The sequence below is a fragment of the Veillonella sp. 27098_8_77 genome, from assembly GCF_041431535.1.
GTDB lineage: Bacteria > Bacillota > Negativicutes > Veillonellales > Veillonellaceae > Veillonella.
In genome coordinates this window covers 1-54,888 of the sequence record NZ_JAPVXW010000013.1, presented here as the reverse complement: position 1 = coordinate 54,888, position 54,888 = coordinate 1, and the positions used below count along the sequence as shown (strand labels likewise).

At 40.7% G+C, this 54,888-nt stretch carries 42 protein-coding genes, 1 other RNA gene and 1 pseudogene; 30 read left to right on the top strand and 14 right to left on the bottom strand.

What is annotated here, in order from left to right:
• Positions 1-132: 132 nt before the first annotated feature.
• Complete coding sequence (gene bioB, locus O3617_RS07880) at positions 133-1,158, bottom strand: biotin synthase BioB (protein ID WP_371449462.1); 1,026 nt, start codon at positions 1,156-1,158, stop codon at positions 133-135.
• A gap of 185 nt (positions 1,159-1,343) precedes the next feature.
• Here bioB and O3617_RS07875 point away from each other — a divergent pair, with 185 nt between their 5' ends.
• From O3617_RS07875 to hemG, 5 genes are all read left to right on the top strand, one after another.
• A complete protein-coding gene (locus tag O3617_RS07875) occupies positions 1,344-2,609 on the top strand; it encodes an exonuclease SbcCD subunit D (RefSeq protein ID WP_371449461.1) in 1,266 nt (421 codons plus the stop codon).
• Entirely contained in the window at positions 2,599-5,457 is a 2,859-nt protein-coding gene (locus tag O3617_RS07870; protein ID WP_371449460.1) for an AAA family ATPase, read from the top strand. Before O3617_RS07875 ends, O3617_RS07870 begins: the two co-directional genes overlap by 11 nt.
• A gap of 160 nt (positions 5,458-5,617) precedes the next feature.
• The gene (hemE, locus tag O3617_RS07865) at positions 5,618-6,643 is read left to right on the top strand and encodes a uroporphyrinogen decarboxylase (protein ID WP_371449459.1); all 1,026 of its coding nucleotides are present in this window, start codon (positions 5,618-5,620) and stop codon (positions 6,641-6,643) included.
• Positions 6,630-7,526 (top strand): ferrochelatase, encoded by an 897-nt coding sequence (gene hemH, locus O3617_RS07860; protein WP_371449458.1) that lies wholly within the window; start codon positions 6,630-6,632, stop codon positions 7,524-7,526. The genes hemE and hemH overlap by 14 nt, the downstream gene beginning before the upstream one ends.
• Positions 7,523-9,037: a protoporphyrinogen oxidase gene (gene hemG / locus O3617_RS07855; protein ID WP_371449457.1), complete on the top strand. Its 1,515-nt coding sequence runs from the start codon at positions 7,523-7,525 to the stop codon at positions 9,035-9,037. Before hemH ends, hemG begins: the two co-directional genes overlap by 4 nt.
• 3 nt (positions 9,038-9,040) lie before the next feature.
• Here the strand turns inward: hemG and O3617_RS07850 are convergent, their stop codons facing one another.
• On the bottom strand, positions 9,041-9,244 hold the full coding sequence (locus O3617_RS07850) for a hypothetical protein (RefSeq protein ID WP_371449456.1): 204 nt from the start codon (positions 9,242-9,244) through the stop codon (positions 9,041-9,043).
• 281 nt (positions 9,245-9,525) lie between these two features.
• Here O3617_RS07850 and hemQ point away from each other — a divergent pair, with 281 nt between their 5' ends.
• From hemQ to O3617_RS07795, 11 genes are all read left to right on the top strand, one after another.
• Positions 9,526-10,257, top strand: coding sequence for a hydrogen peroxide-dependent heme synthase (gene hemQ, locus O3617_RS07845; RefSeq protein WP_371449455.1), 732 nt, complete (start codon positions 9,526-9,528; stop codon positions 10,255-10,257).
• A 350-nt stretch (positions 10,258-10,607) separates the two neighbouring features.
• Positions 10,608-15,191, top strand: coding sequence for a glutamate synthase large subunit (gene gltB / locus O3617_RS07840; protein WP_371449454.1), 4,584 nt, complete (start codon positions 10,608-10,610; stop codon positions 15,189-15,191).
• A gap of 111 nt (positions 15,192-15,302) precedes the next feature.
• An RNA gene (gene ffs / locus O3617_RS07835) (signal recognition particle sRNA small type) lies at positions 15,303-15,402 on the top strand.
• A 178-nt stretch (positions 15,403-15,580) separates the two neighbouring features.
• Positions 15,581-17,974 carry a DNA polymerase III subunit gamma/tau gene (gene dnaX / locus O3617_RS07830; protein ID WP_371449453.1) on the top strand — a complete coding sequence of 798 codons (2,394 nt, stop codon included), beginning with the start codon at positions 15,581-15,583 and terminating at the stop codon, positions 17,972-17,974.
• Positions 17,975-18,039: 65 nt separating this feature from the next.
• Positions 18,040-18,369, top strand: coding sequence for a YbaB/EbfC family nucleoid-associated protein (locus O3617_RS07825; protein WP_156717596.1), 330 nt, complete (start codon positions 18,040-18,042; stop codon positions 18,367-18,369).
• On the top strand, positions 18,370-18,966 hold the full coding sequence (recR, locus tag O3617_RS07820) for a recombination mediator RecR (protein WP_005384103.1): 597 nt from the start codon (positions 18,370-18,372) through the stop codon (positions 18,964-18,966).
• Position 18,967: 1 nt separating this feature from the next.
• Positions 18,968-19,228, top strand: a complete 261-nt coding sequence (locus tag O3617_RS07815) for a hypothetical protein (RefSeq protein ID WP_371449452.1) — start codon at positions 18,968-18,970, stop codon at positions 19,226-19,228.
• Positions 19,229-19,245: 17 nt separating this feature from the next.
• A complete protein-coding gene (locus O3617_RS07810; protein WP_371449451.1) occupies positions 19,246-21,831 on the top strand; it encodes a 3'-5' exonuclease in 2,586 nt (861 codons plus the stop codon).
• On the top strand, positions 21,831-22,838 hold the full coding sequence (locus tag O3617_RS07805) for an RluA family pseudouridine synthase (RefSeq protein ID WP_371449450.1): 1,008 nt from the start codon (positions 21,831-21,833) through the stop codon (positions 22,836-22,838). The genes O3617_RS07810 and O3617_RS07805 overlap by 1 nt, the downstream gene beginning before the upstream one ends.
• A gap of 217 nt (positions 22,839-23,055) precedes the next feature.
• On the top strand, positions 23,056-24,180 hold the full coding sequence (locus O3617_RS07800; RefSeq protein ID WP_371449449.1) for a cation diffusion facilitator family transporter: 1,125 nt from the start codon (positions 23,056-23,058) through the stop codon (positions 24,178-24,180).
• Between the two features lie 22 nt (positions 24,181-24,202).
• Positions 24,203-24,769 carry an immunity protein YezG family protein gene (locus O3617_RS07795; RefSeq protein WP_371449448.1) on the top strand — a complete coding sequence of 189 codons (567 nt, stop codon included), beginning with the start codon at positions 24,203-24,205 and terminating at the stop codon, positions 24,767-24,769.
• A 47-nt stretch (positions 24,770-24,816) separates the two neighbouring features.
• On the opposite strand, the gene O3617_RS07790 is transcribed toward O3617_RS07795, so the two are convergent.
• Positions 24,817-26,262, bottom strand: a complete 1,446-nt coding sequence (locus O3617_RS07790; RefSeq protein WP_005377297.1) for an amino acid permease — start codon at positions 26,260-26,262, stop codon at positions 24,817-24,819.
• Between the two features lie 286 nt (positions 26,263-26,548).
• Between O3617_RS07790 and O3617_RS07785 the strand changes: the two genes are divergently transcribed.
• Both O3617_RS07785 and O3617_RS07780 read left to right on the top strand, forming a co-directional pair.
• Positions 26,549-27,061: a pyridoxamine 5'-phosphate oxidase family protein gene (locus O3617_RS07785; RefSeq protein ID WP_371449447.1), complete on the top strand. Its 513-nt coding sequence runs from the start codon at positions 26,549-26,551 to the stop codon at positions 27,059-27,061.
• Positions 27,062-28,048: 987 nt separating this feature from the next.
• Positions 28,049-28,895, top strand: a pseudogene (locus O3617_RS07780) (hypothetical protein).
• 65 nt (positions 28,896-28,960) lie between these two features.
• Here O3617_RS07780 and O3617_RS07775 read toward each other — a convergent pair.
• A complete protein-coding gene (locus O3617_RS07775) occupies positions 28,961-30,328 on the bottom strand; it encodes an NCS2 family permease (RefSeq protein WP_371449446.1) in 1,368 nt (455 codons plus the stop codon).
• A gap of 145 nt (positions 30,329-30,473) precedes the next feature.
• Between O3617_RS07775 and O3617_RS07770 the strand changes: the two genes are divergently transcribed.
• The 3 genes from O3617_RS07770 to aroD all read left to right on the top strand — a co-directional run bounded on the left by O3617_RS07770 (position 30,474) and on the right by aroD (position 33,081).
• Complete coding sequence (locus tag O3617_RS07770; RefSeq protein WP_295226998.1) at positions 30,474-30,893, top strand: Rrf2 family transcriptional regulator; 420 nt, start codon at positions 30,474-30,476, stop codon at positions 30,891-30,893.
• Between the two features lie 93 nt (positions 30,894-30,986).
• Positions 30,987-32,219: an MFS transporter gene (locus O3617_RS07765; protein WP_371449445.1), complete on the top strand. Its 1,233-nt coding sequence runs from the start codon at positions 30,987-30,989 to the stop codon at positions 32,217-32,219.
• A gap of 67 nt (positions 32,220-32,286) precedes the next feature.
• Positions 32,287-33,081, top strand: a complete 795-nt coding sequence (gene aroD, locus O3617_RS07760; RefSeq protein WP_371449444.1) for a type I 3-dehydroquinate dehydratase — start codon at positions 32,287-32,289, stop codon at positions 33,079-33,081.
• A gap of 33 nt (positions 33,082-33,114) precedes the next feature.
• Here the strand turns inward: aroD and O3617_RS07755 are convergent, their stop codons facing one another.
• The 6 genes from O3617_RS07755 to aroF all read right to left on the bottom strand — a co-directional run bounded on the left by O3617_RS07755 (position 33,115) and on the right by aroF (position 40,054).
• Entirely contained in the window at positions 33,115-34,350 is a 1,236-nt protein-coding gene (locus tag O3617_RS07755; protein WP_371449443.1) for a shikimate kinase, read from the bottom strand.
• 65 nt (positions 34,351-34,415) lie between these two features.
• Complete coding sequence (locus O3617_RS07750) at positions 34,416-35,555, bottom strand: bifunctional chorismate mutase/prephenate dehydratase (protein WP_105083662.1); 1,140 nt, start codon at positions 35,553-35,555, stop codon at positions 34,416-34,418.
• The gene (gene aroC / locus O3617_RS07745) at positions 35,542-36,636 is read right to left on the bottom strand and encodes a chorismate synthase (RefSeq protein ID WP_371449442.1); all 1,095 of its coding nucleotides are present in this window, start codon (positions 36,634-36,636) and stop codon (positions 35,542-35,544) included. Before aroC ends, O3617_RS07750 begins: the two co-directional genes overlap by 14 nt.
• The gene (aroA, locus tag O3617_RS07740; protein ID WP_371449441.1) at positions 36,626-37,894 is read right to left on the bottom strand and encodes a 3-phosphoshikimate 1-carboxyvinyltransferase; all 1,269 of its coding nucleotides are present in this window, start codon (positions 37,892-37,894) and stop codon (positions 36,626-36,628) included. Before aroA ends, aroC begins: the two co-directional genes overlap by 11 nt.
• Before the next feature lie 19 nt (positions 37,895-37,913).
• The gene (gene aroB, locus O3617_RS07735; protein WP_371449440.1) at positions 37,914-38,966 is read right to left on the bottom strand and encodes a 3-dehydroquinate synthase; all 1,053 of its coding nucleotides are present in this window, start codon (positions 38,964-38,966) and stop codon (positions 37,914-37,916) included.
• Positions 38,967-39,040: 74 nt separating this feature from the next.
• Positions 39,041-40,054 carry a 3-deoxy-7-phosphoheptulonate synthase gene (aroF, locus tag O3617_RS07730; RefSeq protein ID WP_038123974.1) on the bottom strand — a complete coding sequence of 338 codons (1,014 nt, stop codon included), beginning with the start codon at positions 40,052-40,054 and terminating at the stop codon, positions 39,041-39,043.
• A gap of 423 nt (positions 40,055-40,477) precedes the next feature.
• On the opposite strand from aroF, the gene O3617_RS07725 reads away from it, so the two are divergent.
• Both O3617_RS07725 and O3617_RS07720 read left to right on the top strand, forming a co-directional pair.
• Positions 40,478-40,894 carry a GNAT family N-acetyltransferase gene (locus O3617_RS07725; protein WP_038123977.1) on the top strand — a complete coding sequence of 139 codons (417 nt, stop codon included), beginning with the start codon at positions 40,478-40,480 and terminating at the stop codon, positions 40,892-40,894.
• Positions 40,895-40,970: 76 nt separating this feature from the next.
• Complete coding sequence (locus tag O3617_RS07720) at positions 40,971-41,429, top strand: DIP1984 family protein (RefSeq protein ID WP_038123979.1); 459 nt, start codon at positions 40,971-40,973, stop codon at positions 41,427-41,429.
• Between the two features lie 232 nt (positions 41,430-41,661).
• Here the strand turns inward: O3617_RS07720 and O3617_RS07715 are convergent, their stop codons facing one another.
• The 3 genes from O3617_RS07715 to O3617_RS07705 form a co-directional block, all read right to left on the bottom strand.
• Positions 41,662-42,132: a hypothetical protein gene (locus O3617_RS07715; protein ID WP_371449439.1), complete on the bottom strand. Its 471-nt coding sequence runs from the start codon at positions 42,130-42,132 to the stop codon at positions 41,662-41,664.
• Between the two features lie 68 nt (positions 42,133-42,200).
• Positions 42,201-43,229, bottom strand: coding sequence for a ribonucleotide-diphosphate reductase subunit beta (locus O3617_RS07710; protein ID WP_038123980.1), 1,029 nt, complete (start codon positions 43,227-43,229; stop codon positions 42,201-42,203).
• 97 nt (positions 43,230-43,326) lie between these two features.
• On the bottom strand, positions 43,327-45,609 hold the full coding sequence (locus O3617_RS07705) for a ribonucleoside-diphosphate reductase subunit alpha (protein ID WP_038123981.1): 2,283 nt from the start codon (positions 45,607-45,609) through the stop codon (positions 43,327-43,329).
• A 305-nt stretch (positions 45,610-45,914) separates the two neighbouring features.
• Between O3617_RS07705 and O3617_RS07700 the strand changes: the two genes are divergently transcribed.
• From O3617_RS07700 to O3617_RS07670, 7 genes are all read left to right on the top strand, one after another.
• Positions 45,915-46,427 (top strand): flavodoxin family protein, encoded by a 513-nt coding sequence (locus O3617_RS07700; RefSeq protein WP_038123983.1) that lies wholly within the window; start codon positions 45,915-45,917, stop codon positions 46,425-46,427.
• 117 nt (positions 46,428-46,544) lie between these two features.
• Positions 46,545-47,717, top strand: coding sequence for an iron-containing alcohol dehydrogenase (locus O3617_RS07695; protein WP_038123985.1), 1,173 nt, complete (start codon positions 46,545-46,547; stop codon positions 47,715-47,717).
• A 24-nt stretch (positions 47,718-47,741) separates the two neighbouring features.
• Positions 47,742-48,569 carry a hypothetical protein gene (locus O3617_RS07690; RefSeq protein ID WP_038123987.1) on the top strand — a complete coding sequence of 276 codons (828 nt, stop codon included), beginning with the start codon at positions 47,742-47,744 and terminating at the stop codon, positions 48,567-48,569.
• 41 nt (positions 48,570-48,610) lie between these two features.
• On the top strand, positions 48,611-49,477 hold the full coding sequence (locus O3617_RS07685) for a hypothetical protein (protein ID WP_038123990.1): 867 nt from the start codon (positions 48,611-48,613) through the stop codon (positions 49,475-49,477).
• Between the two features lie 201 nt (positions 49,478-49,678).
• Positions 49,679-51,001 (top strand): dicarboxylate/amino acid:cation symporter, encoded by a 1,323-nt coding sequence (locus O3617_RS07680; RefSeq protein ID WP_038123993.1) that lies wholly within the window; start codon positions 49,679-49,681, stop codon positions 50,999-51,001.
• Positions 51,002-51,153: 152 nt separating this feature from the next.
• Positions 51,154-51,789, top strand: a complete 636-nt coding sequence (locus tag O3617_RS07675) for a CoA pyrophosphatase (protein ID WP_038123995.1) — start codon at positions 51,154-51,156, stop codon at positions 51,787-51,789.
• A complete protein-coding gene (locus tag O3617_RS07670; protein ID WP_371449438.1) occupies positions 51,755-52,816 on the top strand; it encodes a nicotinate-nucleotide--dimethylbenzimidazole phosphoribosyltransferase in 1,062 nt (353 codons plus the stop codon). The genes O3617_RS07675 and O3617_RS07670 overlap by 35 nt, the downstream gene beginning before the upstream one ends.
• Before the next feature lie 57 nt (positions 52,817-52,873).
• Here the strand turns inward: O3617_RS07670 and O3617_RS07665 are convergent, their stop codons facing one another.
• On the bottom strand, positions 52,874-54,628 hold the full coding sequence (locus tag O3617_RS07665) for a 1-deoxy-D-xylulose-5-phosphate synthase (RefSeq protein WP_038123999.1): 1,755 nt from the start codon (positions 54,626-54,628) through the stop codon (positions 52,874-52,876).
• Positions 54,629-54,888 lie beyond the last annotated feature (260 nt).

Below are 54,888 nucleotides of genomic sequence, written 5' to 3'. Positions count from 1 at the left end.
AAATCCCTAGCTAGACAGCAACTAGCTAGGGATTTTTTATGTGTAAATGTATTGTAAACACCAGAGGTGTTACAGTCTTTGTAGATAGATAAAATCTAAGATATCCACTAGTGAATGGAAACAACCGTTAGTTTATAGCTGAGCGGTTGTACGGGTTAATTCCAAATCATTAATCATTTGTAAATCGTCTTGAGGGGATCTACCGCCTGTTGTTAAGTAGCCGCCTACCATGATACCATTAAGTCCACCTTTTAGGGCATAGGATTGTAAATCGCGAAGATTTACTTCTCGGCCACCAGCGGTGCGAATTAACGCATGCGGTAAAATAAAGCGGAATACAGCGAAGGTACGTAGAATTTCCATAGGTTTTAACGCTTTGTTATGTTCGAATGGAGTACCCTTAATCGGATTTAATATGTTTAATGGAATGGAATCAATGTTAAGGCGTTTTAATTCGAACGCCATTTCTACGCGTTGTTCTAGCGTTTCGTTTAGACCTAAGATACCGCCGGAGCAAACGCGAATGCCAGCTTTTTTGGCATTTTCTATGGTAGACATCTTATCCTCATAGGAATGTGTGGAGCAGATGTCAGGAAAATGACTTGGTGCTGTTTCGATATTGGAGTGATAACGAGTAACACCAACTTCTTTTAATTGAAGAGCTTGTTCATAGGTTAACAAACCGAGAGAACAACAAATTTCTAAACCAATTTCTTCGCGAATTTCTTTTAATACGCGTAAGATTTGGTTGAATTCATTAGGGTTAGACGTGTTGCGCCCGCTTGTAACAATGGAGAATCGAATCGCACCGGCTTCTTTTGCTTTTCTAGCAGCTGCTAAAATCGACTCATCATCCATAAATGGATATTCTTGAACGCCTGTATTGTGGTGTGCAGATTGTGCACAGAATTTACAGTTTTCAGGACATTTACCAGAACGAGCATTTACGATTGCGCAAATATCGACGGAATTGTCGTTAAAGTGTTGTTTTATTTTATCTGCCATAGCTAATAAAATCATGGTGTCTTCATCGGGTGTATGAATTAGCTCGATTGCTTCTTCTTTTGTAATCTCGCCACCATGTAATATGCGATTGGCAATAGTTAATATTTTTTCATAAGAACCCACCTGGGTTTGTTGCTCTACTGGAAGTGCCATTATAGCCTCCTTGTTATTGTTAACTTGTCAAAACGAATATATTTACAATGTAATTGTAGTATTATTGAATACATATTGTCAACTATATAAATAAATTAGTTTACAATGATGATATCTTACAATTTATATAGAAATATATAGTATAATTAGATGTTAGTATTTTATAAGTTAGGAAAGGAGACAATATGCAACCCTTTCGTTTTATACATTGTGGAGATCTCCATTTAGGAGCTCCCTTCCAATATGCTATGGGGATGAGCCGCCACGTAGATCGTGCGGTGGCGGAAGCGACCTATGAAGCTTTCAATAATATCATAGAAATTGCCATTCGAGAACGGGTGCAAGCCGTTGTAATAAGTGGCGATATATATAATAGTGAAGATCATAATTTAGAGGCCCAAGTACGATTTGTGCGTGCCATGTATCGTTTATGGGAGGCGCATATTCCCGTATATATGGTGCAAGGTAATCATGACCCTGCTGAAAGCTGGCGTGCCGGCTTATCTATGCCCGACAATGTTCATGTATTTTCCGATGCACAAGTACAGCGATTTCCATTGATAGTTAACAATATTGAAATAGGTGGTGTTTACGGCATCAGTTGTGGCCATGGCAATGAACAATCTAATTTTGCATCTCAATATAAAGCGTTCGAACGTGATGAGTTTTCACTTGCTGTTATGCATGGAACCGTTGGATCAAGTGCAGGTAGTGAAAATCATGATATAACAGGACCATGTAATATGACGGATATCATGCAAGGCGCTATGGATTATTGGGCGCTAGGTCATATTCATAAATCACAGGTGCTTTCAGAAGATCCTATGGTCGTATATGTGGGCAATCCACAGGGATTACATCGTAAGGAATCCGGCCCTAAAGGATGCTATATGGTCCACGTAGCTCATAATGGGCATTGCGAATTGGAATTTATTGAGACCAGTGTCATTCGTTTTGAAGATATTAAGATTGACATTGCCGGTGTACAGACGGAACGCGAATTATTAGACGTATTGAGTCATAAAAAACAGTCCTTACGTAAGCGTTGCAATAAGAATACACTTGTATCGGTTAGCCTCGTAGGGAGGGGGCCTATGCATCGCCTAGGTGTCGATGAATCAGTTCGCAAATTGTGGCTCCGTGAGTCACAGTTTGAGGAGAAGAGTAAATCTATCTTTGTTATGCCATACCGTATGATTGCTAAAACGAGACCTACTGTTAATCTGGCGGAGCGCCGGCTAATGTCTGATATGGTAGGGGATTATCTACGAGCCTATGATGAGACGGTTACCGATATTGATGCGGTACGACAAATATTAGTCGATCGGCCTGAGTCAAAACGACTTGGTGGTTATTTAGATTTGCTATCAGATGATGTACTACAACGCGTTATGGAACGCAGTGAAATGGAAGGGGTTACGGTGTTAATGGGGGTTAACGATGAACATTAAACAGATTCGACTCGACTCATTTGGACCGTATGAAAACTGGACATTTAAATCTGGTCCCCATGGTGTACAGCTTGTGTATGGCGCTAATGAAAGTGGCAAAACGTCCTTGTTAGAAGGCATGCGTGCTCTTTTGTTTGGGGGTAAGGATAAGAAATATGGCTATGTAAGCGGCTCTCTTGAAATCGATAAAGAGGGAACGTCCTATCATTTAGGTCGACAAAATAAGAATCTAGATTTTTATGCTTCTGGTGGACCTAGTTTTAAGGAAGAACCAAACCAGCTCTGGTGGCATGGTCTTGATAAAAAAACGTATAATCGCATATTCGGACTTACCTTAGATGACCTTCAAGGCGTAGATATACTCAATGAAGTTGATGTGCGAGCTCGATTTTTTGGCGCTGAAGGAGGCGAACAGCTGGGCAGTGTGGTAAAGAACATCGAAACAAATGCAAATGATTTACTCGTTGCCTCTGCGTCCGGCAAGCGCCGCATCAATGTATTGGTAGATCAATTACAGGAAAATAAAGCTCGCCTAGCTGCGCTCGGTGAACATGAGTCGCAGTATGTAGAATTACAACAGGCATTGCGTGCATCAGAGGATACGGAAGCGGAAATTCAGAATCAAATCAAAGAATGGCAAGATTATCGCGAAGGTGTAGAAATGGTACTTCACGCATGGGATACGTATCGCCGTAGCGAAGAGGCACGTCGTCGCATGCAACAGTTTACTGCACCAGAAACACTAGATCGTGATGCGTTTCTAAACGTTGATGAAGGTCTTCGTGAAGCTCGCCAAAATATGCAATTATGGCTTGATAAAGAAGAAGCATTAAAGCCGGAAAATTTTGACCCTAATAGTCCGTTTACCACCTATGGTCAAGATATAGAGGATTTGATTCAACAAGGTGCTAAGTGGGAACAATTGCGCCGCGAATGTGAAGAAGGAGATGCCTACATTGCTAAGGTTAAAGAGCAACTTGATTTCCCGAGAGGCTTACAATCTTCATGGCGCAAGGATGAATCGGTTCCAACTGATGTGAATTGGTTTGAAGGAGAACGCTTATCTAAACGACTCCGCACTGCAAAGGACCAATTATTATATTGGCAAAGCCAAGCCCCGTTCTTGCAAAAAGAAACAAAAATCAGGGATGATAGCGCATCCGTTAAAACTGGCGATAATGGTCCGGTTAATGAGTGGGCTTACCAAGAATTACAAGCAGTCATGTCTGATATAACAGAGCTAGAGTCCCGCATAGGAGATAACAGTTCTGCTCGTATGGCCTCCATGCCGATTTGGTTGCAACGTATTGGCGGAATTGGTGCCGTTGTTGGCGTACTAATGTCTCTAGCGGGCCTTATTGCACTAGAATCAGTACTATATAGTATCGGTGGTATTATTTTATTAATACTGGGACTCGGATTATTCTGGTATGGATGGCGTCTTCGCCATGCCGATGATTCTAATGTAGCGCGATTAATGCGTGAACTAGAACGGTTACAACAACGTAAAGATTATCTTGAAACACAATTGTATACACCATTACCTGTGGCTACATCAGATGTGCCGAATTTGGAAACGGCTGCTATTGAGCAACGTTACAATGATGAAGGTAAACAACTACAGGCCAATTATGAAAAAGCCTTGGCTGAATGGCAAGCGTGGATTCCTGAAGGGGCTGCCAAGAGTCTCGATGAAGATGATTTCTTTAGTATGAAGCATGAATATGACCAGTACTCTGAACAATTGCGGACCATTGAAGGATACGAAAAACGCTTAGATGAGCATAAGGAAGCATTGCGCGTCATAGAGGACCAAGCCGTTACCTTGTGGTACAACCTTGGTGTTGAAGCACCTGTGTCCCCTACTGAGTTAAAACGTATTTATAATCAATATAAGAACTTTCAACAACAAATGATTCGTTGGGAGCAAAAAGAATCACAGCGTAAAAGCTATCGTATGGAGTATGATAATTGGCACCGCAAGGAGAAGGAGCTTTTACTAGAACAAAAAGCGTTGCTCGAAAAAAGTGGATTATCTGGAGCTAATGAATATCGTCAAAAGCTCATTGATGAAGATCAGTTTAAGCAATGGGAAACGATTTATAAGCAAAGCCAAGTACAGCTCGATTTGTTAACGCCAGATGGAGAAAATAAAGATTTATTCTACCGCCGTTTGCGTGAAGGCAATAAGGAAAATTGGACTGATGAGTTGGCCCATGCGGATCGGGAACTAGGTGCTCGTAAGGATGCAATGGCTAATCTCTATGAAAAACGTGGTCAAATCGTTGAAGCTATGCGTGTGTTGGGATCTGACCAAGAGCAACGGGAAGCTATTCAACAACGACAAGAGTTAGAATCTGAATTGGAATCTGCCTTGGAAGATTGGGCCACTCAAGTTGTCATCGCTCATTGTATGGAACGAGCGCAACAATCATACGAAGAAGAGTCACAACCAAAGATGTTAGAATTAGCATCTCAGTATATTAAACGTTTGACGAATGGTGCTTATACATTTGATATGTGGGGATTGCAAGACGGTTTAGCCCTTTTGAATGAACGGGGTGAACGATTAGCAATCAATCATTGGTCTAGTGGTTTAGCGGATCAGGTATATCTCGCGTTGCGTTTGGCACTAGCAAAGGTTTTTTCGTACCAAGTGGATGCATTGCCAATCATATTAGATGATATCTTAGTTCGCTTTGATGAAAATCGCCAAAAGAGTGCGCTTGAGTTGTTAGCTGAACTTGGTGAACATCAACAGATTTGGTTGTTTACGTGTCAGCAACAAGTGTATTATATGGGCCAAGCCATATCTGGCATCGATACACACATATTGCAACGTGCATAAATTTCTATCCCTAAAAATATAGATAATATGTGATTTTGCATATTCATCACTTTTGGGGTACACTTTTAATATACGCGTGAATTTTAATATAAACATTTATATACATGTAAGGGTGTGTTTTGTAGAAAGGGGTGGAAACTTGAATACTGCTTATTTAGATATGATTAAGGGTAACAATCCTGGCGTAACACCAGTATGGTATATGCGGCAAGCAGGGCGCAGTCAGGCTGCATATCGTAAAATAAAAGAGAAGTACTCATTATTTGAAATTACGAAGCAACCAGAGCTATGCGCGCAGGTGACAGAGTTACCGGTAAAAGAATATGGCGTTGATGCGGCCATTCTCTATAAGGATATTATGAGCCCTATGGTGGCCATTGGTGTAAATGTGGATATTAAACCGGGGGTGGGTCCCGTATTTGATACTCCAATTCGCCGTATAGAAGATATTGAACGATTATATGCGTTTGATGCAACAAAGGTAGAGTATATTGCTAAAACTATTGAGTTGTTGACTACAGAGGTTCTTGATGTACCTCTTATCGGTTTCTGTGGTGCTCCATTCACCATCGCGTCCTATCTCATTGAAGGAGGACCTACGAAAAGTTATAACAAAACTCGAGGGATGCTCATCAGCGAACCCGAAATTTGGAATGGGCTAATGGAAAAATTAGCGGATATGTCTATCGAGTATTTATCGATGCAGGCTCGTGCTGGGGCTAATGCGTTACAAATTTTCGATTCTTGGGTAGGGGCCGTTAATAGCTCTGAATATGAACAAGCTATTTTTCCTCACATGGAACGTATTATTTCCACAGTAAAATCTAGATTCCCTAATTTGCCACTCGCTATGAATGGGGTTGGTACGGATCATCTTGTTCCTACGTGGGCTAAATTACCGCTTGACGTCATTGCTTTGGATTGGCGTAGTTCCATTGGGACCGCAGCAGATAGAGGGGTTACACAAACCGTACAGGGGAACCTTGATCCAGCTTACTTATATGCAGATACAAAGACAATGGCCAAGGTGGTAGATGAAATTCTAATAGATGGTGTTCGTCATGGTAAACATGTATTTAATTTAGGACATGGCGTATTCCCTGAGGCGGATCCAGCAAAATTGCATTGGTTGACAGACTATGTTCATGAAAAGAGCCGTAAATTATGGGCTCGTGAAAGTCGGTAATATGAAGCAGGCTATACTGTTATTATCTTTTGGTACACCTCGACATCCGTCAGACCTATTGCCCTATTTGACGAGTATTCGACGAGGAAAGGTACCGACGGAACGAGAATTGGCAGCGCTAACGGCTCGTTATGATGCAATTGGACAATGGGATAATGTGACATTACAAACAATGGGGAATGAGCAGAAGAATAAACTGGAAACTATATTAGGTATAGATTCTGTTTATTTGGCCTATCTTCATATGCCAAATAGTATGGAACAGGCCGTAGAATCTATCGCTGCTGCAGGATATACATCTATATTGAGTATTGTTACATCTCCGTTTTACTCTATGGTTGGTACAGGAGCTTATGAGCGGAAATTACAATCTATTTTGCAAGCGTATCCATATATATCTAGTGAAAGCATCAAATCTTGGTGGGATCAGCCGCAGTTTTTTGAATATTGGTGTTCACAGTTGGTAGCAGCAAATCCATTGCAAGCTGACACAGCCTGTATTTTCTCTGCTCATAGTGTACCGATTTCAACAGTTGGGACCTATGAAGATGAGGTTATATCTGCATCAAATCGAATTGCGAAAACAATAGGCCTCAACCATTGGTATCAGGCGTGGCAAAGTGCAGCACCATACGGAGAATGGTTAGGGCCTACTATTGAAAGTATCATCGAACAGGCTCTCGGGGCGGGCGCAAAACGTATTATCTGTATTCCCTTTGGATTTGTTAGTGACCATGTGGAAATACTATATGATAATGATATCGTATGTCGTAATATCGTTGAGGCTGCTGGGGCTATATATGAGCGATTGCCGATGCCAAATGGCAATGCCCTATTTTTAGAAGGAATGGCGCAGGCAATACAAGAAAGGATTAACAAGTGAAGGTTACAATTGTTGGCGGAGGCCTTACGGGCCTTACCGCAGCCTATTATCTAGGTCATGCTAAGCCAGATTGGCAGATACAATTATATGAACAGGCCCCACGATTTGGCGGTAAAATTCAAACCCAACAAGTGGATGATTTTGTTGTTGAATTAGGTCCGGATTCGTATTTGGGCCGCAAAACAGAAATGACGGATCTCATTACAGATCTTGGTCTAGCAGATACGCTTGTATCCAATGAAACAGGGCAAGCCTATGTGTATGATCGCGATACCATTCACCCAATCCCAGGTGGTTCCATCATGGGCGTTCCTACGGAAATGATGCCTTTTGTGAAAGCCACCTTGATCTCCTGGGTTGGTAAATTGCGTGCCGGCCTCGATTACTTTAAGAAACCCTATCTTTTAGATGAACATGGCGATGTGTCGATTGGTCATTTCTTCCGGTATCATTTGGGCCAAGAAATGATGGATAAATTAATTGAACCATTACTAGCGGGGATTTATGGTGGCGATATTTATAAAATCAGCCTATTATCTACATTCCCTCATTTTATTCAAGTAGAACAAAAATATGGCAACATGGTTAAGGGCATGATTGCTGCTAAGATGAGCCATCAAAAGGCTGGCGTCTCCAAGGCTGCTAAAGGCGCTGCTAATGAAGGCGATGTTCCTCATGCTGGAAAAGGTACAATGACCGATGCTCAGTTTGATAAGAAACAATCTAGCACGCAACAAACAAATGGAAATCTAAAAGCATCAAAAGGAACTGCGTCACAATCTGGTATGTTCCGACAATTAACGGGCGGCCTTGAAAGCGTTGTAAGTGCTATAGTAGAACAAATGCCACCTAATGTTACATTGACCGCAGATGCTCTTGTACAGGATATATCGTATGCAGATGCAGTGTATCGTTATGATGTGAATGGTAGAGAAGAAACCTGTGATATGATGGTTGTCTCTACACCACCAGCTACGTATAAAGATTGGTTTATCGGTGATACTGGATTTGATGGCGTACGCAGTATGGAACAATCTAGTTGTGCAATTGCTATTATGGCCTTTGATAAAGCTTCCTTTGATGGCGAACTAAAAGGCTCAGGTTTGTTGATTACCCGTAAAACAGATACACCATTAACAGCATGTACCATTTTGAATCAAAAATGGCCACAAACAACACCGGATGATAAAATCGTTCTTCGCGTCTTTATTGGTAAACCGGGGAATGATGTGGTAGAACGCTATAGTGATGAAGAACTTTCAGCACTAGCGCTCAAAGAAATTCAACGTATTATGAAGTTTAAGGCTAGTCCAGAATGGATTAAGATTAATCGTTTAATACATTGCATGCCTCAATATAATGTGGGTCATCGTGCGGCTATTGCAGCCGTTCGGAAACATGTAAAAGAACATTATCCTAATTTGTATCTCATTGGGACACCGTTTGATGGGATTGGGATACCGGATGGGGTAAAACAGGCTAAGGAACTTGTGCAACAGTTGTCTAGATGACCTCTACGTGGCCGGTTCGGTATGGGCGCCAATAGGATGTTGGCATGAGTATACTACGTTGCCGGTGATGGATAAGCCTCCTTCAGCTCCAGCTAGCTTAACGGTCTTCGGCCTAGGGCCTTGACCTACTAAAGTCGCTTCAGAAGGCTTATCCATCGCCTGCATTAATAGATGCTGAATGTACAATGGTCGCCTATTGACGCCCATACCTCACCTACTGTATATTTCCTTGAACAACCGTAGCACAAGGTTTCTTTAGCCTAGACTAGAGGGGAACAGTCTTCGGCCTAGGGCCTTGACTTACTAAAGTCGCTTCAGAAGGCTTATCCATTGCCTACTATAGCGGATTTTAGGCTCCAGCTAGCACAAGGTTCTTTAGCCTGGCGTAGAGGAAAACGGTCTTCGGCCCAGGGCCTCGACTTGGTTGAGTGATTTTTGTAATTGTAAATAGTGTTTTTTATATATTTTATGTGAAAAGGAGTGGTATTATGGGTAAGGCAATTCCTACTGTTGAGGGTTGGCATAGTCAACATATGGTGTTTTCCATGGATTTTAGTGCTTGGAATTGTTTTGATGCAGAGGAGAAGGCTGAGGCTCGCGGTGAGTTAAAGGCGTTCTTGGCTGAGTTAGAGGCTATGCATCAAGCTAAAGAGGGCAGTTATGCGTTTTATGATGTGAATGGTTATAAGGGCGATCTTTTGTTGTGGATCTTGGCGCCGTCTCTTGAAGATTTAGCAAAATGGGAACGCAAGTTCCGTCGTTTAACGATTGCGTCTGTGCTTATTCAAACGTATTCTTATACGTCTGTAACAGAGGTTAGTGCCTATGTGAAAGCTAAGCTTGATACGCCTGAGGTAGATGCTAAATTGTATCCATCTGTTCCACGGGATAAATATATTTGCTTTTACAATATGACGAAAAAGCGTGAAGGCAATGATAATTGGTATATGTTGCCTCAAGAAGAACGCGGTCGTATGATGCGTGAGCATGGTATCACAGGTAGACCATACTTAGAGGTATTGTCTGAGTACACTACAGGTGGTGTTGGCCTTGATGATTGGGAATGGGGCGTTACTATTTTTAGTAATGATGATATCCAATTTAAGAAAATCGTTTACGATATGCGCTTTGAAGAGGCGAGTGCACGATATGGTATCTTTAGCGATTTCTATGTAGGAACGTTAATTGATGAAGCCCGCTTTGATGAAGTATTTGCTTAATATGTAATTATTAGTATTGGCAATATAAAGGGTGTTAGAAATTTTGATTGAAGTTCTATTGATGCTGAATAGGTATAGTAGGATTGTGATCCCATTTTTAACACCCGTTTTCGTATAATGAATCATGTATACAAAATACGCATATAGTTATGATTTTACCGCAACTTAGGTTGCGGTTTTTATATTATCAAATTACAGTGGACTTTGGTATACTGTGTATAGACATTAAATTCTATAGAATCTAAATTTTATATGAATATGAAATTGTAGTAACTTTCACAGAGCCTATATAGATTGATTGTAATAGAGTTTGTGAAACATCAAGTGATATGAGAAGGAGTGCAAGAGCTATGGAGATGAATGATAGCGTTATTGAACAACAGCGTTTATATCAGGCTAGACTCGAAGCAAATGGCATGTATAGCAGCCAATTTGAAAAAGATGCCTGTGGTATGGGTTTTGTCGTAAATATTAAGGGCAAAAAATCCCATGATATCATCGATGATGGCTTGCGCATTTTAGAACGCCTAGAGCATCGTGGTGGTGCTGGTGCCGATAAGGATACTGGCGATGGTGCTGGTATTTTGGTACAAATTCCACATGAATTTTTTAAACGTGAATGTGAAGTATTGGGCATTAATTTGCCTGCTGCCGGTTCTTATGGTGTGGGCATGATTTTTGCTCATAAATATGAAAGCCTTCGCAATGAGCAAAAACGTATTTTTGAAGAAGTTGTCCGCGAAGAAGGTCAAGTGGTTCTCGGCTGGCGTGAAGTTCCAGTAGATGGCACAAAGGTTGGTAAGGAAGCCGCTGCGATTCGCCCTTGGATGATTCAAATTCTTATTGGAAAAGGCCCTGATGTAACGAATAATGCAGAATTTGAACGTAAATTATATGTTATCCGTAAATTGGCGGAAAAACGCATTATTCCATTGAGTAAGGAACTATCTAGCGACTTTTATATTGCATCCTTGTCCTCTAAAACAATTGTATATAAAGGCATGTTGACACCTGGTCAATTGCGTGACTTTTACCTTGATTTGAGCGACCTTGATTTTACATCTGCATTGGCAATGGTTCACTCCCGTTTCAGTACGAATACATTCCCAAGCTGGGCTCGGGCGCATCCTAACCGTTTCTTAGTTCACAATGGTGAAATTAATACAATTCGCGGTAACGTAAACTGGATCAATGCTCGTGAAGGTAAAGCGGAATCTCCATTGTTCCCAGATATTAAAAAGGTATTCCCTGTAGTTGATGATACCGGTTCCGACTCTGCCATGTTTGATAATACATTGGAATTCTTGCACATGACGGGCCGTTCTTTGCCTCATGCAATCATGATGATGATTCCTGAACCTTGGGAACGCAATAAGCTCATGAGCCAAGAAAAGCATGACTTCTACGAATTCAATAGCTTTATGATGGAACCATGGGATGGTCCTGCTGCTATGGGCTTCACTGATGGTACTGTTATCGGCGGTGTTCTCGACCGTAATGGCTTGCGTCCTGCTCGTTACTATGTAACAACAGATGACCGCGTTATCATGGCATCCGAAGTGGGCGTTGTGAATGAAAATGCGGAAAATATTCGCGCTAAAGGTCGTTTGGAACCAGGCAAAATGCTTCTTATTGATACGGCGGAACAACGTATCATTTCCGATGATGAAATCAAACAACGCATTGCAACTGAATTGCCATATGATGAATGGGTAAAAGAACATGTTATTCATTTGTCTGAAATTACACAAGCTGATGAAAGCGACGTGCCAACTGTAGAGGATTTATTCAAGCAACAACAAGCATTTGGTTATACGCAAGAAGATTTGGTACGCATGATTGTGCCTATGGCAAAGGATGGTAAAGATCCTGTAGGTGCCATGGGTGCCGATGCGCCTTTGGCAATCCTCTCTGAAAAACCACAATTACTATATAACTACTTCAAGCAAATGTTCGCGCAAGTAACAAATCCTCCAATCGATTCGATTCGTGAAGAAATGGTTACATCTACACGCGTAATGCTTGGTAACTCCGGCAACTTAACAGATCCTAATAAGACTGGTACATATGCATTGTCTATGCGTACACCAATCCTTACAAACCAAGAATTGGCATCTATTAAAGCTCTTGCTTGCCGTCGTATGAAATCTGTTACATTGCCAATCCTCTTTGACCCATCTAAGGGTGTAGACGGAATGCGCGAAGCGCTTAAAGAATTGTGTGAAAAAGCAGAAGAAGCAGCACGTACAGATCAAAACGTATTGATTTTATCTGACCGTGGTGTTGATGCAAATCATGCGCCAATTCCTGCATTGTTAGCTGTGGCAGCCGTTCATAATCACTTGATTCGCAAGGTGTTACGTACAGAAATTGGCTTGATTCTTGAATCCGGTGAACCTCGTGAAGTACATCATTTCTGTACATTGATTGGTTATGGTGTAACTGCTATCAACCCTTATTTGGCATTTGAAACAGTCAAAGATTTACACGCACGCAAACGCCTTGGTGATATTACATTAGAAAAAGCGGAACAAAACTACATTAAAGCTGCTGTTGGTGGCATTATGAAGGTTATGTCCAAAATGGGTATTTCCACAGTGCGTTCCTATCATGGTGCTCAAATCTTTGAAGCATTAGGTCTTAACTCTGATTTCATTAAAAAATATTTCGTAAATACACCAACACGTATCGGTGGCATTGGTTTGTATGGTGTTACTACCGAAGCGTTGGCTCGTTTTGATCGCGCTTTCAAACAAAACGAATCCGTTCTGGAACCAGGTGGCTGGTATGGTCCTGTGAAAGATGGGGAAGAACATTTATTCAACCCTAAGACCATTGAGTTGTTACAAGATTCTCTTATCAACGGCGACTATGCTAAATATAAAGAATACTCTAAAGCCATTCGCAATGATTACCACGTTACATTGCGTTCCTTAATGGAATTGAATTACCCTGTAGGCGGCGGTATTCCTATTGAAGAGGTTGAACCTGAAGAATCCATCGTAAAACGTTTCAAAGCAGGTGCAATGAGTTATGGCGCTATCAGTAAAGAAGCGCATGAAACAATCGCTATTGCAATGAATCGTTTAGGTTCTACATCCAACTCCGGTGAAGGTGGCGAAGATTCTGCACGCTTTAAACCATTGCCTAATGGGGATAGTATGAACTCTGAAGTAAAACAAATTGCATCCGGTCGTTTCGGTGTAACTGCTAACTACTTGATTCATGCAAAAGAATTGCAAATCAAATGTGCACAAGGTGCTAAACCAGGTGAAGGTGGTCAATTGCCAGGTAAAAAGGTATATCCTGAAATCGGTAAGGCTCGTCACTCCACACCAGGTGTAGAACTTGTTTCTCCTCCACCACATCATGATATTTACTCCATCGAAGACTTGGCGGAATTGATTTACGATTTGAAATGCGTCAATAAAGATGCTCGCATTTCCGTTAAATTGACTTCCGAAGCTGGCGTTGGTACTATCGCAGCCGGTGTGGCAAAAGCAAAAGCAGATAATATCTTAATCTCCGGTTACGATGGTGGTACAGGTGCGGCAGGTCGTACATCTGTAAAACACGCTGGTGTGCCTTGGGAATTAGGTTTGTCCGAAACTCATCAAACATTGATGCTTAACCGTTTGCGTGACCGCGTTCAATTAGAGGTAGATTCTAAATTGATGACTGGTTTCGACGTAGCTGTTGCGGCTATGCTTGGCGCTGAGTTATTCGGTTTCGGTACATTACCACTTGTAGCTGTAGGCTGTAAAATGGCTCGTGTATGTAACCTCAACACATGCCCTTATGGCGTGGCTACACAAGATGAAAAATTGCGTGCTCGTTTCAACGGAAAACCTGAATATGTAGAAAACTTGATGATCTTCATCGCACGTGAATTGCGTGAAATCATGGCTCGCTTAGGTATCCGTTCCGTAGCTGAACTCGTTGGCCGTATCGACCTTGTTCGTCAAAAATCTCAAGACGATAACTTCAAATTGTCTCGTGTCGATTTGAAACGTATCTTGTTCCATCCATACATCGATGCGTCTGTTGGTCATATGCATACCATCGATCAAGACCATGAATTGGAACGCACATTGGATATGTCCAAACTCTTGCGTATGTGCCGTCCTGCTATCGAAGATCAAAAACCTATTCGCGCTAAATTGGCTATCAACAATATTAACCGTGTAGTAGGTACACTAGTTGGTTCTGAGGTAACACGTCGTTATGGTGAAAGCGGACTTCCAGATAACACAATCAAGTTGAACTTTGAAGGTTCTGCTGGTCAATCCTTTGGTGCTTTCATTCCAAAAGGCATGACATTAGAACTCGAAGGGGATGCAAATGACTACCTCGGTAAAGGTTTATCCGGTGGTACCATCGTTGTTTACCCTCCTAAGAAATCTATCTTTGAAGCTGATGAAAACATCCTTATCGGTAATGTTGCCTTCTATGGTGCTACATCTGGTAAATCCTTTATCAATGGTGTAGCTGGTGAACGTTTCGCCGTTCGTAACAGTGGTATTACAGCTGTTGTGGAAGGCGTAGGCGACCATGGTTGTGAATACATGACAGGTGGCGAAGTTCTCGTACTCGGTAAAATTGGTCGTAATTTTGCAGCTGGTATGTCCGGTGGCTATGCGTACATTCTAGATTGCGATGAGCGTTATGTAAATACAGGTCTTGTAGAATTACGACCTGCTAATAATGATGATCTTAAACGCATCAAAGAGTTAGTCGAACAACATGTATTGCATACTAATTCCACAAAAGGCCGTCATATCCTTGAAAACTGGAATAACTTTGCAAATAGATTTACTAAGGTTGTTCCTGTAGCATACGAAGAAATGCATGCTGCTATTGAACGATTCAAAGAACAAGGCTTGTCCTTAGAAGAGGCTCAATTGGCTGCATTCAAAGAAAAATATGCAAAATAAGTTCTACTCTAATGCAACTTAGATAGAATGTAATGTAGAATGCCTCTATAGCTTTGACTATAGAGGCATTTTCATGTATAATATGTGTATTGCAATATTGGATCATGGCAGTTCTCGGGCCCGTGCAATGGGGGCCTGTGAATCGTGTCAGGACTGAGAGGTAGCAGCACTAAGCGGTAACCTTCATGTGCCACGGGGAACCCGGGGGCTGTCGTGATCGAATATTGCAAGGCGGCCTGAGGGCCGCTTTTTTTATCTGATTATGGGTGCCCCATTAGGCATGGATTATACGCATAGAGGACGTGAAAGGACGCCCTCTTTTTTGCGTAATATGGTATAATAAAGTATTGCTAAATACGGACTATTAACAGGGAAAAGGGGGTGTTCCGATGGCATATATGGCGCTATATCGTAAATATCGTCCTCAGACATTTACCGATGTGGTTGGACAACATCAAGTGTCGGATACATTAATGCGAGCCATTCGCGAGGATAAGGTGGCCCATGCGTATTTGTTTGCTGGCCCTCGTGGGACAGGTAAGACGAGTATGGCGAAGATTTTTGCTCGTGCCATTAATTGCGAATATGGCCCTACGGATCATCCTTGTAATGAATGTAGCGTATGTAAATCGATTTTGAGTGGTCAGTCTATGGACGTCCTCGAAATTGATGCGGCGTCGAACCGCGGTATCGATGAAATTCGTGCCTTACGTGAAAGCGTAAAATTTATGCCTGTAGAGGGGCGTAAAAAGGTATTTATTATCGACGAAGCTCATATGCTTACCAATGAAGCGTGGAATGCTCTATTAAAGACAATAGAGGAACCACCAGATCATGTCATGTTCATCTTTGCCACCACTGAGATTGAAAAATTGCCTGTTACCATCGTATCTCGTTGTCAACGATATACCTTTAGGCGCATTACGTCTGATGATATTGCACAGCGTTTACAATATGTAGCGGACAAAGAAGGCTTTGCCTTAGAGGATAATGCAGCACGGCTCATCGCAGTTCATGCGGATGGGGGCTTGCGCGATGCATTAAGTATTCTCGATCAATGTGTGGGCATGGCTAGTGGCGAAATTACTCCGGCCGTTGTAGAAGAACTCATTGGTCTTGTGAGTAAGGATTGGATTATCAAATTCCTATCCGCCTTGCACAATGGAGATGGCCCAGCCGTATTGAAATATATTCAAGAAGCGCTCAGTGAAGGTCGTGATGGGACTCAAATCATGGAGGCTCTAACACAACACTTACGAGCTCTATTGATTGCAAAGGTAGCACCTGATGCGGAGGAATTAAAGGTATATGATTCATTCCGTACTGCTTTCTTAGAACAAGCAGAAGCTATAGATTTTGGAACCATTAATCAATATATTAAACAACTGCAATCCATTATGAATGATGCAAAACAAGTAGATAATCCGCGTACAGTTATTGAAATGGGATTGCTCGTATTATGTGCAGGTGTATCAAAGGCTAATGCGGATGTAGAAGAGCGCTTATCCGCCTTGGAACATGCAGAGCGAGAATCTCGTGACGGGCTTTTTAACCGATTGGCTAAGTTGGAACAACAAGGTCCACTGATGGGGGGGCCATCTATTAATTTTGTGGCAACACCTAATGCATCAAGGTCAAATGTGGTAGACGATGATTTCATTCCACCGCCTATGGAGGAATATGAATCAGTTACCATTCATGAGGTACCAACAAATTATAGGCCTTCACCTACTGTAGCGGAATCGAAGCCTAGCTCCAGTACACAAACGGCTGCTACAGGTTTGACACCTCCGCCAGTGGCTGGAACTGTACCACCGCCTATGAATGGTGTTGGTATGACGCCACCACCCATGACTAGTTTAGGTGTAACACCACCTAATGCGAGTGCATCTCGAACAGCGGAAAAAGCAGGGCGGAAAAAGAATACCGGTATTAGTCACGTAGCAGTTATTGGTGAAACCATGGTGGACTCTGGGGAATATAGAACCATTCAGAGTACTGTGATAAAATATCTAAAGGACAGCGATAAGGGATTAGCATATAATATCATTGGTCAAGGCCAAGTTATTTATGTGGATCGTGAAAAAGCAGTTGTGGCTTTTAAAAAGGGAATATCTCTAACGCTGGCTACTAATGAGGCAAATCGAAATGAAATTGCACTGGCATTCCAGTATGCGTTGGGCTATGCGGTGTCTTTAGAGATTGTCGATATAGAAACCGATGTCTATAAAGAATATATGATAGCTAGTGGTGCACGGTCCAATCGGGCTGTACCACCGAAAAAATCACAACTCGCACACGTTGTAGAGGCTCCGCCACCACCAGTAGAATCAGATTTGCTGGATAGTGGTGAAACTACAGCGTCTACACCTAGCGAAAATGACACTGTACATAATGAGGTGAAATCTAAAGAGCCTATAAGCTCTGACGCACGAAATGATGCCAAACAAGCTGCGTTAGCGGCTCTTAAAGCAAGAGGTATAAACCCTCCTAGCAGTAAAGACGATTCCGATACACTTAAATCAAAATCAGTTATACATGATGATGGCGGTATACCTGTTATGAGTCTTGATGGGACGCAGGTGATGACCGATGATGGGGAAGTTATCAATCGGCCCATGGATAGCGGCGCCACCGTGGAGGTAGAAGCCATCCCAAAGCGTGAATACCAGTGGGACCCAGACCATATTGGTGTTGAAGAACAACAAAACCCACTGTTGGCTAAAACATTAGAGAAACTTTCAGAAGACCATGACATTTATGTAGAGGTCATAGAAGAGTAAATTATATTATTTGTTAGTTAGATTATTTTGAAGGGACTTTCACAGTCCTATAAGGAGGAAATACAATGTTCGGTAAAGGTATGGGCAATATGGCAGGCATGATGAAAAAAGTTCAAAAAATGCAAGCTGATATGCAAAAAATGCAAGAAGAGTTAAAAACTCGCACAGTAGAAGCATCCGTAGGTGGCGGTGCCGTTACTGTTGTTATGAATGGCGAAAAGATGATTGAATCTTTGAAATTGAACCCTTCTGCAGTTGATCCTGAAGATGTGGAAATGCTTGAAGATTTGGTGATGGCTGCTGTTAATGAAGCAAGCAAAAAGGTAGATGACCTATTGTCTCAAGAAATGGGCAAGGTAACAGGTGGTCTTAATTTGCCAACAGGTTTATTCTAAATGACAAACGCATTAGAACGGCTCGTAGAACAGTTGCGCAGATTGCCAGGCATCGGATCAAAATCTGCCCGTCGCTTGGCGTACCATCTTGTGGAAATGCCTCAAGAAGAGGTGGACCGATTGGTCAATACTATTGTTGAAGCCAAAGGGGCAACCCGCCATTGTTCTATCTGTTTTAATTTATCTGCACAAGACCCTTGTGAGTTTTGCTCTAATCCTAATCGGGATCAAACCACGATTATGGTGGTTGAAACGTCTCGTGATGTTATCGCCATTGAACGCAGTGGTGATTATAAGGGGCTCTACCATGTCTTAGAGGGGGCGTTGTCACCTTTAGAGGGCATCGGTGCCGAAGATATTCGCGTTAAAGAGCTGATTGCTCGTTTGCGTGATGGTGTCGTACAAGAGGTTATTCTCGCAACGGATCCCGATGTAGAAGGAGAAGCGACGGCTTTGTATTTGGCACGTTTACTAGCGCCGACCGGCATTAAGGTAACGCGTATTGCCCGTGGTGTTCCTGTAGGTGGCGATATCGAATATGCCGATGAATTAACCTTGGGCGGTGCCGTTGTAAACCGTCAGGAGATGAAAGGATAATATGAACGTATTACTCGCGCCATTATTGGCGGCGCCTATGACTGATGCGATTATATCTGTATTTGTCATTGTTATCGCCTTAAAACTTGCTTTTTTCACAATTAAAAAGGTAGCTTTAAATGTGGTGTTAGGCATTGTAACATATCTAGTATGTGTTCATGTCTTACATATACCGATGGATATTGGCTTTGGTGTATGGGCCTTGACCATATTATTGGGGCCAATACCGATGGCACTGGCCGCTTTATACTACGGCTTATAATATAAGGAGAGGATATTATGGTTATCAATAGCGAGCAACAACGCGTCATCGATGAACTAGATAGAAATATCCTCTTGTTGGCGTCCGCTGGGACGGGAAAAACGAATACACTGGCTTATCGAGTGGCCCATATTATTGAAAGTGGTCGCTGCGAGGCGCATCAGATCTTGTGCATGACCTTTACAAATAAGGCGGCGCAGGAGATGAAGTCGCGCATCGAATCCCTCGTTGGCCAACCTGCAAAGGCTGTGGAGATTAGTACATTCCACAGCTTTTGTTTTTACGTTCTTCAACAAGAGGGCAAACGAGATGAGTCGCTCTATACAGATGTGACCATATTTGATGAAGAGGATTGTAAAGAACTATATTTGCCGTATAAACCAAAGAATATGCGAGATGTGAATTTTGCTAGTCTCATCAGTGTGGTAAAGGAACATCGTTCTATCTATGAATTCTATTCTGATTCGATGATAGATGATTATAAACGAACGATACAACGTTTAGAGCAAGACCAATCTAAACAAATAGAAAAACTATTTTACAACTATAATGCTCTTGCTACTGATGAATTAGCTGATTTTTGGGCTCATGGTCACGAATGGATTGCCCGTTATGATGAAAGCTTACAATCAGTTCACGGCGTAGATTTTACTGATTTAATCTGTGGTGTGCACCGATTATTTCAAAATCCTGATATTCGAGAGCGCTGGCGTAGTCGCTATCAATATATTTCCGTCGATGAAATGCAAGATACGGGCTCATTAGAGTATAAGGTTATGGAAATGCTATGGAAAGGCAATCACGTTCTCTTGTGTGGCGACTATTTCCAAACCATCTACGAATGGCGCGGCTCAGATCCATTCCGATTGCTCGAAGCATTTACCAGAGATTTTAATCCTCTAAAAATTATATTCTATAAAAACTATCGCTCTAATCGTACCTTGTTTACAATGGCTTTTAAAACATTGCAGAACATGTTTCCTCAACTCGTTGGAACTGTGTACGATGAAATGCCAGAGGCTAACAGTGCTAGTGATGGGGCACCTATCCTTGTGAAAGGTTGTCGCAACGAATATACGGAATCTAAATTTATCTATGACCGAATCTGTGCACTTCCTAAGGATGCTTCTGTCGGCGTGTTGGTTCGCGATAACCGCAAGGCGCAACGTTTAAGTGAACAGTTTGAACGATATAATCAAGACAAGTCAGAATCTGAATGTCGTCCGTTCATGATTATTGATGAATATAAATTCTTCCGCCGTCAGGAGATTAAGGATATCATGGCATACTTTAAGCTCTTGATGAATCCTAATGATGCGGTCAGTGCGAAGCGCATCATCAAACGCTATGTATCGGGCATTGGGGACGCGAGGATTCGAGATATTGAAAGTCCTAAGAATCGCAGTGTAGGGCTAAAGTTAACGGATTTTATGGATATGCCTATCTTTGAATCTGAGCCATATGCTAAATTAGTAGCTGGTCTTGAGGCGGGTGATGTCGTAGTATACGACGTGGAAAGCACCGGCACAGATACGACAGAGGACCGCATTATCCAAATCGCGGCGATGCGCATTGATAAAGATGGTAATGAAATAGAACGGTTTGAACGGTTTATCAATCCTGGTAAATCAGTGGGCACATCTCAACTCGTACATGGTTTTACGGATGCATATTTAGCAGAGCATGGTGAAAGCCCAAAAGTCGTATTAGAGGCTTTCAAAGAATTTTCTAACAATCGTATTATTGTAGGTCATAATGTAAATTACGATATTAGCATTTTAAGTCATGAATTAGCGCGTCATAATTTAGGTGAACCTCACTTTAAGGCTGTATATGATACACTAGATATCTTTAGACGGTTCTATCCTACGCTGGAGAATCACAAGTTAGGATTTTTATCGAATCATTTTCCAATTAATCATACGCCTACCCATAATGCGATGGATGATATTATCGCTACAGGCCAGTTGTTAATCTATGCGGTTCATGAAAATATTGTGCCCACAACGACGGATCGCATGGTTGCTATTAATCAATATAAGGCGGCTTTCACAACGATTGCGTCCCAAATGGCGACCTTGAGAAGAAAGATGCATACCGATAATCCTACGGAGTTATTGGCCTATATTATGAATCAAATGGGCGTACTAGACTATTATAAGAGTCATGCTGAAATGGCTAAGGTTGAACATATACGAGATCTGTATCGTATTATGGAATCATTAGATAAGGAATATGAAGGCACGACGGGATTAGCTAGACTCAATCATATTCTTCAATTGGCTGCCTTGACGGCCGGTGAGCCACAACAGATGAGTAAACAATCTAAGATACCGATTATTACGGTTCACCAAGCAAAGGGTAGTGAGTTTGACCATGTATTTTTGGCGGGTATGAATCAAGGGACATTCCCTAGTTTTATGTCCTTACGAGAAGGAAACGAAGATGAGGAAAAACGCTTGTTCTATGTGGCGATTACAAGGCCAAAACAGGAGCTGGTTATTACCTATACCAATGAATCACAACGCGGCCAAGGCACAGCACCAAGTACATTCCTAGATTATATGCCACGAGATCCAAAACTCGTAGAAAGGAGTATGTAATGGTACGAAAAACGCATAGACCAGATGATATTCTTTGGTCAGTTACTACACAGGATATAGAATCCGTACAACATGCAACTACAGATGCTATAACATTAGGGCAACTGCTAGATACTAAATATCCTAGAAAAGCGATGGTAAAGCTATTTGATGAAAAGTTAATCCATGTAAATGGTCATAAGGCAACACCTCATACAGAGGTTGTCGTAGATGATGAAATTTGGATTGCCATGGCTAAAGAAAAAATCGACCACGATCCAATTGCAATGGATTTACATATTCTCTATGAAGATGATGATTTGCTCATCGTGGATAAGCCTGCCGGTGTTACGGTAAATTCAAAGAATCAAGTATCCCTTGCTAATGGCATCGCCCACTATTTTAAAGAACATAGCATTAAGAGAAAAATTCGCTTTTTAAATCGTCTTGATCGTGATACCACAGGATGTATAGTGATTGCTAAAAGTGGTTTAGCCCAAAGTTTATATCAACAACAAATGGACGATAACACCTTTGAGAAATGGTATATGGCAATCGTTGAAGGCATTGTTGAAGCAGATTCGGATTCGTTGGTGTTTCCTATGGATAGAAGTATTGATGGCATTCATTACGAAGTAAATTCTAAGGGGAAAGAAACACGGACTGATTTTACCGTTTTACACCGCTATCCGAATGGGATTGTGGATAACTCTGTGCATAACCTACAAAATATTGTGGATATATCCCATAAAAATGTGGACAGCACAGTGAATACTGTGGATAAACAAGGTGTAATTGTGGATAATTCTGTGCATAACTTAGGAAATCAGCCATGTACAGTAGTGGCAGTTCGCTTATATACGGGAAAAACACATCAAATCCGAGTGGCTTTCAGTCATATAGGTCATCCTTTGTTAGGGGATACATTGTATGGGGCAAAATTTACGGGAGAACCATTTGCACTACGCGCAATGAAGGTTGTTTTTACACACATGCGTTCTGGAGACCGTATAACTGTTCAAGCTTAACCAGAATGGGCATTCAGTAATAGAATGAGTTCTAAAATATATAAAAGTTTCTAATTGAGAAATGAGAATGACTGATAAGTTCAGTAAAATCAATGGATTTCATAAAGATATATCGAAAAATATCGTGACAAATGATAATCCATAAGCTATAATACAAATAGACGTAAATATGTATGTGATTCATTAAGTACATATATTGTGTAAGAGGTGTAATAGTATGATTTTACAAGAAAATAGCGTAGAACGTAATCGAGGCATTACGCTCGCCAGCATTAAGGGGATTATAGGCAATGTGGTGCTTGTCATCTTTAAAATGATAATAGGATTAGCATCGAATTCCATCGCCATAATCCTTGATGCGGTAAATAACTTAACAGACGTTCTTTCGTCGGTATTGACAATTGCCGGTACAAAACTGGCCGCAAAAGGAGCCGATAAGGAACATCCATTTGGACATGGCCGTATAGAATATATGACCACTATGGCTATTGCTTTCATCATTCTCGGTGCAGGCGTTGGGTCCCTTAAGGAGTCGATAGATAAAATTCTTCATCCAGAGGTATCCACATTTGATATTCCAAGTCTTGCTATTATCGCCGTTGCCATCGTCGTAAAGGTTGTGATGGGCCGATACATTAAGTCGCAAGGTGAGAAATATAAATCTGATGCCCTTGTAGCCTCTGGTATTGATGCCCTTTTTGATGCGGTGATTACCTTTGCTACATTGGTGTCTGCAGGCTTAGTATATTTCCTTAATGTAGATATTCAAGGCTATGTAGGGGCTCTAATTTCTCTATTAATTTTGAAAGCAGCCTACGAGATTTTACGGGATATGTATAATCATTTGCTTGGTGTTCGTGCCGATGACAATCTCATCCGAAATATTAAGGAAACCATTGCACAACATCCAAATGTAGGTGGTGTATATGACTTAGTGCTAAATAGCTATGGACCAGGTGAAGTGATTGGTTCTGTTCATATTTCGTTGCCAGATACGATGACAGTAGGCGAGGTCCATCCTTTAACTAAGGGAATTGCAGTTCATCTTTATAAAAAGTTTGGCATTAATATGACTGTCGGCGTATACGCGGAAAATCAACCAAGCGTAGAGGTTCTTGAAATCAAAAAAGCGCTTGATCAAGTTATAAGCTTATACACCAATGTAGTTCAAATCCATGCTTTCTACGTACGAGAAGATAAAAAGATTATCTATTATGATATTATCTTTAACTTTGACGAAGAAGATCCACATCGTACATTAGAAAAGATTAAGGCAGAACTTCATAACCGTTATCCAGATTATACACAATTTGCTATTGTGGATACGGATTTTAGTAACTAATTTTATATAAAGAGTAACCGATATGAATAAATTTATGTTATCCACATTAGCAGTTATGACTGCGGTTAGTATTTGTGGCATGCAACCAGTAGATGCTAAACAAGTTAAACCAGACCCAACCACGACTATGCTTCAAATGCCGATGAATGATGAAATCTCGGTAGGGAATGGTACTACAAAAGAAATCAATAAACAAACACAAACATTAGTGAATAATGTGGCCGTGTCTACTAAGTCGATGATTAAAAAGAACTGGAAAACCATATATATTAAGGCTATGCCATCTGAAAATATAGTTAGATTCTATTATACGGATATGATGGGTCAAGCTTATAGTGGTCAAACTATTAAAAATACTGGTTTATCTAAGGGAAAATATAGGGCAGGAGCATTACGTCAGGCTCAGGCGTTGCAGGATTTGTATATGTATCTACAACAAACGAATCAGGAAATTCCTTCTTCTATAGATATTATTGTTACCAGTCAAGGTCGTCGGATTCGAACCATTATGAATTACGATGAAAATATAGGCGATAGTTCAATCTATCAACAACAGTATGAACAAATTAATTTTCCAAATTTAAAATAGTTTGGATATAGTGAAAGCCCCTACCTCGGCGAGGTAGGGGCTTTGTGTTAAATTACATAATCATCGTGATCATCTGTTGTTTGTTTTTTAGCTTGTTTTTTAGCACCTGCTAGGTCTAATAGTTCTTCTTCAAGTGTATCTTCATCCCCTGTATTGAGCATGGAATAGAAGGCCCATAAGATAATAAACCAAACTGGTGTAAAGAATAAGGCAACTCTTGTGTCATCATTCAAGGCCAAGATAATAAGAATGAAAGCAAAGAACGCAAGAATTAAATAGTTCATCACTGGATATAGAGGCATTTTAAATTTAGATTTTGCCGCTAATTCAGAATTTTTTTTGCGATATTTTAAATGGCAAATAACCATGATAGCCCAGATAAAGATGAAGCAGAATGTAGAGATAGATGTAATCATAACGAAGACTGCTTCTGGCATTACATAGTTAAGTACAACTGTAATAAGTAGTACGGCAGCAGAGAAAATAGTCGCTTGGTATGGCACGCTGCTGTGTGTTAAGCGGCGCATTGATTTAGGTGCATGACCGCGTTTAGCAAGGGCATAAATCATACGACCTGTACTAAAAATACCAGAATTTGTGGCGGATGCGGCAGAGGTAAGCACAACAAAGTTGACGATACCTGCTGCGGCCGTAATACCAACGGCTGTAAATACGGCCACAAATGGGCTGGCTGCAGGGTTAACGGCTGTCCATGGGTAAATACTCATGATGATGGCCAAGGAACCAATGTAGAATAAAATAATACGCAATGGAATATTATTGATGGCCATTGGAATAACCTTTTCAGGGTTTTCAGTTTCACCTGCGGTCAACCCTACAAGTTCAATGCCTGTGAACGCAAATACGACCATTTGGAAGGATAGAATAAAGCCCATTGTTCCATTCGGAAACCATCCGCCGTAATTCCATAAATTACTAAAGGCCGCCGCTACACCCGCATCGGTACTAAACCCAGAGAAAATCATGATTAAGCCGATGATGATAAGGGACACAATGGCAATGACCTTAATCATGGCAAACCAAAATTCCATTTCCCCAAAGTGCTTTACAGCTGTTAAATTCATAAGCAACAAGGCTATTAAGACGACGAGGGCTGGTACCCATTGGGGAAGCCATGGTATCCAGTATTGCATATACAGTCCGACGGCCGTTAAATCGGCCATGGCTAGTGATAGCCAACAGAACCAATATGTCCATCCTGTGATGAACGCAGCGCGATCACCTAGATAATCTTCTACAAAATCGATAAAGGAATGATGATTAAGATTAGATAATAATAATTCCCCTAACGCTCTCATTACAAAGAAACAAATAAGACCAGTTATGAGATAAGCAAAAAGAATGGATGGACCTGCCAAATGGATGGCCCGACCGGAACCTAAGAATAAGCCTGTACCAATGGCACCGCCGATGGCAAGCAACTGTACGTGGCGATTCTTAAGGCCCCGTTCTAACTGATTCGTATCAGACATAGTAAAGACCTCTTTTCTACAAACTACCTATAAATACAAAAAGCCATGGATGACCATAACTTTCATAATCTATAGAATATATAAAACTATTTTCTTATCATACAGTATCTATTATAAAAAGTCAAATGTATTTTTACAGTAGACATATCGTGCAAATAGTATTATTAATATACGAATAAAAGAAAGAGTATTCATACTTTTAAAAGCATACTATGCGTTAAAAGGTTTTCAAAATTTGCTATAATAATTGACAGATTATCTTTTACGTAAAATCGTGGAGGTCATTATGAGACGACAAGATCGAAGAATTACAGATATAGAAGAAATTAAGAGCATTTTAAATAGCACTCGCATCATTCACCTAGGCATGATGGATGGTGATTACCCTTATGTAGTGCCCCTACATTTTGGATATGAATTTATAGATAAGGTACTTTATATCTATGTTCATGGACATCATGAGGGAAAGAAGTTTGATTTGATTAAAGCAAATCCTCATGTATTTATTGAAATTGATGGCAGTGATGAGGCCCTTGTTTCCGGTGGAGATATTCCTTGTGCATATAGTTCAGTTTATTCTAGTGTTATGGGACGAGGAGAGGCTATCTACTTAGAGTCTATTGAAGAAAAGGCTCATGGTCTACAAGTGTTGATGAACCATCAAACAAATCGTGAATTTACTTTTACGGAAGCTATGGTAAACTCTGTGGGCGTCGTTCAAATTAAAGTGGTCGCCTATACCGCAAAGAGACGAAGACAGCTTGAGGAAGATATTATTATGCCTCCCTTAACTAAATAATGATTCGACATCCTATTGAACTCTATTATGATATAGAGCTTACTAGGATGTTTTTTTTATCGGACTCGTAAATCCTAGAGAAATTATTGCCTTATAACTATGCATGCAAAAATGGAAAGATAAAAGTTCTATGAAGTAGCTAGAGCTACAGAATCGGTTTCTCGATTTTGATATAAATAAGAAAATATATCATTATATGTGAGAACTATATTATAAATTTTTATAATAGGAGGGAACATGAAGAAACCTATGGGTAAGTCAATTTTTGCTGCCATCGCTATGGGACTACTATCTATAAGCTATGCATCAGCAGATACTGTTAATCAGTCTGTATCTAATAATAATACTGAGGTCGCATTTGATTCTAAAACTATTACCAAAAATGTGGATAATGCTTCTGCCATTATACAAAAACCAAGAACGCAATTAGTAGGCTGGCCTTTGATGACTCAAGATGGTGCTCGTAACTTTAAGGGAATCGTAGAGGCTGCTGAGAAACTGCCATATGAGGCTGAGGTACCTAGTTATATACCTTTTGGATATCAGCTGTATACAGCGCGTCACGATCGAAATGATGTACTAGAGGTTGTATATTACCAAAAAGGAGCGCCAATCTATCAGGATGGGAAAAAATTTATTACTAATGCTATGGCCTATCGAATGGGCTATTCCGTGGATACCGTAAGAGATACAGCGTACATTCCAGCTGAATATAAAGATTTTGAATGGTCTAAACAAGGTGAATCTGGTGAGGTATATTATACAGGTAATCCAGCAGCACAACTAATCCGTAGTATTACGTGGACAAAGGATGGCATGGCGTACTCCTTATTGTTCTTAGAACCTGTGAAAGCAGCTGATGCTGAATTCTATAAGGAACATATCGTGCCTGTTAAAAGTATAGATAGCTCACGCTATGAACTATTAGGAAACTATCCGATTACGAAGACTTCTACTAAAACAATTGATGAATATAATAAAGAACTTATGGAACGTTATCGCTGGTATGATCAACTTGATAATGGTGATATAGTACATCATAATGTTGACGCAAGTACAAATGATTTTGGCTATGATTTACAAATTCCATCTTATATGCCTAAAGACTATGCAGTACGCGATGTAAAGGCCAAGGACCATGATGTATTAGAAATCGTTTATACAGAAACGGGCCGTAATGGAGAATATGGTCCAAAATTAACCTTCTCTAATACAGATATTGTATATCGCATGGGGTGGGCTATTGATACCGTAGTAAAGCCTATATTGGAAAAGACAAAATACAATGCTAAGGATGCAGTTAGCTTTACTACCCCTAATGGAATCTCTGTACATACATTAAGTTCTAGTAAAGACGCTATTCAAATTGCTTATTGGGAAAAAGATAATAAAGTGTATATGCTCTACTTTGCTTCTTTAAGAACCCAAGACTATGTAAGTAAAATTGTAGATTCAGTAGGGTCATTAAGTAACGTGGCTTCTGATGATACTCGATTACGTGGTGACCGCAATGATAAGCAACATGTTGAAGAAAACGATGCGAAAAACGTTAAACAAAATGATGAGCCTGATTGGCCTCATTATGAAACAATCGGATTGCCATGGCGTACAGTGAACTGACGCTACCCCAACTGGTGATGTGCACTATACCGGTGATGTAGATAAGGACTTAGTACGCAGTGTTACGTGGTACAAGGATAATATGGCGTATTTCTTGTTCTTCCAAGTGCCTGTGAAAGCATCTGAAGCAGAGTTTTATAAAGATCATGTAGTGCCGTTAAAAAATATCGATTTTAGTCGTACAGATTTAATCGGTTTAAAAACGATTCGTTAATAAAAAAGAATCTATCCCTAAAGATATTAGTAAAATATCTAGGAGATAGATTCTTTATGTATTAATTAGAAGAATACGTAGCGGATGATTACAAGTACCGCTAATACGTACATAATCCAGTTAACTTCTCTTGCACGACCTGCAATGATTTTGAGTAGAGGGTATGCAATAAGACCTGCAGAGATACCGTTTGCAATGCTGTATGTGAACGGCATCAAAACGATAACGAGGAATGCAGGGAAGCCTTCTGTCCAATCGTCGAAGTCGATATTGCGGATAGCACCTAACATGAGGGCACCAACGATGATAAGAACAGGAGATGTGGCTGCATTTGGCACCAAGGATACCAATGGAGCTAAGAACAAGCAGATTAGGAATAACACGCCTGTTGTAACAGCTGTTAAGCCTGTACGGCCACCAGCACCTACACCTGCTGCACTTTCAACAAAGGCAGTAATCGTAGATGTACCGAGCAATGCACCCGCACTAACACCGATAGCATCGACAGTCATCGCTTTACCAAGGCCAGGGAATTTACCAGTCTTAGGATCCGCAATTTTTGCCTCTGTAGCAGTACCAATCAAAGTCCCCATAGAGTCGAATAATTCTACGAAGGTGAAGGAGAAGATAATGGTAATTATGCCCATATGAAAAGCACTAGGAATATCTAATTGAAGGAATGCTGTCTTAGAGAAATCAGGCACTGCTAGTACAGTGAAGTTCTCAGGCATTGTAGATAGTCCTGTTACATAGGACACAATTGTTGTTACCAACACACCAATCAAGAGAGACCCTTGAATCTTACGAGCCATCAATAGAGCTGTAAAGATGAGGCTGAATAGGGCCAACAATGTTTCGCCACTGTGCAAGTTACCTAGTGTTAACAATGCTTCAGATGCTGGAGGTACTAGATTACCATGTGTTTGTACAACTTGGCCTAAGGAGTTAGGAGATAAGCTGATGGAAATCGCCATTAAACCGGATAGTTTTAAACCGATAATGGAGATAAATAGCCCAATACCAACGGTAATAGCGACTTTCATAGAAGCCGGTATACCTACAACGATCATTTGTCGTATTGATGTCAGCGTTAAGACGAGGAATACGAGACCGGAAATGAACACCGCACCTAGTGCCGTTTGCCATGATACGCCCATACCGAGAACTACGGTAAAGGAATAAAAGGCTAAGAGGCCAACCCCTGGAGCCAGTGCGATTGGATAGTTAACAAATAAACCCATAGCAATCGTTACGAGGCCACCACCTAAAGCTGTAGCGATGAGGACGGCATCCTTGTCCATGCCAGCAAGACTCAAGATGTTTGGCGCCAAAAATAGGATGTACGCCATCGTGATAAACGTGGTAATACCTGCTAAAATCTCGGTTTTAACGGAGGTACCTCGTTCATTGAGTTTAAATAGTTTATCTAACATTAGATAAATCCTCCCTGTATGAAATTATAAATCATATCAAATAAAAATATTTCGATATACCTATAGTGTATCATATTTCCCACCATTTTTTGTATGAATTTATGTTATACTATACATATATTGTGAATGACTTAGAGGTTAACTTATGAAAATATCTACAAAAGGGCGGTATGCCTTGCGAATCCTTGCGGATATTGCAGAACACGGAACGGAGAAAAATGTACCAATCCGTGAAATCGCAGAACGCCAAGGGTTTTCAGATAAATACTTAGAAGGAATTGTATCTCGTTTATCCGCTGCGGGCCTCGTAAAAAGTGGGCGTGGTAAATACGGTGGATATCGATTGGTCAAAGATCCTGCTGAATATAATGTATATGAAATCTTATATGCTGCAGAGGACTCTATTGCTCTCGTATCCTGTTTAGAGGATGACGTAGAGCCATGTCCTATGTTTAATGATTGTTTGACTGCTCCACTATGGCAGTATTTACAAGATGAGTTCCGCCATGTAATGGAGCGCGTTTCCTTGCAAGATGTAATGGACCACAAGTTTCCAGCGGAATAATTGAGAGAGTCGCGTTTTATATGCGACTCTTCTTTATATAATTTTGTAAAAGCATATGTTTATACACGTTTATATGTGGAAAGAAGGCGAAAGATGAGTACAATCGCAGATGATACTCGTGGTGGCATGCGAAATGTATGGATTATTACGGCTGCCATGACTGTATTAGCTATATGTTACACCATGATTATTCCTTTTTTGCCTATATATCTTTTGGAATTAGGTGTCCCAAAAGCCGATGTAGCCCTTTGGTCAGGTCTTGTTTTTGGGATTACATTCCTCATTGCGGGGATTATGGCTCCGATTTGGGGTAAAATCGCCGATAATAAAGGGAAAAAACGGATGGCTTTGCGTGCTGGCTTTGGCATTGCTGTCTGTTATGTATTAATTGGTTTAGTTACAGACCAATATCAACTACTCATGGGGCGTGCGCTCGTTGGCTTTGCTAATGGGTTCTATCCCGCGGCAATGACTATGGTATCCCTTAGTGTCGATGAGAAACAGGTTGGTCGAGCTCTAGGTATCTTCCAGACGGGGCTTATCTTAGGGAATGTCATCGGTCCATTTTTAGGTGGTGCTGTTGAAAGTGTAGTAGGGATGCGTCCCGTATTCTATGTATCTGGCGTCGCTGTACTTATTGCGACATTGGCTGTATTGTTCTTTGTGAAAGAACCAAAATTACATGCTATAGGTGCCGATGGAAAAGAACAGCCGCCACAACCTACCAAATCTACATCCTTACGTGAGGACTTTAAAGCCGTACAACAACAGCCTGTATTAGTACGATTACTTTGGATTTTCTTCTTCATGCAATGTGTCATCATGATGCTACAGCCTATCTTGGCCCTTTATGTGGGGAATATGCAAGGCACCATGGAAGGGGCTGCCATTATTTCAGGTACTATCTTAAGTATCGGCGGTTTAGCAGGATCCTTAACGACTAATCTATGGGTTCGCCTTGGTGAACGTCGTGGTTATTTTAAGACCATTTCCTACTGTATGATGGGTAGTGGTATCGTTCTATTGCTGCAAAGCTTACCAGTGGGTATATGGTGGTTTGGTGTTTTACAGGTTCTAATTGGTTCATGTATTGTAGGGATTAACCCATCATTGAGTGCAGCGGTAACTCTTAATACAGATCCAAGCTTTAGAGGTCGTATGTTTGGTATGACGACGACTGCTCAACAATTTGGTTCTATGGTAGGCCCTGTATTTGCTAGTATTGTATCAACCTATGTGGGCATATCCTACGTATTTAGTATTACTGGATTGTTATTGTTGTATATGGGCTTTCAGTCTAGAAAATTATCTAAAAAACATGAATAGCACTATGATGAGTCATAGATAGTATTAAGGGAATCATTTGTTTCGTATGATATGCAAAGGAGTTGTTATGGTCCGTATCGGTCAAACTGTACTTGGAGAAAAGGGTACAAAGATATGTGTGCCTATTGTGGGCACAACGATGAAAGAAATTCTAGATGCTACTGCGGTGGCAGGCAATACACCTTGTGATGTGGTGGAGCTACGCATTGACTATTACGAACGAGCTCATTCCATTGATGCTATTATTGAACTATTGATGCTCATGAAACCCCAATTAAAAGGTCGTGGGCTGCTGTTTACATGGCGCACGAAGGGGGAGGGGGGCGAGAAATCTATCTCCTCACAAGATTACTTTACAATGTTAGAACGCCTTATCCCAACGGGCTTGGTAGATGCTATCGATATTGAGTTATTCTTTGATCAAGATAGAATGCTCAAAACTATAGAATTCGCTAAGGTTCATGGTGTAACAATCGTCATGAGCAACCATGATTTTAATGGTACACCAAGTAGAGATGTCATTGTAAATCGACTCATTCAGATGAAAGGATTTTTAGCGGATGTGCCAAAGATAGCCGTTATGCCTCATACAACAGGCGATGTTCTTACACTACTAGAGGCAACGGCTGAAGTGAAAGCCTTATATCCATCAGAACCAATCATTACGATGGCTATGGGCCCATTAGGCGCTATTACACGTGCTTCAGGAGCTTTATTTGGCAACGCTATGACCTTTGCTTCAGCGGGCAAAGCATCGGCACCAGGCCAAATCGATGTACATGAACTAAAGCGCATCTTAGATACCCTTGATGTAGATGGTATATTTGATGAACAACAACATAAACGCATAAAAGTACATTAAAAAAGTCGGCGAGAGCCGACTTTTTTATATAGTTTATAGTAAATTTGCTTCGAAGTCTTCTAGTATTGTTGCCACTGTTTCTGGTGCATTGCGATGGTGTTCCACGATGGATTGTGCAAAGTTTTCATACATTGGTGTACGAATTTCTTCGAGTTCGCGTAAACGGTCTAGACCACCACTAGAGAGAACACGACCAGAGGTGGATAGGTTTTCTATCGGTTGCGTTAATTGGTAGATACGACCATTTTGGCGTAGGTGTGCGTAGTTTTTAGGCACTGTCACACAGCCGCCACCAGTGGAGATAACAAGGCCCGTTTGAGTACCGAGTTTTGCAATCATTTCTGCTTCTTTTTCACGGAATGCTGGTTCCCCTTGTTCCGTAATATAGGTGGAAATATTACCAATTTCTTTTTCTAGCTCTTGATCTACATCAACGCAGGTGCGGCCCATTTCTTCGCCAAGAGCTTTGCCTACTGTTGTTTTGCCTACACCAGGCATGCCGACGAGGATGATGTTTTCTTTTTCACGACGCATATCGCGCAAGATTTGCTCAATTTCCTCTATACCAAAGCTTTCACCTTGGAAATGGTTAGCAGCCTCAACGCCTTGAGCTACGAGGAATGGCAAGCCATCACAATGTGGAATTTCCATCATTTCTGCTTGTAACAGCAAAATGGTACGGCGTGGATTGTAGATAAGATCTACAACGCCCTCCAATTTAGAGAATTGCGTAATATCGATGAGGTTAGCCGGGTTATGAGGATACATACCAATCGGCGTGCAGTTAATAATAATCTGTGCTGTTTCGTAGTAATTAGGTGCATCACCGTAGAATGGAGCTGTTTTACGAGATAGATGTGTGATACTCTTAGCGTTTAAATCTTCAAGTGCAACATGAACCGTTGCGGAAGATGCACCATCACCAAGGATGAGACATTCCTTGCCAGCTACATCGATACCTGCATGTTGTAGGGTGAATACGAAACCATCGTAGTCTGTATTATAGCCGTGCCATTTACCGTCCTTGCGAACCATCGTATTCACACAGCCGATGCGTTCCGCGCGAGGATCCACAACATCACAAGCTTCAAGGGCATTTACCTTGTAAGGAATAGTAATGTTGATACCTTGTAGTTCTTGATCAGCGAAGAACTCTTGCAACTGGCTCGGTTCGCGTTCAAATAATTCATAATTTGTATTCCCTAATGCACTGTGAATGCGAGGGGAGAAGCTATGGCCCAATGTGCGGCCAAGTAAACCAAATTTCATAGGACCTCCTAGGTCAATATACATAGAATGGCTAATAGGCTCGTACCTATTAGCCATTTGGAATATTAGTTTTCAGGGTAATTACCGAGCAAGCGGAATTTATCTTGCGATGTATGAAGCTCTGCTAAAACGGATAATACCTTAGGATCTGCTAAGGATGCTTCTAAGTCGAGGTAGAACAAGAACTCAAAGTTATGTCCTACGATAGGTCGAGACTCGAGTTTTGTAAGGTTAACGCCGATATTAGCAAACTTGGTAAGCAATGTACCGAGACCACCTGGCGCATGGCTTGCTGTGGTTACCACAGAGATTTTATTAGCCCCTGGATACACATGGAAGTCCTTGCTGATGCAGATAAAGCGCGTATAGTTGTTGTCGCTATTTTGGATGTTGCGCATCAATGGAGACAAGTTGTATAAGTCCGCACATTGAGGTGCGGCGATAGCGGCTACACCTGGATCATCACTGGCTGCTACGAGCTGTGCCGCACGAGCTGTGTTATCAAAGGAACGTAACTCTACACCTTCTAATTTTTCCAAGAAGTGGCTACATTGGCCCAACGCTTGAGGGTGAGAGATGATAGTATGAATATCTTCTAGTTTTGTGCCCTTTTTCACGAGTAAATCGTGAGAAATCCAAAGGCGTGTACCACGTACGATATAGCATTTACGTTCTTCTAGAAGGTCATACACTTCTTTTACAGAACCATTGGAGCTGTTTTCGATAGGTAATACGCCAAATTGACATTCACCGGATTCCACAGCGTCGAATACAGCGCGGAAGCCTGTTACGTAGTGAATTTGGCTGAGTGGTAATAATTTATCACATGCCACTTGCGCATTGCTGCCGAACACGCCAGCACAAGCTACGCTGCCTCGTTGTGGAGGTAAGGTAGGGGATTGCTCAATGGCCTTTTTCATTTTTACGGTAAATTCGTTGTCTTGGAATAATTGCTCAGACTGATATGTACGGCTCAAACTGAATAATGCCTCGAAGAAACGGCGTGCATATAGGTCGAGGTCTGGACCTGCATCCTTTGTGACCTTGTCGAGAATATCACGCTCCCGTTTAGCATCGTAAATAGCTTTATTCATTTCTTTTTTCGCTGCCGCTACATCCTTGGAGAGTTCCATGCGCTCTTTAAATAGGGCGAGCATTTGGTCGTTTATGTCGTTAATTTTAACGCGTACTTCATCTAAGTTCATGGTCAATATCTCCTAAGAAATCAAGAATAACGAGGGCTGTTACGGCTTCGATAACAGGTAGTGCACGAAGCGCCACACATGGGTCGTGACGACCTTGAATGGTGAGCAATGTGTCCTCTTTTTGTGAAAGCGATACAGAATGTTGTTCTTTATAAATCGATGGTGTCGGCTTGATGCCTACTTGCATAACGAGTGGTAAACCATTGGTAATACCCCCTTGGATACCACCGCTATTATTAGTAGTTGTTGTAATCTTGTCACCGTTCATGGTGAAAGCATCATTCACTTCGGAACCAAGTTTTGCACACATGTCAAAACCGCCGCCGAAGGATACGCCTTTAATGGCAGGTACACCAAAGATAACGCGAGCTAGTCGGTTTTCGATTCCGTCGAAGTTAGGATTACCAAGACCAATAGGTAGACCTGTAGCAACGACCTCCACAATACCGCCTGTAGAGTCGCCATCCTTTTTGAGCTGCATTACAAGGTTTTCAACTTCACTGCGTTTTTCTGGATCAACCATAGCGATTGGCTCTGTAGCAATGTTAGCAAGTGCTTTCATATCTGGATGCACCATGTCGATAGGCGCATCTTGGATTGTACCCACTTGTTTTAAATGGCCATGGATTTCGATTCCTTTTTCACGTAATAGTTGAAGGGCGATGCCACCAGCTACGCAAAGCGGTGCGGTAAGGCGTGCTGAAAAATGGCCGCCACCACGCATATCTACCTTGTCGCCGTAGCGCATGCGCGCTGTAAAGTCCGCATGAGATGGGCGAGGGATGTCGCGTAAGTTATTATAATCGCTAGAATGCTGCGATGTATTACGAATCATAAATGCCAATGGGGAACCACTGAGCATGCCGTCTACCATACCGGCTAAAAACTCAGGTACATCAGCTTCCTTACGTTGTGTTGTTAATTGATTTTGTCCTGGCGCACGACGATTTAAGAACGCTTGTAATTCATCAGTGTCGATGGTATGACCACATGGTAGGCCTTCTACAATGCCTCCAATAGCATATCCATGAGAGGCGCCAAAGGTAGATACTTGTATAGTTTTACCGAAATTAGATGCCATGAGCATCACCTCCTAATAAGTTCCAGTCCTCGAAGAAATCTGGATAGGATTTTGTGATCGATTCGCTATCTTTTAAGGTAACAGGATTTTCACTGATGAGTGCCATTAATGTGCCGGCCATAACGAGGCGATGGTCATTTACGCAATCACCTTGTCCACCTTTAAGTATACCACTACTAATGATGTATAGGTCATCGCCTTCTTCACGCACTGTACCGCCTAAGTCTCTTACGAGATTAGCAACGGCTACGAGACGATCGGATTCTTTTAAGCGTAGGCGAGCACCCTTAACAAAGGAGCTTTCACCAGAAATAGAGCACGCGAGGGCTGCCATAACAGGCAACATATCAGGCATTTGCTCGAGGTCTGCATGAATCGGTTTAGAAGCACGACCAGTGACAGTTACATTCATGCCATCCCAAACAACATCACATCCAGCATCAATCATAACTTGCGTGATGCGTCGGTCTGCTTGTACAGAGTTTTTGTTCATACCAGTAATCGTAATTGGTTTGCCTGTCATACCAGCCGCCACCATCCAGATTGCTGCATTAGACCAATCGCCTTCGATTTGGTAATGATCTCGACCGATGAAGGATGCACCAAATGGAACTGTGAAAGCCTCGTTGATGTTTGTGTCAGGTAACGTATGCTCTACCTCCACGCCAAAATCACGCACGGTTTCCGTCGTTAATGTTACATAATCACTAGATTGTAGTGGGGTAGTAGAGGTAATGGTAGATAAGCCGATTTGAGGGGCTGCCAACAATAATCCAGAGAAGAATTGGCTACTCACATCGCCTACCATGGAGAAATTACCGCCTTGAAGACGACCTGTCATAGTGAATGGCGGTTTATCTTGAGAGAATGTTACACCATGAGCTTTCATTTCGCTGAGCATAGGTTCTAGCGGGCGATCTGGTAAACGACCCTTTGCATCTACATCAACATCATTACAAATAGAGGCTGCTACCGGCAATAAAAGGCGTAATGTAGTGCCTGATTCGTGAGGTACTACATTGCCCTTCGTTGGCGCAGGGCCAGGAGTAACGGTAATAACTTTATTTTCATATATTACGTGAGCACCTAAGCCTCGCAAGGAGTCCATTGTTGCATCGATATCCTTAGAGGTGCGGCTCAATAATATAGTAGAGGGCGAGCTAGCAAGGGCTGCACAAATCAATGCGCGGTGTGCATGGGCCTTTGCTGGAATGGACGCAATCGTCCCTGTAGGGATGGCGTTTGTTACGGAATGCATAGAAATCTCCTTTTACGTCTTAGTCTAAATAGGTGGCAAGCTCTTCGTGGGTTACAACCTTGAGTTCACTATGACCATAACTAGTAGGAACTACAATTTTAATAGTAGCGCCTTCGCTTTTCTTATCGTGCTTAGCAGCGGCTAGGATTTCTTCCTTTGTTACAGTCGTTGTAGTTGGCAAATCGTGGGCTTTGATGAGGAATTTTAATTTATCTAAAGCCTCAACATCTAGTTCTCCATGTTTTACTGCACCTTGTGCCATGAGTACCATGCCAATAGTAACTGCATAACCATGATGAACCTCAAAGTGACTGGCCTTTTCGATGCCATGACCAAAGGTATGGCCTAAATTTAAGAGGGCGCGAACGCCAGATTCGCGTTCGTCTTGCTCTACGATATCTGCCTTTGCTTGTACGCATCGCGCAATGACAGCACTAACGCTATCGCGGTGTGTTATCAATGGCTTATTTTCTAGCTGAGTTAATAAACCTGGTACATCGAGGAAACCATATTTGATGATTTCGCCGCACCCATTTTTCCATTCCATGTCCGGCAATGTATTAAGCGTTTCCGGATCACAGAGAACAAGAATAGGTTGTTTGAAAGCACCCCACAGGTTTTTACCGGCTTCAAGATTGACTGCTGTTTTACCACCTACAGAGGAGTCTACCGCTGCTAATAGAGAGGTTGGTACCTGTACATAGTCAATGCCACGTAAATAGGTGGCCGCTGCAAAGCCTGCCATATCACCTACGACGCCACCGCCAAGAGCGATGAGAAGGTCCTTGCGTGTTAACGATTGAGCTGCCATATATTCCACTAAATCGATGAGTTGATGAGCGTTTTTTGAGCTTTCACCAGCAGGGAAAACATAATCACAAACCGTATAACCCGCATGCTCCATATTCGCTTTCACAGAACTCAAATAGTGCGATGCTACATTGCTGTCGCTGACGATGATAACACGACAATTTGATTTTAATGGTTTTATATAATCGCTGATGCGTTGTAAAGAACCGTTTTCGATGACGACGTCATACGGCGTGGATGCGTTAATATGGATGCGAGTCATAATAATTCCTTTCTTAAACGAATAAGCTAGTATCTATTATAACGGATACTAGCTTATTTGTGTGATATTTAAGATTATTTAGTGCATTCTACCAATGCTTTACGCAATGCGAATACTTCTTTCATAAGACTAGTGAATTGATCTGGGCGTAATGCTTGAGGGCCATCGCACAATGCTTTGGATGGATTATTGTGAACTTCAATCATAAGGCCGTCTGCACCGCCGCCTACGGATGCAAGTGAAAGTGGGCGAACCATACGGCTCATACCTGCAGCATGGCTAGGGTCCATGATGATTGGCAAGTGAGATAGTTCGTGCATCATAGGAATTGCTGTTACGTCTAATGTATTACGTGTTTTAGGTTCGAATGTACGAATGCCACGTTCGCATAATACGATTTGATCATTGCCTTCAGACATGATGTATTCAGCAGCCATTAACCATTCTTCGTATGTAGCAGATAGACCACGTTTCAACAATACCGGTTTTTTCAATTTGCCCACTTCTTTTAAAAGTGTGAAGTTTTGCATGTTACGAGCACCGATTTGAAGCATGTCTACATTGTCGAAGTATTGCAATTGGGAAATATCCATAACTTCGGATACGATAGGAAGACCAGTTTCTTTTTTAGCTAATTCTAAAAGTTTTAAACCTTCAGGGCCCATGCCTTGGAAGGAGTATGGGGATGTACGAGGTTTGAAAGCGCCACCGCGAAGGATTGTGGCACCTGCATCTTTACATGCTTGGCAGGATGCGAGTACTTGTTCTGGTGTTTCAACGGAGCAAGGACCAGCCATTACAGCGAAGTGACCGCCACCGATAAGTGCACCGCCTACATTGATAACAGAATCTTCTGGGTGGAATTTACGGTTTGCTTTTTTGAAAGGCTCTTGAATACGTGTTACTTTATCTACGAAATCAAGAGATTCAATTTGACGGGAATCAAGGGATGCTGTATCGCCGATAAGACCTAAGATATTATAGTGGGCCCCTTCTACTGGATGGATAACAAGACCTTTTGCTTCTAATTCATTGCGTAATTTTGTTACCTCTGCATCTGTAGCTGTTGTTTTTAATGTGATAATCATAATAAGTCCTCCTCAAATAACAATGCGAATAGTGGGGCCAACCATACGGGATAGCAAACAAAAAAGGGCTACCCGTAGTCTAATACGGGTAGCCCTTTTACTATTCTAAGCAACGATTGATGATTTCTAAATTAGCGTAGCTCAAATAGTTCCTTACCCGTACGTTGGATAAAGAACCAATAAAAGTATTGTTTTGCTACTGTGCTAATTTGGTTAGTCATCTTATTGTTGCTCCTTTCTAAATTTGATGTGTACAGTATAAACCCATTTGAGAATTTTATGCAAGTACTTTTTTTTAAAAAGATACAAAATTCTATAGAAAAAGTTATTTTAACATTACTTTGCCTTTATACTCATGGTAAAATTAAAGGTAGAAAATGCTAGCAATATAAACGTTATAGAACATAATCGGTAAGGAGAGTTATGATTATTCAAATTTTAAATACAATTAACGATGATATTAAACAAATTCGCACAGATGTGTTCATGAAAGAACAAGGCTTTGAAAATGAATTTGATGAAATTGATGAAACCGCAAAATTCGTGCTTTTATTTATAGATGGAAAAGCTGTTGGTACTTGTAGATTTTTCCCAAGTGATATAGCAGGGGATGCTCATATAGGACGTATGGCGGTACGCAAATTATATCGTGGTCAGAATTTGGGCTCAAAAATTATGCATGCTGCAGAAAATGGTATTCGGAGAGATGGATTTAAAACGTGTTCTTTGTCTGCACAGGTACAGGCTAAGCCATTCTACGAGTCTCTTGGATATGTGGCTGAAGGGGAGGAATACCTTGATGAAGGGTGTCCTCATGTGATGATGAGGAAACAGCTATAATATTGCAGTTTAGTATTATTAGAAATATAATCAAGATAAAGGTATGTATTGATTGATATTCGCAGGAGGTGTAACCATGAAACTTGCAGAAGCATTACAGGAACGAGCTGATTTAAATAAGAAAATTAGTGACTTGAGAGGTCGTTTAAATCAAAATAGTTTAGTACAAGAAGGGGAAAGACCTAATGAAGACCCTACCGTGTTGATGCAAGAACTAGAAGCGGTAATTGCTAGACTTCAACAACTTATTAAAGATATTAATCTTACTAACTGTGCAACTATTGTTGAAGGGCGCTCTTTAACGCAAATTATAGCGGAAAAAGAAGGTGCAATTATGCGTTTATCTGCATATCGTGCATTAGCAGATAGCGCAAGTGCTATTAATTATCGTGCCCGTGGTTCGGAAATTAAAATGATAGCAACTGTAAATGTTAGCGAGCTACAAAAAACAGCAGATATAATCTCCAAGGAGATTCGTACTTTAGATAATTTATTACAATTCACTAACTGGACTGTTGATTTAATAGAGTACTAATCACAAGTTGGTAATCAAGATAGGGTGGATACAAAGCCACGATTGCTTAATTCGTAAAAAGATGATATTCCATTACATGTATGGGGCGCTGAAGATATGTATCATGTAAGCCCTTATTGCGTATAAATGTATGGTTATTTTTTATAATGTATTACCATGTATCAACTGTTTTGGTGAGGGTGGCGTTGGGGATAATAAAAAGGGATGCTTTCTATGAAAGCATCCCTTTTTATTATCCTGCTGTATATGGACTAAAGCGTCCTGCAAATAGGTAAGAACCCATTTTACCGAGTTTGGCGGCAAATATAGATCCAATGATACCTAGAATAATCATAATCCACGCATTTTCTGCGTTTACACTGTGAGCTATGGCCATATAGGATTGAATACAGGAAATGATGAAGTAGATAATTGTTAGGTAGATTTTTTGTTTCGGGTATTTTGCAGTTGCCGTTTTAAATCGTAACTTACTGCCAATATATCCTGAAATACCACCAAGAATTACAAGTGCTGGCAGAATCATTGTTACTAATGTGACAACATGGAACAATGTGGCTGCAATAGATGGAATCAATAATGCGATAATAGGAACAAAGAAGGATCCTGTTGTTCCAACGATTGGAAAATGTACACAAATTGGGTGTAAATGAAGGTTTAACATCTTTTCCCGTTTAGGGCTGAGACGACGTGGTTTATATTCCATCCAAACCGTAGGCGGAAAACCACATGCTGGGCAAGGTTGATCCTTTTACATATATATTTAAGTTTAATCTACTCTAAATCATCAAAATCAAATGCCGCTGCCTTTGTATAGTTTGTAACTTTTGCTTCGAAGAAGTCAGTTTTCGTGCTATTTAAGTTGGAGAAGCTTTCAATCCATTCCATAGGGTTTTCCTTGATTTCAGGATATAGATGAGGCAAGCCGATTGCTTCTAAGCGGATGTTCGCAAGGTATTTGATATAGCGTTCGATAAGAACGTTGTTAAGACCGAGGATTTTATCATCAGTGATGTATTGTCCCCAAGCGATTTCGTTCTCTGCACCTTGGCGAATCATGTCAGTAATTTTTGCTTCTAGTTCAGGTGTGAACAAGTCAGGGCGTTCACGGCGTAACTCACGGATGATGTTTTGGAATAATACAAGGTGAGTTACTTCGTCGCGGTTGATATATTTGAAGATTGTAGATGTAGCTGTCATTTTACCTTGGCGTGCCAATGTATAGAAGAAGCTAAAGCCGGAGTAGAAGTAGATACCTTCTAAGATATAGTTAGCAATGATTGTATGAATAAGGTTTGCTTCGCTAGGATCATCGCTGAAACGTTGGTATGCATCGGCGATGAAGCGGTTACGTTCAAGCAACGTTTTATCTGTACGCCATTCGTCATAAATTTTGTCACGTGTAATAGGGTTTGTTACTGTGTCCAAAATGTAGGAATAACTTTGGGCGTGAATTTCTTCTTGGAATGCTTGAATATTCAATAAAGATGCCACTTCAGATGCTGTAATATAGCGGCTTAAGTTAGGCAAGTTTTCAGATTGAATAGAATCAAGGAAATTCAAGAACGCAATGATTTTATCGAATGCGCGGCGTTCATAATCTGTTAAGTAGGGGAATTGCTTAACGTCTTCGTTCAAGGAAATCTCTTCAGGAATCCAGAAGTTGTTGAGCATTGTACGGTACATTTGGTTTGCCCAGTCGTATTTGATACGGTTCCATTCGCGAAGGTTTGTTGTGTTACCGCCAATCATAGATTGCGTGCCACGTTCACCATGTTCGTTGAAAATCAGTTTTTTATCCATAGTAGGACTCCTCTTTATACAACGATGCGACCTATATTGCTATAGGCCGTCATCAGATTTATAGTTTGTGTAAATTATAGCAATGATATTTTAACTATTACGAAGAACAGCTAGTACATTCGTCCATTTCGAGGGATTGGTTACGAATGTAGTAAATCGTTTTAATCCCTTGTTTATATGCCTCAACATACAGGTCGAGAATTTCTTTTGCTTTCATTTGAGGTGTGATATACAAGTTGAAAGATTGTGCTTGGTCAATATGACGTTGACGTACGCCACAAGCTTTGATGGACCATTGTTGGTCGATTGTATGAGCCTCTTTGTAGAGCCAGAATGTTTTGTCGTTTAAATCTGGTGCAGTTTTTGGAGTGAAAGAACCTTTCTTCTCTTCGATGAAGAATTTTTTGAAGATAGGGTCAATACCAGCCGTTGTGTTCGCAATGTTGGAAGTAGAACCAGTAGGAGCTACGGCCATCAAGTAACCATTGCGGATGCCGTATTTAGCAACGTCTGCAGCCAATTGTTTCCAACGATCGGATGTATAGCCACGACGCGTGAAGTATTCACCGGTTTCCCATTCGGAACCTTTGAACGCTGGGTATGCACCTTTTTCTTTTGCTAATTCCATGGAAGCTTTAATAGCATAGTATGCAATGTTTTCAAACAGTTTGTCCGCTGTTTCGATGTGTTCATCGGATTCCCATTGGATATTGTGGTTTACAAGGTAGTGGTGGTAACCGGAAGTACCAAGGCCTATAGCGCGGTATTTGTCAGAGGTCATGCGGGACTCTGGTACTGGTGCTTGGTTAATGGAAATAACATTGTCTAGCATACGAATTTGAAGAACTATGTTTTCTTCTAATTCTTCGTCAGTAATGCGACCCAGGCTGATGGAGTTCAAGTTACATGTAACCATGTCGCCTGTATTTGTTTTCGTAGTAATAGTGCCATCTTCGTTGATGATTTCTTCTTCAAGATTTGTGAAACCAACGTTTTGTGCGATTTCGTGGCATAAGTTGGACGCGTAAATCATACCGGCATGTTTGTTAGGATTTGCAGCATTTACTGTATCGCGGAAGAAGATGAACGGAGTACCAGTTTCAACAGCGGAGCGCATGATTTTTTTCATCATGTCTAGTGCTGGAACTTCAATGCCGTGTAAGTTAGGATCTTGTTCACATTCGAGGTAACGTTTTGTGAACTCATTATTGTCATCCGTATCGTAGTAGTCCTCTAAGGCGTAGCCTTTCACAGTCAAGACTTCGTGAGGGTCGAAGAGGGTGAAGTTTTCACGGGCAATCATGCGTTCCATGAAGATGTTTGGAACAGAGATAGCAGGGAAGATATCGTGCGCTTTACGACGGTCATCGCCATTGTTTGTACGAAGCTCTACGAATTCGTAAAAGTCTTTGTGCCAAATATCGAGTGTTACTGTAGCGCCACCCTTACGTTTGCCCAATTGGTCAACTGCAACAGCAGTATCGTTGTACAAGCGAATCCAAGGGATAACGCCACCGGAGGAATTTTTAAACCCGCGGATATCGGAGTTCAATGCACGAACCTTGCCAAGGTAAATACCAAGGGCACCACCGTGTTTGGATACGCGGGAGAATTTACTGTTTACGTCGTAAATGGACCATAGGTTGTCATCTACACCAGAGATGAAACAAGAGGACAATTGATGGAATGGTGTACCTGCATTTGCCAATGTAGGTGTAGCTGTTGTCATCTTTAATTGGCTCATCAAATCATAGAATTTTTTAGCGTATTTTACTTTGTTTTCGCCTTCTACCAATGCCAAGTGCATCGCGATAGCCATGAAACGTTCTTGTGGTAATTCATAGATTTCTTTATTGAAGCCTTTTACTAAGTAACGGTCAGCCAACAATTTAAGGCCTTCGTAGTTGAAGAGGTAGTCACGTTTAGGTTTGATGTAATCACCTAACTCTTGTAATTCGTCAGGAGTATATTCTGTAACGAAGAAGTCAGCGTATTTTTTCTCTTCTACAAGCATGTGTACAAGATTTGGAAAGTTCCCATATCCAAATGCTTTATAACGGCGTGTGATAGCAGCTTCTTTGTAGAGATCGAACAAGAAAAGACGAGCCGCTACGAACTGCCAATCTTGGTTCATTTTGTTAACTTGGTTGCCGAAACCGTCGTCTTTCTTAGAGATAACCTTTTCGATAGCTGTTTGTACCAAAGTTTTTTGAATTTCCTTAGTCGTCATGCCATCGACGAATTGTAATTTCGCATCCATTTCCAATTCTAGTGGATCACAAGAATCTAACCCCAAGCATGCGAAGGCAATCATTCGTTTCGTTTTCTCTACGGATAGCGGTTCAAAATGGCCATCCCGTTTCTTGATCATAATCTCCATTATGGTTCCCCTTACATCGTAAATTTATCTAAAATCATCTGTAGAATTTGCGTAAATCATATATGGAACTTTTACGCTACATCTAATCAGAAAAATAAGAAAACTACTATATATTGTAGTTTTCTTATTTGTTAAATACATTATGTAATGATTATAGCGAAAAAAATCTATATATTCAATATTGACTTTTTTGAATTTATCAATATGGTTAGATTAAATTTATCGATATAGTTTGTGATTAATTTTATTATAGATAAATACTATATGATTTATAATAAATATAGCTTTACAATAGGAGGTTAGCTATGAAATCTATCGTTATATATTCGTCCCTTACGGGAAATACTAAACAAGTGGCAGAGGCTATTACTAGCGTATTGCCAGCAGATACACTTTGCGTATCTATGAAAGAGTTACCACCCGATGTAGCATCCTATGATCTTGTATTTGCAGGATTTTGGGTGGATAAAGGGACAGCTAATAAGGAGGCCCGTGATGTACTAGGTACATTACATAACCCTCACATTGCTCTGTTTGCCACGGCAGGCGTACCACCGCAAATGGCACATGCTAAGGAGAGCTTAATTAATGCAGCAAATTGTTTACCCGATGGCGTAGAGCCTGTAGGAACCTTCATCTGCCAAGGTAAGGTAGATCCTAAGGTTATAGAAATGATGTACAAGATGTTCCCGAAAGGGCATAGCCACGGTCAATCTGCTGATCGCGATGCACGTCATAAGCAAGCCGCAGTCCATCCAAATGAGGATGATTTCAAGGCAGCAATGGAATTTGCTAAGCATGTATTAGACTCCATTTAAATCAATAAACAGCAGTGTTACACATGGCACTGCTGTTTTATTTTTATATATATTGACGAACGTTTTTAGGTACATTACGATAAGAATATAATGATGTAAAGAAAAGAGGTCGATTACATGGAATTCTCATACTTTTTACCTGTAAATATCCAATTCGGTTGGAATAAAGTAGATAATGTTGCTGGTTTTGCTGCACCGTATGGCAAGAAAGCACTTATTGTAACTGGTCGTACTAGTGCCAAAAAATCTGGTTTATATGACCGGGTGGTAGCAAAGCTTGATACGGCCCATATTGAACATGTTCTTTTTGACCAAGTGGATGCCAATCCGTTGACTACGACTGCCTTAGACGGCGCTGCTTTAGCTAAATCTGAGAGCTGTGATATGGTTATTGCCATCGGCGGTGGGTCTATTATGGATTGTGCAAAGGGCATTGCTTTTATGGCTGTGAATGATGGCGACATTAATGATTATATCTTTAACCGTAAAACGAGTGATAATGCGTTACCGCTTATTGTGATTCCAACCACTTGTGGCACGGGTTCTGAAGGCAATGGTTTTGGTGTTCTTACTAATCCTGAAACAGGTGATAAGAAATCTTTGCGTTGTAATGCCATCGTGCCTAAGGTATCTATCGTAGACCCTGCTGTAATGGGGACTATGCCTCCTCATGTGTTGGCATCTGTTGGTTTCGATGCATTGTGTCACAATATCGAGGCGTACACATCTAAAACTGCGCAACCTTTCACCGATGCACTAGCTCATTATGCAGTAACATTACTAGCACAATATCTTGTACCCCTATATAAACATGTGAAAGCGATTGCTAATGATCAAGAACCTATACTTAATGAAAAACAATTAACGAAAGCATGGGAGTCCGTTACATTGGCTAGCACTATTGGCGGTATGGTTATCAATACAGCAGGCGTCACACTTGGTCATGGTATGGAACACCCTGCTAGTGGCCTTAAAGATATTACCCATGGTGTTGGTCTTGCAGTTATTGAACCTGTTGTAGTGGAATACACATGGAGCGCTAACCCTGAAAAATTTAATGCATTGGCACGTATATTTAACCATGGTGATGGTTCTGAGCTGGGGGAAGCATTACGTCTAATCGTACATGACCTAGACCTTACTACAAACCTTACAAAATTAGGATTTAAGAAAAAAGACATTCCATGGCTCGTGGATAATGTATATGTTGTAGCTACAGGCAATATAGCTAATACAGTAGCTAAAATAAGCCGTGAAGATATAGAAGTGTTGTATAAGAAAATGTTTTAGTAATAGTAGTATAGGGAGAGAGTTTTGGTTCGCATATTTTATGGCTTATTAACTGCATATATAATTATATTGTTTATAGTAGCAATGCTATTTAATATAGCACCTATAACATATATTGTATTTGGCATAGCAATAGTATTGAGTTTATTACTACAATATGAGTGGTTTAAGAAACATGCTTTATCTGAAAAAACACATGTTAAATTGATTTGCTGCGTATTTATTATATTTAATTTGTGTTTAGCTGGACTTGTTGCGGATTGGCTTAAATATGATATTAATACAAGCTTCGATCAAATTGAGGATTTTGAGTATAGTACAACTGATTGGAAAAGGGGTTGGCCTAACAATCGTGAATTACCAGAGGGACTAAAATCTCCTGAACAGCTTCCGGAAGGTATTGATAAGGTATCTATGGTACGAACGGATGTGGCCTGGGCCACTGCGTATCCTTATCGTTATGTAGTGTTAGAAGGGAATCCTAAAGTAATTGCGCAATATGAGGCAATTGCAAAACAACATGCATCCTATATGGCTAAGATTGATAGATATTATAGGTTACTAGATTTAGAAAGTGGGGAGGTAAAGCGTTTTATATCTCATCCTGATAGTTATTACGTTATAGATAGTATCGAGGAAGAACCTCTAAATTTATCAAAAAGGAATTTTATAGAGTGGTTGCGCTTTGCACCTCGAAAAGAAACAAAAACAGTAGTTAAGGATACATATAATTCTACTCAGGATCATAGACTATATGTATTTGTTGATGATGGTAATACAAAAAGGCCTCATTTTGTGGAACTTTTAATTAGTAATGATGGAACACGAGCTATATTTTATCAGTCTAAGTAGGCCAATAAGGCCTTGGATAAATTTGGTTGTGGAGAGAGTAAATGCGACAGTGTGTAATGTATCTAAAGGAATTATTTTTAGGTGCGCCTTATAGAAAGAGCATATGGTTTTTTATAATTCTATGGATATTAACATTTTTATTATCGGATTATATCTCATACTCTGGGTTATACTATCTGATTTTATTAATAGCTACGATTGTCTTATTGCTTGAAAAGTGTGGAGTGCTTGATAGTGAGGCAGCTATACGAAAAAGATTTTTAACATATTTTTATGTAATCTTTTTTCTATGTATGCTTCCTACATTAGCTGTTACTTTAGTATTTTCTGCTGTGGGGATATCCCATTATGATACACAACGATGGCACTCTACATGGCCCTCATCTAAGGCGGGGTATATTCCGACTCCATTACAAACACCTAAGTCTTTACCGGAGAGTTTGAAAGTGATTTCTTCTGCAGAAGTAATTGGAATAGGTGGAAATCAAAGCTGTTTAGTATTAGATGGTGATAAGGCTACGATTTCACAGTATGAGGAATCTGTTAAATCTAATGCTTGGTATTCGTTTATAAATGGTAGGGAAAAAGATACTACAGTTAAGTTGCTTCGTGAGTTCAAGCAGCCGAAAGATAGAAGTGTATTATTTAGTGATGTGGACGATTACTATAAGGTTATTACCATTCGACGACAAAACTGGAAATTATTTCCATGGTTAATTAATGGTACACAGAGTGTTGGTGATGATCCTGACTCAGATTATTATTATAGTACTCGGATGTCAGCAGAGAAATACGTGGTATATGTTGTTTACCATAATTTTGATCAGGATCAGCCCAGAGTCATTTATTTTATGTTTAATCCAGAGCGAACCCGTATGATTACTATGGATATAGACTTTTGGCACTAGATTTTACTAGAGCATCTATATAAAAGTAGGAATAATATTTGAACATATTACAATATATTCACATATTGTAATTGACATATTTAAAACATATCTTTATAATGGGTTTTACAAAGAGACTCGGATGTGATTAATTATCCCAGCCCCTAGGGCTGGGGTTTCTTTATTAGTCTCTAGTAGTTTTATTAGTAGAGAGGTGTTTTTATGGCAGACCCAAATAACAAAAATGTTGATGCCTTAGCGCAAGAGATTACCTTGAAAAGTCGTGGTCAAGGCAAATTACGTCAATTTATTTTATGGATGGGTGCACTTATCATTGGTGCTATCTTAGGATGGCAACATATTCCTGTTCTTAATGACTTATTTAATTTCATTGCTGCAGTGTTTACACATTTATTTCAATTTATCGCAATACCTACTGTGTCACTAGCAGTTATTACCACATTATCCATGTTGGGTGCTAAGAAGGATACAGGACGTATCTTTGGTCATGCAGTTACTTATACATTGTTAACAACAATTTGTGCGGCTGCCGTTGGACTTGCTTTATTCCTTTGGATTGCGCCAGGCAACTTACCACTTGATGTAATCGGTGCCGGTGCAGCGCAAGTACCTGAAAAATTAGGTCACGTAACATATTACGACCATTTCTTATCTGTTATTCCTAACAATATCTTGAAACCGTATTTAGAAGGTAACGTATTGTCCGTTATGTTCATTTCTGCTTCTGTTGGCTTAGCGTTTGCTTTCATGCCTCGTACAGAAGGCCGCGAAGCAGTATTGAAGGTGTTATTCGGTTTACAAGAATTACTATTCACATTGATTAGAGGTTTACTCTACGTTTTACCAATCGGTATCCTTGCTTTTGCAGGCCAATTATCTGCACAAATCGAAGCGGGTGTCATCGTTGGTGCATTAGGTAAATATACAGCTGTTGTAATCGGCGGTAACTTGATTCAATTCTTTATTGTAATTCCATTGTTCTTGTTGTTCCGTGGCTTAAACCCTATCGATGTATTCCGCAAAATGTCTCCAGCTGTAGCTGTTGCATTGTTTACAAAATCCTCAGCTGCTACATTGCCTGTAACATTAGCATCTGCAGAAGACAATTTGAAAGCACATCCTTCTGTAGCGCGTTTCGTATTGCCAATTTGTACAACAATTAACATGAATGGTTGCGCAGCTTTCATTCTTGTTACATCCTTGTTTGTAATGCAAAATGCAGGCATTGAACTAACAGCTGGTACTATGGTAGCTTGGCTCTTCATCGCTGTTCTTGCAGCCATCGGTAATGCAGGGGTTCCAATGGGTTGCTATTTCTTAACATTATCCTTGATGAGCTCCATTGGCGCGCCAATCGGTTTACTTGGTATTATCTTGCCAATCTATACGATTATCGACATGATTGAAACGGCCGAAAACGTTTGGTCCGATGCATCTGTATGTGCCATGGTTGATAATGATTTGAAAGGTACATTAGACGATCCTGACTCTCATGATGATATGCCTCAATTCCAAGGTGCGTAGATTGTACTTTACAAAAGCATAATATATAAATAGGTTGCCTCTTATATGTGAGGCAACCTATTTTGCTTTCAAATAAAAAAATATAATATTGTGCTATTTCTACTGTTTTCTGGAAAACGATTATTGGTATAATGAAGAAAAGGGGGATGACTATGGATAGACAATTGAGCGCATACTTAAATGGACGAGATCCACAAGTGGCCACAGATATTGATGTTATAACGGCTGCGGTGGCAGTGCCATTAGTTGAAGTTGATGGTGAGGATCATGTCCTATTTACTGTGCGTAGTCAGACCTTACGTAGACAGCCTGGTGAAATTAGCTTTCCTGGTGGACATTGTGAAAGCACTGATAAAACAGGAGCTGATGCGGCCATTCGTGAATGCTCGGAAGAACTAGGAATCGATACAAGTCAAATTGAAGTACTGGGACCTCTAGATTGTTTAGTCTCTGCCATTGGCGTGAAACTACATGCAGTGGCCGTACGTTTACATACATCTGAGTTTAATCCAAACCCAGACGAAGTAGGAGAAATTTTTACGGTGCCATTGTCGTATTTACTTGAAATGGAACCTACTGTAGGTCATTTGGATATTGGTACAAAACCGTTGCGAGACTTTCCATTCCACCTATTAGAAGGATATCAAATAGACTGGAAGATTCGTCAAAATTACTCGGTTTATTTTTATCCCTATAAACAATATACAATATGGGGATTAACAGGTAGGGTACTTAAAAATTTCCTAGATTTATATGGACAAGGTAATACGATTAAAAATGAAAGATAATGAAATAGCTTCATTTGATAAAGAATTGAATAAATTCCTCCAACCTAAATGCCTTATTCCTGGTGGTCTAGGACTGTGGGAAACTTATTTTCGTAGAATCTGTACTGCTTGGGGCTGTATTGACAGTGAAATCAGACCGCAGCACATCATATTTTCCGCCGATAATGGGTGCAATATGGAAGGCTATGTAGGTTATAACTATGAAGTAACACAGAAGCAGTCTCGAAATATGGTGCTTGGGAATACAGCTGCTACACTATTTTGTAAATTCAATACTATTCCTTATGAGGTTGTCGATGTAGGGATTGCCTCAGAGGATGGTATTGGTGTTGATTGTAAGGTTGCAAAAGGCACAAAGAATATCTTGCATGGTCCAGCTATGACATCCGAAGAGTTTAATGCTGCCTTTCAAGCTGGGTATGAACGGGTAGAATATTACGTAGCACAAAAAATTAATTTGTTTTCTTTTGGAGAAATGGGGCTAGGGAATACTACGACATCTGCCTGTGTCTTATCTGCATTGACGAAGGCTACTCCAGAGGAAACAGTCGGTTTTGGATCATGGCCTGATAAGCCGGATTTGATGAAGCGTAAGATTGATTTTGTGCGACAAGTATTAGACTTTCATCAGGATTATTTGGATGTGTCAAATGAAATTGATAGGGTTCATACCATAATAGCTCGTGTAGGAGGATTTGATATTGCGGCCATTACCGGTGCCATGATAGCCTGTACAGAGCATCGTGTTCCATTTGTCATTGATGGTTTTATTACGGCCGTAGCGGCAGCTTGTGCTACGCATATAAATCCACAAGTTGAGGACTATGCATTACCATCCCATCATTCAAGAGAACGAGGTATGGATATAGCGTTGGCGGAGGTTGGCCTTACCCGAGATATGGTTCCTATTCAAGCTCAAATGGCTATGGGCGAGGGGACGGGGGCTATTTTAATGGTACAAATGCTTAGAACTACGCATCATATGTTCGTCAACGTAGGCACGTTTGCAGATATAATGAAATTATAGAATATATACAAGAAACGCTCAGTTTTAAACTGAGCGTTTTGTCATATCTGTATTGAATTAATATTGTATGGTTCGTATATCATTTAAAATTTGAGCTATATCCAAATGATTTTGATGTAATACATCTTCCGGTTTGTATCGGTCGTAGAATTGTTTGGAAATACCATAGTTTAAGACTTTCATGGATGTTTTTCCATAATAGCTAGCAATCTTTTGACCATAGCCACCTTCCAGCTCACCATCTTCTAGGGTAATGACGATTTGGTGATCCTTTGTTAATTGATTTAATGTGCCGGTGTCCAAACTAGAAATGCAAAGCGGTTTTATAATGGTCGGAGAAATTTGCATTGTGTCTTGTATTGCGTGGCCAAGTTCGATAGCTTTATGGTAGAAATTACCGACACCTATGATGGCAATCGTATTACCGGATTGGGTTATGCCATACGATGTGACGGGACTATCTGTTGTATTGGATTGATTGGTGTCATGAATCGGTATCCCTACAGGAATGCGTATGGCGATAGGGTGATTGTGCTGCTCCAAGCCATAATGAATGGCCGATTCTAATTCTTCTACTGTTGTAGGGGATAGGTACATGAGGTTTGGCATGTTGCCGAGCATGGTAATATCGTTGAATCCAAGGTGTGTCATGTCCTTGTTACCATAAATGGATGCACGATATACAAGGATCAGTGCACTGCTATTGTTAATACATAGGTCATTAATGACTTGGTCGTAAGCACGTTGTAAAAATGTACTGTAAATCGGTAAAATCGGCGTGCCACCATTATGGGCGATGCCGGCAAGTAATGTTGTGGCGTGCTCTTCTGCAATGCCTACGTCGATATATTGGTTACCTAGTTTTTCACGTATATCCTTCGTTAAGCAGAATCCGCCAGGTGTAGCAGCTGTAACGATACATGCAGCTTTATTTTGCTCTAGTGTATCGATGAGTTGTTTTGCAACGATAGATTCATAGCTATTGGTATAGCGTTTTTTTGTTTCCCCTGTGTCAATATCAAATCCAGATGGATTGTGAAAGCTTTCAGGATTGGTAATAGCCTTGTCGTAACCGTAACCCTTTGTCGTATGGATGTGGAGTACTATCGGTGTTGTCTCTGCTTTACATTCTGTTAGAGCCTTGATTACGGTTGGCAACGAATTGCCATCGTCGACGTAACGATACGAAAAGCCTAGAGCTTTAAAGATATTATTAGGGCTTTCACCATTAGTTTCGCGCAATCGTTGAAGATGGCTATACAAACCGCCGTGATTTTCCGCAATAGATTGATCGTTGTCGTTGATGATGATCAAACATTGAGAGGCCATTGTAGCTAAATGATTCAATGCTTCATAAGCTTCGCCACCAGAGAGCGCTCCGTCGCCGATTAAAGTAATAATTGGATGCGTCTTATGCTGTAAATCGCGTCCAATCATGAGTCCACAAGCTAAACTGAGGCTTGTAGAAGCATGGCCTAGGTGAAATGCGTCGTAGGTGCTTTCATCAGGATTACTATAACCGGATACGGTGTGAAATTTGTCCTTATCCTTAAAGCCTTCGTGACGGCCTGTTAAAATCTTATGAGCATAACTTTGATGGGAAATATCAAATATAAATTGAGAATCATCAAGGCCGAACACATGATGCAAGGCAACAATAATGTCAGTGGCTCCTAAGGATGAACCGATGTGACCGCCAATGTGTGATGTTCTATGGATGATTAAGTTTCGTATATGTTGTGCGATGACCTCGAGCTCTGATATAGAGCAGTCGCGCAAGTCGCTAGGAATTTGAATATCTGTCAGTTCCATAGGTCTCCTACATGATCCATACTAATGGATAAATCAATTACAGTTAATGAAATATATAACTCATTAATAGCTATTATAACATTATAGAGTAAAATTATTTATAAACAAAAAGAAAGTTCGATATATTTAGATATAACTCTAACTCTATATGTAAAGTGACTGTTATAATATAATCTCTTATTACTAAAAATAGCTATTAGATGATTGTGTATCAAATCAACTAATAGCTATTTTTGTATATTTCTCAAGAAAAAGCCTTT

What these genes read in the sequence shown, in the direction of transcription:
- bioB (WP_371449462.1), bottom strand. Translation starts at nt 1,158, where the DNA reads ATGGCACTTCCAGTAGAGCAACAAACCCAGGTGGGTTCTTATGAAAAA.
- O3617_RS07875 (WP_371449461.1), top strand. Translation starts at nt 1,344, where the DNA reads ATGCAACCCTTTCGTTTTATACATTGTGGAGATCTCCATTTAGGAGCT.
- O3617_RS07870 (WP_371449460.1), top strand. Translation starts at nt 2,599, where the DNA reads ATGAACATTAAACAGATTCGACTCGACTCATTTGGACCGTATGAAAAC.
- hemE (WP_371449459.1), top strand. Translation starts at nt 5,618, where the DNA reads ATGATTAAGGGTAACAATCCTGGCGTAACACCAGTATGGTATATGCGG.
- O3617_RS07850 (WP_371449456.1), bottom strand. Translation starts at nt 9,244, where the DNA reads ATGGGCGTCAATAGGCGACCATTGTACATTCAGCATCTATTAATGCAG.
- hemQ (WP_371449455.1), top strand. Translation starts at nt 9,526, where the DNA reads ATGGGTAAGGCAATTCCTACTGTTGAGGGTTGGCATAGTCAACATATG.
- gltB (WP_371449454.1), top strand. Translation starts at nt 10,608, where the DNA reads ATGGAGATGAATGATAGCGTTATTGAACAACAGCGTTTATATCAGGCT.
- dnaX (WP_371449453.1), top strand. Translation starts at nt 15,581, where the DNA reads ATGGCATATATGGCGCTATATCGTAAATATCGTCCTCAGACATTTACC.
- O3617_RS07825 (WP_156717596.1), top strand. Translation starts at nt 18,040, where the DNA reads ATGTTCGGTAAAGGTATGGGCAATATGGCAGGCATGATGAAAAAAGTT.
- recR (WP_005384103.1), top strand. Translation starts at nt 18,370, where the DNA reads ATGACAAACGCATTAGAACGGCTCGTAGAACAGTTGCGCAGATTGCCA.
- O3617_RS07815 (WP_371449452.1), top strand. Translation starts at nt 18,968, where the DNA reads ATGAACGTATTACTCGCGCCATTATTGGCGGCGCCTATGACTGATGCG.
- O3617_RS07810 (WP_371449451.1), top strand. Translation starts at nt 19,246, where the DNA reads ATGGTTATCAATAGCGAGCAACAACGCGTCATCGATGAACTAGATAGA.
- O3617_RS07805 (WP_371449450.1), top strand. Translation starts at nt 21,831, where the DNA reads ATGGTACGAAAAACGCATAGACCAGATGATATTCTTTGGTCAGTTACT.
- O3617_RS07800 (WP_371449449.1), top strand. Translation starts at nt 23,056, where the DNA reads ATGATTTTACAAGAAAATAGCGTAGAACGTAATCGAGGCATTACGCTC.
- O3617_RS07795 (WP_371449448.1), top strand. Translation starts at nt 24,203, where the DNA reads ATGAATAAATTTATGTTATCCACATTAGCAGTTATGACTGCGGTTAGT.
- O3617_RS07790 (WP_005377297.1), bottom strand. Translation starts at nt 26,262, where the DNA reads ATGTCTGATACGAATCAGTTAGAACGGGGCCTTAAGAATCGCCACGTA.
- O3617_RS07785 (WP_371449447.1), top strand. Translation starts at nt 26,549, where the DNA reads ATGAGACGACAAGATCGAAGAATTACAGATATAGAAGAAATTAAGAGC.
- O3617_RS07775 (WP_371449446.1), bottom strand. Translation starts at nt 30,328, where the DNA reads ATGTTAGATAAACTATTTAAACTCAATGAACGAGGTACCTCCGTTAAA.
- O3617_RS07770 (WP_295226998.1), top strand. Translation starts at nt 30,474, where the DNA reads ATGAAAATATCTACAAAAGGGCGGTATGCCTTGCGAATCCTTGCGGAT.
- O3617_RS07765 (WP_371449445.1), top strand. Translation starts at nt 30,987, where the DNA reads ATGAGTACAATCGCAGATGATACTCGTGGTGGCATGCGAAATGTATGG.
- aroD (WP_371449444.1), top strand. Translation starts at nt 32,287, where the DNA reads ATGGTCCGTATCGGTCAAACTGTACTTGGAGAAAAGGGTACAAAGATA.
- O3617_RS07755 (WP_371449443.1), bottom strand. Translation starts at nt 34,350, where the DNA reads ATGAAATTTGGTTTACTTGGCCGCACATTGGGCCATAGCTTCTCCCCT.
- O3617_RS07750 (WP_105083662.1), bottom strand. Translation starts at nt 35,555, where the DNA reads ATGAACTTAGATGAAGTACGCGTTAAAATTAACGACATAAACGACCAA.
- aroC (WP_371449442.1), bottom strand. Translation starts at nt 36,636, where the DNA reads ATGGCATCTAATTTCGGTAAAACTATACAAGTATCTACCTTTGGCGCC.
- aroA (WP_371449441.1), bottom strand. Translation starts at nt 37,894, where the DNA reads ATGCATTCCGTAACAAACGCCATCCCTACAGGGACGATTGCGTCCATT.
- aroB (WP_371449440.1), bottom strand. Translation starts at nt 38,966, where the DNA reads ATGACTCGCATCCATATTAACGCATCCACGCCGTATGACGTCGTCATC.
- aroF (WP_038123974.1), bottom strand. Translation starts at nt 40,054, where the DNA reads ATGATTATCACATTAAAAACAACAGCTACAGATGCAGAGGTAACAAAA.
- O3617_RS07725 (WP_038123977.1), top strand. Translation starts at nt 40,478, where the DNA reads ATGATTATTCAAATTTTAAATACAATTAACGATGATATTAAACAAATT.
- O3617_RS07720 (WP_038123979.1), top strand. Translation starts at nt 40,971, where the DNA reads ATGAAACTTGCAGAAGCATTACAGGAACGAGCTGATTTAAATAAGAAA.
- O3617_RS07715 (WP_371449439.1), bottom strand. Translation starts at nt 42,132, where the DNA reads ATGGAATATAAACCACGTCGTCTCAGCCCTAAACGGGAAAAGATGTTA.
- O3617_RS07710 (WP_038123980.1), bottom strand. Translation starts at nt 43,229, where the DNA reads ATGGATAAAAAACTGATTTTCAACGAACATGGTGAACGTGGCACGCAA.
- O3617_RS07705 (WP_038123981.1), bottom strand. Translation starts at nt 45,609, where the DNA reads ATGGAGATTATGATCAAGAAACGGGATGGCCATTTTGAACCGCTATCC.
- O3617_RS07700 (WP_038123983.1), top strand. Translation starts at nt 45,915, where the DNA reads ATGAAATCTATCGTTATATATTCGTCCCTTACGGGAAATACTAAACAA.
- O3617_RS07695 (WP_038123985.1), top strand. Translation starts at nt 46,545, where the DNA reads ATGGAATTCTCATACTTTTTACCTGTAAATATCCAATTCGGTTGGAAT.
- O3617_RS07685 (WP_038123990.1), top strand. Translation starts at nt 48,611, where the DNA reads ATGCGACAGTGTGTAATGTATCTAAAGGAATTATTTTTAGGTGCGCCT.
- O3617_RS07680 (WP_038123993.1), top strand. Translation starts at nt 49,679, where the DNA reads ATGGCAGACCCAAATAACAAAAATGTTGATGCCTTAGCGCAAGAGATT.
- O3617_RS07675 (WP_038123995.1), top strand. Translation starts at nt 51,154, where the DNA reads ATGGATAGACAATTGAGCGCATACTTAAATGGACGAGATCCACAAGTG.
- O3617_RS07670 (WP_371449438.1), top strand. Translation starts at nt 51,755, where the DNA reads ATGGACAAGGTAATACGATTAAAAATGAAAGATAATGAAATAGCTTCA.
- O3617_RS07665 (WP_038123999.1), bottom strand. Translation starts at nt 54,628, where the DNA reads ATGGAACTGACAGATATTCAAATTCCTAGCGACTTGCGCGACTGCTCT.